Annotated in this window: 51 protein-coding genes, 1 tRNA gene and 1 pseudogene; 38 read left to right on the forward strand and 15 right to left on the reverse strand. The window is 32.0% G+C overall.

Going from position 1 to position 49,421, the window contains the following annotated elements:
* Nucleotides 1-342 (reverse strand): PadR family transcriptional regulator (locus N4T77_RS17810; RefSeq protein ID WP_261673208.1); only part of this gene is annotated, 342 nt, incomplete at its 3' end.
* 196 nt (nt 343-538) lie between these two features.
* On the opposite strand from N4T77_RS17810, the gene N4T77_RS17815 reads away from it, so the two are divergent.
* The 8 genes from N4T77_RS17815 to N4T77_RS17850 all read left to right on the forward strand — a co-directional run bounded on the left by N4T77_RS17815 (nt 539) and on the right by N4T77_RS17850 (nt 8,753).
* Complete coding sequence (locus N4T77_RS17815; protein ID WP_261673209.1) at nt 539-730, forward strand: PspC domain-containing protein; 192 nt, start codon at nt 539-541, stop codon at nt 728-730.
* Between the two features lie 153 nt (nt 731-883).
* Nucleotides 884-1,024: a hypothetical protein gene (locus N4T77_RS17820; RefSeq protein ID WP_261673210.1), complete on the forward strand. Its 141-nt coding sequence runs from the start codon at nt 884-886 to the stop codon at nt 1,022-1,024.
* 143 nt (nt 1,025-1,167) lie between these two features.
* On the forward strand, nt 1,168-1,491 hold the full coding sequence (locus N4T77_RS17825; protein WP_261673211.1) for a multidrug efflux SMR transporter: 324 nt from the start codon (nt 1,168-1,170) through the stop codon (nt 1,489-1,491).
* 32 nt (nt 1,492-1,523) lie between these two features.
* Nucleotides 1,524-1,970: a MarR family winged helix-turn-helix transcriptional regulator gene (locus tag N4T77_RS17830; protein ID WP_261673212.1), complete on the forward strand. Its 447-nt coding sequence runs from the start codon at nt 1,524-1,526 to the stop codon at nt 1,968-1,970.
* Nucleotides 1,971-2,179: 209 nt separating this feature from the next.
* A complete protein-coding gene (locus tag N4T77_RS17835; protein ID WP_261673213.1) occupies nt 2,180-2,767 on the forward strand; it encodes a TetR/AcrR family transcriptional regulator in 588 nt (195 codons plus the stop codon).
* A 179-nt stretch (nt 2,768-2,946) separates the two neighbouring features.
* Nucleotides 2,947-7,266: a 2-hydroxyacyl-CoA dehydratase gene (locus N4T77_RS17840; RefSeq protein ID WP_261673214.1), complete on the forward strand. Its 4,320-nt coding sequence runs from the start codon at nt 2,947-2,949 to the stop codon at nt 7,264-7,266.
* Between the two features lie 368 nt (nt 7,267-7,634).
* Complete coding sequence (locus N4T77_RS17845; protein WP_261673215.1) at nt 7,635-8,060, forward strand: hypothetical protein; 426 nt, start codon at nt 7,635-7,637, stop codon at nt 8,058-8,060.
* A 147-nt stretch (nt 8,061-8,207) separates the two neighbouring features.
* The gene (locus N4T77_RS17850) at nt 8,208-8,753 is read left to right on the forward strand and encodes a hypothetical protein (protein ID WP_261673216.1); all 546 of its coding nucleotides are present in this window, start codon (nt 8,208-8,210) and stop codon (nt 8,751-8,753) included.
* 114 nt (nt 8,754-8,867) lie between these two features.
* On the opposite strand, the gene N4T77_RS17855 is transcribed toward N4T77_RS17850, so the two are convergent.
* From N4T77_RS17855 to N4T77_RS17885, 7 genes and pseudogenes are all read right to left on the reverse strand, one after another.
* Nucleotides 8,868-9,308: an NUDIX domain-containing protein gene (locus tag N4T77_RS17855; protein WP_261673217.1), complete on the reverse strand. Its 441-nt coding sequence runs from the start codon at nt 9,306-9,308 to the stop codon at nt 8,868-8,870.
* Between the two features lie 235 nt (nt 9,309-9,543).
* Entirely contained in the window at nt 9,544-10,791 is a 1,248-nt protein-coding gene (locus tag N4T77_RS17860) for a radical SAM protein (protein WP_261673218.1), read from the reverse strand.
* A 12-nt stretch (nt 10,792-10,803) separates the two neighbouring features.
* Nucleotides 10,804-11,706, reverse strand: coding sequence for a radical SAM protein (locus N4T77_RS17865; RefSeq protein ID WP_261673219.1), 903 nt, complete (start codon nt 11,704-11,706; stop codon nt 10,804-10,806).
* A gap of 23 nt (nt 11,707-11,729) precedes the next feature.
* Nucleotides 11,730-12,179: a helix-turn-helix transcriptional regulator gene (locus N4T77_RS17870; protein ID WP_261673220.1), complete on the reverse strand. Its 450-nt coding sequence runs from the start codon at nt 12,177-12,179 to the stop codon at nt 11,730-11,732.
* Nucleotides 12,180-12,671: 492 nt separating this feature from the next.
* A complete protein-coding gene (locus tag N4T77_RS17875) occupies nt 12,672-12,968 on the reverse strand; it encodes a spore coat protein (protein WP_261673221.1) in 297 nt (98 codons plus the stop codon).
* A gap of 30 nt (nt 12,969-12,998) precedes the next feature.
* Entirely contained in the window at nt 12,999-13,217 is a 219-nt protein-coding gene (locus N4T77_RS17880) for a spore coat protein (protein WP_261673222.1), read from the reverse strand.
* A gap of 133 nt (nt 13,218-13,350) precedes the next feature.
* Nucleotides 13,351-13,590: pseudogene (locus N4T77_RS17885) on the reverse strand (ferritin-like domain-containing protein); the annotation flags it as partial.
* A 208-nt stretch (nt 13,591-13,798) separates the two neighbouring features.
* Here N4T77_RS17885 and N4T77_RS17890 point away from each other — a divergent pair.
* The 6 genes from N4T77_RS17890 (at nt 13,799) to N4T77_RS17915 (ending at nt 19,272) form a co-directional block, all read left to right on the forward strand.
* Nucleotides 13,799-14,521 carry a DUF421 domain-containing protein gene (locus tag N4T77_RS17890; protein WP_261673223.1) on the forward strand — a complete coding sequence of 241 codons (723 nt, stop codon included), beginning with the start codon at nt 13,799-13,801 and terminating at the stop codon, nt 14,519-14,521.
* 279 nt (nt 14,522-14,800) lie between these two features.
* Nucleotides 14,801-15,328 carry a GNAT family N-acetyltransferase gene (locus tag N4T77_RS17895; protein WP_261673224.1) on the forward strand — a complete coding sequence of 176 codons (528 nt, stop codon included), beginning with the start codon at nt 14,801-14,803 and terminating at the stop codon, nt 15,326-15,328.
* A gap of 428 nt (nt 15,329-15,756) precedes the next feature.
* Nucleotides 15,757-16,299: a GNAT family N-acetyltransferase gene (locus N4T77_RS17900; protein WP_261673225.1), complete on the forward strand. Its 543-nt coding sequence runs from the start codon at nt 15,757-15,759 to the stop codon at nt 16,297-16,299.
* Between the two features lie 672 nt (nt 16,300-16,971).
* The gene (locus N4T77_RS17905; protein WP_261673226.1) at nt 16,972-17,409 is read left to right on the forward strand and encodes a MarR family winged helix-turn-helix transcriptional regulator; all 438 of its coding nucleotides are present in this window, start codon (nt 16,972-16,974) and stop codon (nt 17,407-17,409) included.
* An 84-nt stretch (nt 17,410-17,493) separates the two neighbouring features.
* Nucleotides 17,494-18,855 carry an MATE family efflux transporter gene (locus tag N4T77_RS17910; protein ID WP_261673227.1) on the forward strand — a complete coding sequence of 454 codons (1,362 nt, stop codon included), beginning with the start codon at nt 17,494-17,496 and terminating at the stop codon, nt 18,853-18,855.
* A 342-nt stretch (nt 18,856-19,197) separates the two neighbouring features.
* A tRNA-Glu gene (locus N4T77_RS17915) sits at nt 19,198-19,272 on the forward strand.
* 232 nt (nt 19,273-19,504) lie between these two features.
* Here the strand turns inward: N4T77_RS17915 and N4T77_RS17920 are convergent.
* Nucleotides 19,505-20,062 (reverse strand): nitroreductase, encoded by a 558-nt coding sequence (locus N4T77_RS17920; protein ID WP_261673228.1) that lies wholly within the window; start codon nt 20,060-20,062, stop codon nt 19,505-19,507.
* A 672-nt stretch (nt 20,063-20,734) separates the two neighbouring features.
* On the opposite strand from N4T77_RS17920, the gene N4T77_RS17925 reads away from it, so the two are divergent.
* A complete protein-coding gene (locus N4T77_RS17925; protein WP_261673229.1) occupies nt 20,735-21,199 on the forward strand; it encodes a hypothetical protein in 465 nt (154 codons plus the stop codon).
* Between the two features lie 148 nt (nt 21,200-21,347).
* Here the strand turns inward: N4T77_RS17925 and N4T77_RS17930 are convergent, their stop codons facing one another.
* Nucleotides 21,348-21,854, reverse strand: a complete 507-nt coding sequence (locus N4T77_RS17930) for a cysteine hydrolase family protein (RefSeq protein WP_261673230.1) — start codon at nt 21,852-21,854, stop codon at nt 21,348-21,350.
* A 154-nt stretch (nt 21,855-22,008) separates the two neighbouring features.
* Nucleotides 22,009-22,356: a helix-turn-helix domain-containing protein gene (locus tag N4T77_RS17935; protein WP_261673231.1), complete on the reverse strand. Its 348-nt coding sequence runs from the start codon at nt 22,354-22,356 to the stop codon at nt 22,009-22,011.
* A 246-nt stretch (nt 22,357-22,602) separates the two neighbouring features.
* Here N4T77_RS17935 and N4T77_RS17940 point away from each other — a divergent pair, with 246 nt between their 5' ends.
* Entirely contained in the window at nt 22,603-23,472 is an 870-nt protein-coding gene (locus tag N4T77_RS17940; RefSeq protein ID WP_261673232.1) for a metallophosphoesterase, read from the forward strand.
* A gap of 89 nt (nt 23,473-23,561) precedes the next feature.
* Here the strand turns inward: N4T77_RS17940 and N4T77_RS17945 are convergent, their stop codons facing one another.
* A complete protein-coding gene (locus N4T77_RS17945; RefSeq protein ID WP_261673233.1) occupies nt 23,562-24,464 on the reverse strand; it encodes an AraC family transcriptional regulator in 903 nt (300 codons plus the stop codon).
* A gap of 164 nt (nt 24,465-24,628) precedes the next feature.
* On the opposite strand from N4T77_RS17945, the gene N4T77_RS17950 reads away from it, so the two are divergent.
* From N4T77_RS17950 to N4T77_RS17995, 10 genes are all read left to right on the forward strand, one after another.
* On the forward strand, nt 24,629-25,543 hold the full coding sequence (locus tag N4T77_RS17950) for a DMT family transporter (RefSeq protein WP_261673259.1): 915 nt from the start codon (nt 24,629-24,631) through the stop codon (nt 25,541-25,543).
* Nucleotides 25,544-26,007: 464 nt separating this feature from the next.
* The gene (locus tag N4T77_RS17955; protein WP_261673234.1) at nt 26,008-26,460 is read left to right on the forward strand and encodes a DUF2975 domain-containing protein; all 453 of its coding nucleotides are present in this window, start codon (nt 26,008-26,010) and stop codon (nt 26,458-26,460) included.
* A 101-nt stretch (nt 26,461-26,561) separates the two neighbouring features.
* On the forward strand, nt 26,562-26,771 hold the full coding sequence (locus N4T77_RS17960) for a helix-turn-helix transcriptional regulator (RefSeq protein ID WP_261673235.1): 210 nt from the start codon (nt 26,562-26,564) through the stop codon (nt 26,769-26,771).
* Between the two features lie 67 nt (nt 26,772-26,838).
* Nucleotides 26,839-28,185 (forward strand): radical SAM protein, encoded by a 1,347-nt coding sequence (locus N4T77_RS17965; protein WP_261673236.1) that lies wholly within the window; start codon nt 26,839-26,841, stop codon nt 28,183-28,185.
* 44 nt (nt 28,186-28,229) lie between these two features.
* Nucleotides 28,230-28,643, forward strand: coding sequence for a hypothetical protein (locus N4T77_RS17970; protein WP_261673237.1), 414 nt, complete (start codon nt 28,230-28,232; stop codon nt 28,641-28,643).
* A 93-nt stretch (nt 28,644-28,736) separates the two neighbouring features.
* Nucleotides 28,737-29,030: an SdpI family protein gene (locus tag N4T77_RS17975; protein ID WP_261673238.1), complete on the forward strand. Its 294-nt coding sequence runs from the start codon at nt 28,737-28,739 to the stop codon at nt 29,028-29,030.
* Nucleotides 29,031-29,602: 572 nt separating this feature from the next.
* Nucleotides 29,603-29,878 (forward strand): CD3324 family protein, encoded by a 276-nt coding sequence (locus N4T77_RS17980; RefSeq protein WP_261673239.1) that lies wholly within the window; start codon nt 29,603-29,605, stop codon nt 29,876-29,878.
* 25 nt (nt 29,879-29,903) lie between these two features.
* Nucleotides 29,904-30,302 carry a ferredoxin family protein gene (locus N4T77_RS17985; RefSeq protein WP_261673240.1) on the forward strand — a complete coding sequence of 133 codons (399 nt, stop codon included), beginning with the start codon at nt 29,904-29,906 and terminating at the stop codon, nt 30,300-30,302.
* A 240-nt stretch (nt 30,303-30,542) separates the two neighbouring features.
* Nucleotides 30,543-31,133 (forward strand): hypothetical protein, encoded by a 591-nt coding sequence (locus N4T77_RS17990; RefSeq protein ID WP_261673241.1) that lies wholly within the window; start codon nt 30,543-30,545, stop codon nt 31,131-31,133.
* A 349-nt stretch (nt 31,134-31,482) separates the two neighbouring features.
* Nucleotides 31,483-31,848 carry a hypothetical protein gene (locus tag N4T77_RS17995; protein WP_261673242.1) on the forward strand — a complete coding sequence of 122 codons (366 nt, stop codon included), beginning with the start codon at nt 31,483-31,485 and terminating at the stop codon, nt 31,846-31,848.
* 137 nt (nt 31,849-31,985) lie between these two features.
* On the opposite strand, the gene N4T77_RS18000 is transcribed toward N4T77_RS17995, so the two are convergent.
* The gene (locus N4T77_RS18000; protein ID WP_261673243.1) at nt 31,986-32,579 is read right to left on the reverse strand and encodes a TetR/AcrR family transcriptional regulator; all 594 of its coding nucleotides are present in this window, start codon (nt 32,577-32,579) and stop codon (nt 31,986-31,988) included.
* Nucleotides 32,580-32,749: 170 nt separating this feature from the next.
* Here N4T77_RS18000 and N4T77_RS18005 point away from each other — a divergent pair, with 170 nt between their 5' ends.
* From N4T77_RS18005 to N4T77_RS18030, 6 genes are all read left to right on the forward strand, one after another.
* Nucleotides 32,750-34,735, forward strand: coding sequence for an FAD-dependent oxidoreductase (locus N4T77_RS18005; RefSeq protein WP_396125156.1), 1,986 nt, complete (start codon nt 32,750-32,752; stop codon nt 34,733-34,735).
* A gap of 322 nt (nt 34,736-35,057) precedes the next feature.
* Complete coding sequence (locus N4T77_RS18010) at nt 35,058-36,632, forward strand: DEAD/DEAH box helicase (RefSeq protein ID WP_261673244.1); 1,575 nt, start codon at nt 35,058-35,060, stop codon at nt 36,630-36,632.
* Between the two features lie 623 nt (nt 36,633-37,255).
* Nucleotides 37,256-39,178, forward strand: a complete 1,923-nt coding sequence (locus N4T77_RS18015) for an OPT family oligopeptide transporter (RefSeq protein WP_261673245.1) — start codon at nt 37,256-37,258, stop codon at nt 39,176-39,178.
* Nucleotides 39,168-39,518 carry a PqqD family protein gene (locus N4T77_RS18020; RefSeq protein WP_261673246.1) on the forward strand — a complete coding sequence of 117 codons (351 nt, stop codon included), beginning with the start codon at nt 39,168-39,170 and terminating at the stop codon, nt 39,516-39,518. Before N4T77_RS18015 ends, N4T77_RS18020 begins: the two co-directional genes overlap by 11 nt.
* Nucleotides 39,519-39,809: 291 nt before the next feature.
* Entirely contained in the window at nt 39,810-41,729 is a 1,920-nt protein-coding gene (locus tag N4T77_RS18025; protein ID WP_261673247.1) for an OPT family oligopeptide transporter, read from the forward strand.
* Nucleotides 41,719-42,069, forward strand: coding sequence for a PqqD family protein (locus tag N4T77_RS18030; protein WP_261673248.1), 351 nt, complete (start codon nt 41,719-41,721; stop codon nt 42,067-42,069). Before N4T77_RS18025 ends, N4T77_RS18030 begins: the two co-directional genes overlap by 11 nt.
* Nucleotides 42,070-42,142: 73 nt before the next feature.
* Here the strand turns inward: N4T77_RS18030 and N4T77_RS18035 are convergent, their stop codons facing one another.
* A complete protein-coding gene (locus tag N4T77_RS18035; protein ID WP_396125158.1) occupies nt 42,143-42,754 on the reverse strand; it encodes a cupin domain-containing protein in 612 nt (203 codons plus the stop codon).
* 88 nt (nt 42,755-42,842) lie between these two features.
* Entirely contained in the window at nt 42,843-43,562 is a 720-nt protein-coding gene (locus tag N4T77_RS18040) for a response regulator transcription factor (protein WP_261673250.1), read from the reverse strand.
* A gap of 193 nt (nt 43,563-43,755) precedes the next feature.
* On the opposite strand from N4T77_RS18040, the gene N4T77_RS18045 reads away from it, so the two are divergent.
* From N4T77_RS18045 to N4T77_RS18070, 6 genes are all read left to right on the forward strand, one after another.
* A complete protein-coding gene (locus N4T77_RS18045; protein WP_261673251.1) occupies nt 43,756-44,544 on the forward strand; it encodes an SDR family NAD(P)-dependent oxidoreductase in 789 nt (262 codons plus the stop codon).
* Nucleotides 44,545-44,823: 279 nt separating this feature from the next.
* Complete coding sequence (locus tag N4T77_RS18050) at nt 44,824-45,612, forward strand: pseudouridine synthase (protein ID WP_261673254.1); 789 nt, start codon at nt 44,824-44,826, stop codon at nt 45,610-45,612.
* Between the two features lie 180 nt (nt 45,613-45,792).
* The gene (locus N4T77_RS18055; protein ID WP_261673255.1) at nt 45,793-47,046 is read left to right on the forward strand and encodes a 4Fe-4S dicluster domain-containing protein; all 1,254 of its coding nucleotides are present in this window, start codon (nt 45,793-45,795) and stop codon (nt 47,044-47,046) included.
* A 308-nt stretch (nt 47,047-47,354) separates the two neighbouring features.
* Nucleotides 47,355-47,690: a hypothetical protein gene (locus N4T77_RS18060; protein ID WP_261673256.1), complete on the forward strand. Its 336-nt coding sequence runs from the start codon at nt 47,355-47,357 to the stop codon at nt 47,688-47,690.
* Nucleotides 47,691-47,904: 214 nt separating this feature from the next.
* Complete coding sequence (locus N4T77_RS18065) at nt 47,905-48,291, forward strand: VOC family protein (RefSeq protein ID WP_261673257.1); 387 nt, start codon at nt 47,905-47,907, stop codon at nt 48,289-48,291.
* Between the two features lie 281 nt (nt 48,292-48,572).
* Nucleotides 48,573-49,322 (forward strand): N-acetyltransferase, encoded by a 750-nt coding sequence (locus tag N4T77_RS18070; RefSeq protein ID WP_261673258.1) that lies wholly within the window; start codon nt 48,573-48,575, stop codon nt 49,320-49,322.
* The last annotated feature ends 99 nt before the right edge of the window (nt 49,323-49,421 follow it).

The following is a 49,421-nucleotide window of genomic DNA, read 5'->3' on the forward strand; positions in this document are numbered from 1 at the left end:
TAATTGATTTAGTTCCTGAGTATTTAACATATCTGACCATGCAAGCTGTATTAAAAATGTCTTTTTTATCTCAGGAGCTTCTGGTGATGACATAATCCATTCTTTTAGCTCCTTAAGACCTTCCTCAGTTATGGTATATATTTTTTTCGAAGGAGAACTATCCTGATGAATCACTTCGCTAGTGACAAGATCTTCTTCTTGCATCTTAATAAGGGCTTTGTAAATTTGATTATTATTACCGGACCAATACAAGAAGGAAGATTCTTCGAAAATCTTTTTTAATTCATATCCTGTGGAGGCTTTAGAGCTTAATATACCTAGTATTGCAAATTTAATTGACATTAATTACACCTCTTTCATTGCTAACATAGGCTAATAGTAACATATGTTAAGAGGGTGGTCAATAAAAATGATAATAGTGATATTTTTAGCTATTTGTTTTTTAGACTTATTTAATAGAATAATATCGAAAAAATACTAATTAAAGTTTCAGTATTTTGCATAATATATAACTATAGTGAAAGATAGGGAGGACAATATGAATAAAAAGTTATATAAATCAAGTTCTAATAAGATGATTTCGGGGGTATGTGGCGGGATAGCTGAATTCTTTGATATTAATCCTACTATTGTGCGTCTAGCCTGGGTACTATTTGCATTGGCAGGCGGAAGTGGGATATTAGCGTACATAGCTTGTGCAATAATAATCCCTAAAAACACAAATTACTAGCAGGATATCAAGGATGAAAAATCATTAAAAACAAATAATTGATAATTTGTTAAATATAAACATAAATGACGCATGTAGAGCATAGCTGGTAAATCTGATTACGGAAAATGCTAGACATGTGTTTTTTGTGTTTAAAATGAAAGGAGTAATATTATGTCTCTACATCTAATAATTCCAATATGTATATTCACTTTAGCGTTGTCATTTTGTAAGAGTATCAATTCCTTTGTACTTTTGGCAACAGATTTAGATGCTGTGAATGTCTGCTTATCAGTGATTGGCATAACAGCATAACTATTTCTAATAGTATATTTTTAAGAACTTCTTAAGTTATCATTACAGGATTCTGATCATTACTTTGACAAATTATGTTAACCAGGTTATAATAATATTAGTCCGTAATAGGACTAATATTATTAATGAAAAGGAGTTTTCATATGGAGTGGGTTTATTTAATTCTGGCAATCGCATTTGAGATTGCAGCAACAACCTTGATGAAAGTGTCCAATGGGTTCACAAAGATATTACCAACCTTAGGAACGTTTTTAGGATATATAATATGTTTTAGCTTTCTGTCTATAGCATTAAAAAAGATAGATATGAGTGTAGCATATGCAATATGGTCTGCAGCTGGAATAGTTGTGCTGTCTACAATAGGAGTAGTTGTTTTTAAGGAAAATATTAATGTCCTAAAAGTAACGTCTATACTTTTTATTGTATTAGGAGTTATTGGTTTAAATTTAAGTGGAGCAAGTCATTAATTTATCAATGTTTAAGAGAGAAGGTACAACAAATGGATAATAAAGATAAAATTATTGGGCTGATAGACAATTATTACGACGCATGGTTTGAAATAAATAATATATACCATGATTGGGCTAAAAGACATGGAATGCAGGATACAACTTTATTTGTTTTATATGTGATAAAAAATACAGTTCCATATTGTACACAAAGTGAAATTTGTAATAAGTTATACTTGCCTAAACAAACTGTTTCACAAATATTATCCGGACTTGAAAAGGAGAGATATATAACTAGAGAGCCAAATACTAAAGACCGTAGAAACAAAGTTATTAGGCTTACTGAGGAAGGAACAAGTTTTGCAACCTCTATCCTGGAGGAATTAAAGTCTGCAGAGATTGAGGCTTTTAATCAAATGTCAGAAAAACAACGCAGCACTGTAGTGGAAGGTTTTAAACTATTGTGTGATTCATTAAATAAAAGTCTTTCTAAGTAATGTACCAAGGGGATTAGAGCTACCTCTGTGTTCCATAACACAGTTAGGTAGCTTAATATTTTTATGATTTAGAGTATACTTAACTGGAATCTTGGTAATTTAAAAATATAAAGGCATTATTATAAACTTGGCATTGACATTTATCGTAATAATTAGGTATCATAAATATTAGACCAGTCACTATAATTTTATTAGAAAGGTATATTGCTATGAGTAGTAAGGTAAATACACGAGAAAAACTTATAGAAACTGCATCCAAGCTTTTTGAAACTAAGGGATATTATGCAACAGGTTTAAATGAAATTTTGATAGAAAGTGGAACTCCAAAGGGTTCCTTATATTATCATTTTCCAAAAGGAAAAGAGCAACTTGCATTAGAAGCTATAAATTCAGCAGGAGAAAAAATAAAATCTAAACTTGAGAGTATCTTAAATAGTAATATAAATCCAGTTGATGCTATTATATCTAGTATAGAACATATAGCGACATTAATTGATAATGATCAAAAAATTAAAGATATGTCTATAAGTTTGATAGCTTTAGAAACATATCTAACAAGTGAAGCTTTAAGAAAAGCTTGCGAAGAAATTTTTACTTCATTAGGGAGTATATATGCTAAAAAACTTATCAATTCTGGGATAAATGAAAATGATGCATATAAATTAGGTGATGTAATTGCAGCAATGATAGAAGGTGGTATGACTTATTCATTGATAAAAAAGAGTGGCAAACCGCTTAGATTAATAGCTGAGCAAACACCTAAATTACTAAATATAACTTCAATGGAAACAAAATAATCTAATTAAAAACATTAGTAACTTTTCTAGGAGATCAAAAAATAAAAATTATGTGAAAATAATCAGTGAAAAGGCTGCTTAATTGTTTAAAAGCCAATTATCAACTTTTCCACTGATGTAATATAATTAGTTGAAATTTACAAATGAGGAGGCGAATAGGCATTTTAGATGTCAATTATATGAGAAACTTATTTAGTGTTGGTATAGATATTGGATCTACTACAGTTAAAGTTGTTATTTTGAACAATAAAAAACTAGTAATATATAGTAAATACGATAGACATTATTCAGATATTAAGAAAAAACTTCAGGAAATTCTAAATGATGCCTATGGAATTATTGGGGACGAGCAGGTCACTGTAATGGTGACAGGTTCAGGTGGAATGAATATTGCAAATAGTATTGGAGCCACCTTTATTCAGGAGGTTGTTGCAGCTACAAAAGCAATAAAAACCTACTACCCTCAAACTGATGTAGCAATAGAATTAGGTGGAGAAGATGCAAAGATTACCTATTTTGAAGGTGGAATAGAGCAAAGAATGAATGGTACTTGTGCGGGTGGTACAGGCTCCTTTATAGACCAAATGGCTTCATTGCTTAAGGTAGATGCTGGAGAGCTGAATGAATTAGCTAAAAATTATAAGGTTATTTATCCTATAGCGGCTAGGTGCGGAGTTTTTGCGAAGACAGATGTACAGCCGCTTTTAAATGAGGGTGTTGCAAAGGAGGATATTGCAGTTTCTGTACTTCAAGCAATTGTAATTCAGACTGTAAGTGGACTAGCCTGTGGAAGAGCTATCAAAGGCAATGTAGCGTTTTTAGGTGGACCTTTATTTTTCCTATCAGAGCTTAGAAAAAGATTTATTGATGTATTAAAATTAAAGGAAGATCAAATAATCTTTCCTGAAAATCCACAGCTATATGTGGCTATTGGGGCTTCATTGTCTTCTGATAAAGAAAAATCAGTATCCTTCAAGTCTTTGATGGATAAATTTGAAAATTTCCAAACCCAATCTATTGTTGAGACAGACAGATTAACACCCCTATTTTCTAATGGGGAAGAATATGAAAAATTCAGACTTAGACATAGCAAAAATTCAGTTAAGAGAAAAGAATTAAGTGAATTTCAAGGTCAGTGCTTTTTAGGTATAGATGCAGGCTCCACCACTACAAAAGCAGCTCTTATAGATAGTGAAGGAACACTGCTTTACACTTATTATGGAAGCAATGAAGGAAGTCCCCTTAAGTCTACCATCAGGGTGCTTAAGGAATTATATAGTGTTTTACCAGAGAAGGCTAAAATAATGAACTCAGCTGTTACTGGTTATGGAGAAGCCTTACTAAAAGCAGGGCTTAAAATAGATATAGGTGAAATAGAAACAGTAGCTCATTATAAGGCAGCGGATTTCTTCTGCCCAGGAGTAGACTTCATATTAGATATTGGTGGACAGGATATGAAGTGTATAAAAATAAAAGATGGTGTTATAGACAGCATACTTTTAAATGAAGCTTGTTCTGCAGGCTGTGGTTCATTTTTAGATACCTTTGCAACTTCACTTAATATGAGTGTAGGAGATTTTGCCGCAAAGGCTATAGATTCTAGGGGACCTGTGGATCTTGGCTCTAGATGTACTGTTTTTATGAACTCAAGGGTTAAACAGTCACAAAAAGAAGGCGCATCCGTTGAAGATATTTCTGCAGGTCTATCTTATTCAGTAATAAAAAATGCATTATTTAAAGTAATTAAAGCCAGAAATCCTAAGGAACTAGGCAATAAAATAGTTGTTCAAGGTGGTACTTTTTATAATGATGCTGTGCTTAGAAGTTTTGAAATTTTATCTGAAAGGGAAGCTATAAGACCAGATATTGCTGGAATAATGGGAGCTTTTGGAGCTGCTCTCATTGCCAAGGAGAGATATGAGGATGGTTATGAAACAAGTTTGATAGATGAACAAAGCTTAGAAAGTTTTGATGTTTCAACTAATATAGCTAGATGTAAATTATGTTCTAATAACTGTCTATTAACTATAAATAAGTTTAAAGATGGCGAAAGGTTTGTTTCTGGAAACAGATGCGAAAGAGGTGCTGGTAAACAAAAGGAGAACAACTCTCTGCCAAATTTATTTGAATATAAATATAACCGACTTTTTCAATATGAACCATTGTCAATTGAAGAAGCGAAAAGAGGCGCTGTAGGTATACCAAGGGTTCTGAATATGTATGAAAATTATCCCTTCTGGTTTACCGTATTTACAGAACTAGGCTTTAGAGTTGAGTTATCGGACAGGTCTTCAAAAAAGATTTATGAAAAAGGAATTGAAACTATACCTTCAGAGTCTGTATGCTACCCGGGAAAGATGGTCCACGGACATATTATGAATCTTTATGAAAAAGGTATAGACTTTATATTCTATCCCTCTATTACCCATGAACAGAAGGAACAAAAGGATGCAGATAATCATTTTAACTGTCCTATAGTTACTTCATATCCTGAGGTAATAAAAAATAACATAGATGTAATAAGAGAAAAAAATATATTGTACATGAAGCCTTTTTTGCCTCTGGATAACAAAAAGAGAATGATAAGCAGATTGCAGGAAGCGCTGCAGGTATTTAATATTGATAGAAATGAAATAGCAGAAGCGGTAATTAAAGCTTATGAAGAACAGGAAGCCTTTAAGAAAGATATTCAAAGGTCTGGAGAGGACACACTTAAACTAATTAGAGAAAATGAAATAAAAGGTATAGTCCTTGCAGGAAGACCTTATCACATAGATCCACATATAAATCATGGTATACCAGATATGATTAATTCTCTTGGCATGGCAGTACTAACAGAGGACTCTGTAGCACATCTTGGTGAAGTTGAAAGACCGCTTAGAGTGGTGGACCAGTGGGTATATCATTCAAGATTATATGCAGCTGCCAGCTTTGTTTCAAAAGAAAAGGACTTAGAATTGGTTCAATTAAATTCCTTTGGCTGTGGACTTGATGCTGTTACCACAGATCAGGTACAGGAGATACTGAATGGAAATTCAAAGATTTATACTACCCTTAAAATAGATGAAGGAAATAATCTTGGTGCTGCAAGAATAAGACTTCGTTCTCTTAAGGCTTCTATGGCTGAAAGAGAAAAAAATGGTATAGAACTGAAGAGAGTTAACAACATAACTAAGAGAATTCCTTTTACCAAGGAAATGAAGAAAAATCATACTATATTAGTACCTGAAATGTCTCCAATTCACTTTCAATTTTTGGAGGTGGCCTTTAGAGAGTCAGGTTATAATTTAGTTGTGCTGCCATCTCAGGATAGAGAAGCTATAGAGGTTGGATTAAAATTTGTAAACAATGATGTCTGCTATCCTGCAATAATTGCCATTGGACAGCTTTTAGAAGCCTTACAATCTGGAAAATATGATATAAATAATACCTCGGTTATGATATCTCAAACTGGTGGAGGTTGTAGAGCTACAAATTATATTGGATTTTTAAGAAAAGCCTTGAAGGATGCAGGTTTTGAAAATATACCGGTAATATCTTTAAATGCCAATGGAATGGAGAAAAATCCAGGATTCAAGCTTTCTATACCTTTACTTGATAGAGCTATGATGGCTTTAGTTTATGGTGACTGCCTTATGAGTGTACTATATAGGGTTAGGCCCTATGAAAAAGTTAAGGGATCTGCAAATAAGCTTTATGAAAAGTGGGTCAAGATTTGTAAGGCTGCTTTAAAAAATAAAAACAAAGCAAGCTTTAAAAGAAATATTGAAAATATAATAAGAGACTTTGATGAACTAGAAATAACTGATGAAGTTAAACCTAAAGTAGGACTAGTTGGAGAAATACTTGTAAAATTCCATCCAACAGCAAATAATAACGTGGTAAGTATAGTAGAGGCAGAAGGAGCAGAAGCTGTAATGCCAGCTTTAACAGACTTTTTACTTTATTCTGCTTATGACAGCGATTATAAATACAAATATTTGTCCGGAAGTAAGCTTTCACAGATTTTAGGGAATTCAGCTATTGCTATTATTGAATTTTATAGAAGCACCTATAAGAAAGCACTAGCTAGCAGTAATAGATTTTATCAGCAAAAATCAATAAAGGAAATAGCTAAAGGAGCTTCTACAGTTGTAGATTTAGGTCATATGACTGGAGAAGGCTGGTTCTTAACAGGGGAGATGGTAGAGCTTATTGAAAGTGGAGTTAAGAATATTATTTGTATGCAGCCTTTTGCCTGTTTACCTAACCATGTTACTGGAAAAGGAATGATGAAGGAGTTAAAAAGGGTTTATCCTGGAACTAATATAGTAGCCATAGACTACGATCCTGGTGCCAGTGAAGTAAATCAGTTAAATAGAATAAAGCTTATGATATCCACAGCTTTTGAAAATATTGGGGAATTGCAAGCTTATGATGCTAAGTCACATATTAAGCCTGATTTTGAGCCGGAAAATGGCTTAGTAAATTCTTTTAATTTTAAGGCAAAGGAAACCTAAGCTTATCCCAGACTGCTGATAAACATATTTTGTCAGCAGTTTTTTCCTTTGGTTATCTCCGATTTAGGCCTTTAGAAGTTACTTTAAAGCGTATAGAAATTGAAGTTTTTAATCAAATGTCAGAAAAACAGCACCTTATAGGTATTATATTACATAATCAAGGGAATACTTATATTTTACTATATATAAATTAGAAAAATATAAGTTCAGAAGAATATGTATGAGGACTGTTATCACCCTATTTTTGAGGGAGAAAAACAACTTCTAAATATGGTCTGCCTAAAAAAGATTTTAGTAGTTTTAGAAAATAAAATTTAAATATATTAATAAAAATAGCTTAGATATATAAATAAAGGATGATAACATATATGGAGTATTATTTAGATTTAATTGCAAATAAAAAATGGATTCTATATCTTATCTTTTTTTCTTTTATCATACTAATGATTTATATAAGTATAATTATAGATGAGTACTTTGGGGGACTTTATAATTTTATTGTAAGGTCTTATTTAATATACTTGCCAGTGGGACTATTTATGGCGGTTTATTATTTAATAATTGAAAAAACATGGCTTTCTAGAAATAACATATATACGTTATCCTTTATTTATTATTCAATAATTATAATTATGACTATAATTTCTGAGAAATGTTTTGAGAAGTATTATAGAACAGAGAGATTAGATGAAAGAATTAAAAATAGTAGATGGATGATACTTAGTATGTTTATTATTATAGTGCCATATACTTTTGTGGGTTTTATTAAACTTATAATTAAATGGGTAACTTAATATATATTTTTAAATACTTATTGTAGTGGTTACTAATAACAAAAACTATTATTTAACTAAATACTTATGAGTTTATTTTTGAGAACACAACTGCTAGCGATAATTAAAAACTCAATAAAGATTAAAACTAAATATTATGAGGTAAGTATGGAGAAAAATATTGATTATAGTAAAGATACCTACAATATTCCAATAAGGCTATATCCTAAATATATGGCAAGTATTAAAATATTTATTATATTTCTAACTTTAAGTGGATTAGCTCTTAGTTATTTATTAATTACCAATAAAATACATAATAGTGATACAGAATCCTTAGTTGATTTTATTATGATTATTGCATTCTTTCTACTTTTAGGAATGGACTTAATTCACGGAGAGGTGCTGCATAAGCAATATATTGAACTAAACAACGAAGGAATAAAAGTGAAGAGTTTATTATTCTCAAGGTTTATAAAATGGAGTGATATACTTTCCATAGGAATAGTAAAACACTTCCGAACAACTGAATATATTGCAATTACAAAGGCAGAATCTGAAGGAATTCTTAAAAAAATAAGGAAATACTTAGCTTATGGAGAGTATATTTCTGTAAGATTAGAAAAGTATTCAGAAATTGAATCCCATATGTTTATAAACACAGTGGAAAAAAAGATGAGTAAAGATAACTATATTCAATTAAAGAAATATTAAAGCTGTCTTTGTATACGCTAAGACAGCTAAATAACCTAAGATTTTTGTGATTCAGAATATACTTTGGTAAAAGGCTGGTGATTAAAACAATAGATGCCTTTATGCAGAAATAAGTTATCGGACAAAAGACTCAGTTGCTTTAGTAAGTGCATCCTCTAACCACAGCGGGTGCATCTTCAACATATCCGACGGTAAATGATCACAGGAAAAGTAACGTAAATCCAACGTTTCTGATGGACAAACTGTAAGATTTCCACCTATTACCTCAGCCTGAAAGCAGCAGGTTACAAAATGGGTTACACGGCCATCTGGATAGCGGAAAACCTGAGAATCAGGCTCAGAATAAACTCCAATCAGCCTAAGTATTCTAACCTGAAGACCTGTCTCCTCTAATACTTCCCTAACTGCAGCATCTTTTACTGTTTCTCCAGGCTCTACATGTCCAGAAGGTATACCCCAGAGTTTAACATCAGCTCTTTTTTGCAGCAATACCTGGTTTTCTTCATTAAATATAATAATAGATACCCCCGGACGAATTTCTTTGATTTTATCCATATATTATTCCTCCTTAAAAAAATAATGGCCCGAGAGGAAAGATTCAGCGCATGAAAAATACGCCGAACCTTCCCCCTCGGGCCTTTTATGCCAATAGGTGCCTTCTGCCTAAGCAGAATCTGTAGCCCTCGGTCGCAGCCCTTAACTACTGTAAGGCGGAACCCTAGCTACCCCATCCCGGTTCATGACTTTATAGAATAAATTATAACAGACTTTAAGTTGTTTTACTAGCTACTTAGTATAGTCTTATGTTCTCTGGCCAAGGTTCCTGTCTTGCTGCTTTCCAGGTTTTATCGATGTATTGGTGAGTATAGGCTTGTTCAACTAAATGATACTGGTAGGTACCTCTATCTGTTAATTCGTAGCCTTCATCTGTTTTACGGATAAGTCCCATAAGTATTCCAAAATTTAACTCAAATTTAAATACCTGTTCTAACTCAACATTGAAAAGTCTTTTAAAGCTTTCTTTACTAATTTTTAAGGTATAGGAATTCCAAAAGAGCCAATATAGAGCACGGGTTCTTTTAGAGAACTTTAGTGTAAGAGCAGTGGGAATATTTCCGTCATTTATACACTTAATATATTCTTTCACTGAAAAGGTATTTATCTTGAAGAAATCCTTTAAAAGGGTGGTGGCGCTTGGCCCGAAGCCTATAAAATTATCTCTTGTAATAGAGGAATACCTTTGAACATCTTTTTTTCCAAAAGTCCATACAGCAGTTCTTGCACATTGAAGCTCATCACTGACAGTTTCAAGATATTTAAGAAGCTTTTTTTTCTCCTTCTTTCCTAAGGGTTTGCTTTTGTTATGGGCATAGGAAAAATCAATGAAAGGATAGGTTGAAACCTGAGTTGCTCCTGAACTAAAAGCTGTAGTAAAATCTCTTCTTAAATCCTCTTGGCTTTGTCCCTCTATGCCAAAAATAAGATCAACGTCGATAGTATTAAAACCTGCTGCAGCTGCCATTTTAACTTTCTCCGCACCATCAATATATTCTCTTCCTAAAACCTTTAAGCATTTTTCTTCAAAGGACTGAATACCTATACTAACCATGTCAAAACCAATTTCTTTTAGTTTTAATAGAGTTTCAAAACTAATATCCCTTGGATGAAGCTCTAAGCCTATATTGCATTTTATATCAAAATTATTTCTTAAAGCAGTGAGGATATCAGAAAGTTCGTTGAGCATAAGTGCTGGTGACCCGCCTCCAAAATATACACTAGTTATTTTATTCTCTTTTTTATCTCTACTACCTACCATATTTATTTCATTTATCAAAGCATCTTTGTAAGATGCTGCCAGAGATTTATCGTACTTTACCTTATTATAGGGACAGAAGGAACAGATAGTAGTACAAAATGGGATGTGGATGTATATTCCTAGTTCCGGAACATTGGTATTGAGTTCATAATTCCTTTCATTAGTAAAAACAAAAGGCTTAAAAGACTTTGTAAAAAGTAGCCTTAAAAAACTAGTAATCACTATACCACTCTCCTAAACGTATTTTAAGTAAGTTTTTATCATATCAATAATAACTTTGATATTTCCTTTGCAAAGAAGAGAGAACTCAACGGCAAAAAGATATCCGCACCTCTCACAAAGGCCTTCAATGTCAACACATCTTCCACAGACAAATCTTTTCTTGTTTTCAGACACTATACATTGGTAACAGGGTCTTTCCCATTTGTTCTGAAGATAATAGTCTAAGGCAGAGTAGAGATTAAATATAGGGTAGTTCAACTTTATCAGAGATTTAATTGAATTGACAGCTTGCACCTGTTGCTCTTTTGTTAAAGATAAGTGTTCTGTACCTTCGTAAGGAGTATGGAAGTTAAAGGATATTGATTTCAAATTTGGATTTTCTTTTACTAATTTACATAAGGGCTCAATATCTCTATAGTTGATATTGTTAACAGCCATGTATACACAAATATTAGAAGAATTAGCCTTGGACACATTACTTAAGATGATATCAAAGGTATCGCTTCTTATTAAGTTATGGTTTTCTTTAGTTCCATCAAGGCTTAGGAAGATTACGTCAGCTTCAGGTATATCTAAATTGATGGTTCCGTTAGTGACAATATTAACTATTAAAAAACCAATTCTCTTTGCTTTCTTTATAAGGTCACGTATACTCTTATCACCATCCTTCCAAGTCAAGGTTTCACCACCGCAGAAAAAAAGAATTCTGATACCTGTATTATAGAGATTGTGCATCTCTTCTACTATATCATTATAAGGGTACATGACCTTATTTATATTATTAACTGCACAGTGCTTGCAGCTTAGATTGCAGTAATCTGTAAGAATTATGGTGCCTAAGATTGGTTTCTTCATTTTAAATAGTATAGTTTTTATTCCAAAAACACTTAAATTTATAAATGATCTTATTTTCAAAGAGATTCACCTTCCTCTAAAAATTATGTATTCAGTTCCTTCAATCTTTTGTGTATATAATGAAAATCAAAAGAGGAGCAGATTCTTCTGTCTTTATCATCTAAAATTCTATAGTGCTTAGATATTATATTTTGCTGAATTTTATAAATGCCTTTAAATTCAATATCTTCCCACCATATTCTTCCTCCCATAGTTTTATCATAGGTTCCTTCATAGCTATCAAAAGCTAAAGACAATATTATGTCCTGTGTTTCTCCACCGAAAGCTAGTTGCAATATTTCGCTATCTCTAAAGAGAGTGGATACAGCAACAGCAGTAGTCCAACCTAAAGTTCCTCTTCCTTTTTCTATTTGTACCAAGGTTTTTTTAGACACTCCCAGTATATATGCCATTTTATCTTGGGTATAATTTTTTTCATTTCTTATAAGTTTAACTTTCGAATCTATTATTTTTATAAAATCTTCTCTTGTCATAACTAAATTCCTCTTATTCTGATATTGTAAATATAATGTTTTTATTGAAATAAGTTCATTATAGTGTAATTTTACACTATAATGTGTAATTTGTAAACTATGCTAATTGGACATTTAATTAAAAAATATTAAAGAACCTATGAATTATAATAGGATTATATTGATGACAATTAATGATATGAATTGGAAGAATAGATGAAAAGAAAGACTCGAGGATTTACCAGGAAGCCTTTCTTTAACATAAGTACAATACTAAAATAGTATTCAAATATAGAAAAAGCTATTAAGAGCAAAATAGTCTAAATGACCTGTATACAAGGGGTTTTTCAATATTAACAATGTATTATTCAAGTTTTCTTTTTCCACTCGGAAGAACTGTTAAAGAGTAGTGTAATCCACATTAGGGGAAATATAATTATTAAAATTAACTTATTTTTAAATTATTTAGTCCTATGGAAATAGACTATATATTTAAACCATACTAGAAAAATACTAATCTGCTAGGCTGAGTGCCGTATCTGTCACTTTCATATCAACTTTAAACTGTTCCTGTGGGTTGTAAGCGTGATAATATCCATTATCCATCATATAGTTTGTGATTCTCTCGTGCATATTTATAGCATCGTCTAATTGTCTTCTTAGCACATTTCTAACTTCTGGGGAGGCGGTCTCAGAAAGTGCTACAGAGTAATTTTTTATGCCAGATTTAGCTGCAATCAAAAAATCAGTGGCTATAACTTGGTCGCTCATTTTATCCATTCCAGTTATTCCTTCTAATATAGAATTCATTACTTCACCTTCTTTCTTCAATTTAATACTTTACTTTATACTGCCTGCCATACTTGATTGTTCCATTAGGTTTCTTAGTTCTTTAATATGTCCTTGAGTTGTGGTAACATCTTGCTGTAAAAGCGATTTCAATCTTTCGTCAGTGACTAATGCTGACATTGTAGTTGACTTTGTTAGGCAGACATTCTTAAAAGTTAACAATTCATGCAGTTCGAAAGATTCATGTGGTGCAATTCCTTGGTTTTTCAAAATACCACCTCCTTTTTATACACTTATATTGTTCGTAAAGGGAAATAAAAAATACCACGTACCGAAACATAATTTTTAGTATATCTATTGAAGCGTATTATTCTGTGAAACAATTCCATTACCGGTTTTCCCGTTAGAGTAATCTACTAGAAAGTTCATGCTCAAGATCGTTTCTAAGATAGTCTCTCATAGAATATCTTCCTTCTGGCTCATGCTTTATGTAGGATAATTCATGCTGAGCAACAGGGTGTGCAGTTGGGATGCCTCCAAGCCTTGCTACACGTTCTCCAATCTCATCTATATGCTTTGTGGTTTGCTCTATATGTTCTTGAAGAAGCTCATGAATACTTGCAAAGGACTCTGAACCTTCTGAGAGCCAATGATGTAAACTTTATATTCATTTTTTAATATTAGACTATTCAGTATGTTTGGCAGTGATTAAATTGGTTATCATCAGCTCCAGCCTCTTCTGTCTCTTTAGTTGTAAACTAAATGGTAGTAATAAATATTAAATAAATTACTGAAAATAATAGTAAAGATACCTGCACAGGTTTTAGGAATAATTTAAGGAGGAATGGTATATGGAGAAAGTTCTATTAGACACAGTAATAAGAGGCTTTGGAGTTTATATTTTAGCATTATTTTTAACTAGGCTCATGGGCAGAAAGCTTATATCTCAAATGACATTTTTTGATTTTGTTATAGGGGTTTCAATGGGATCAATGATTACCAATGTAGTTGTTGGACAACAGTTTACCGCCACATCCGCTGTAACTGCTTTTATCCTTTTTACTGCTTTGACAATTTTAGCGGAATATTTACATATTAAGAGTTTTAAGATAAGGAAGGTAGTAAATTCAGAACCAGTTACTTTAGTGCAAAATGGAACTATTGTAGAAAAAAATATGAAGAATATTAGAATGACAATTAATGAGCTGATGATGAAACTAAGGGAAAAAAATGCTTTTAGCTTGGCTGATGTAGAATTTGCTATAATGGAAACAGACGGAGAGTTATCTGTATTGCCAAAGGCAGAGAAACAGCCGCTTACCCCTTATCACATGAAGATTCAAACAGCAAAATCAGGTCTTACAAGGGACATAATAATAGATGGAAATTTAATAGAGGAGAATTTAGCAAGTACAGGACTAGATAAGAAGTGGTTAAAATCTCAACTTAATAGCCAAAATATTAAAGATATTTCTGAAGTATTTTATGCAGGACTAGATAACAGGAAAAAGCTACATATATCAAAGAAAAATATAAATAATAGTGAGGGCCATGGTAAGTACGGCATTGAATAGTAAAAGCAATTATTTAGTATTAAACTTGGTAGACTATGTTAAAAGGGAATGTTGAAATTTTATATATGAGTAGTAAAATAATTATAAGGAAAGATGAAGAGTTAGTGAGGAGGGCTACATAAGAGTTAAGAAGTATTTTTATGCTAAGAATAGGGGGATGGTATAGGCTTCATGAAACTAAGATTAAAATTTTATAGTATGATAACAATAGGTTATTTAGATAACAGTATGTTCTAGGTGTAAAAGGTTTACATTTTATATCTAGTAGAAAGGATATATATGAATATCACTATTAAACTAGGACAAGCAAATGATATTGATGAATTAGAACAGCTTTATAATGATTTGAATGACTACTTGGCGAAGGGAGTAAACTATCCTGGATGGCTAAAGGGGATATACCCTGTTAGGCAGAATGCAATTGATGGAATAGATCATGGAAATCTTTATGTAGCAAGGCACCATGGAAAAATTATTGGTTCAGTTATTCTAAGTCATGTACCTGAACCTGCATATTATAAAGCTAAATGGGAATTTGAGTCTGACTATTCAGATGTTTTAGTTATATATACATTTGTTATACACCCAGATTTTTTAAGATGTGGTGTAGGCAGTGCTATAATAGATTTTTCAATTGAATTAGCTATTAAGTCACATATCAGGTCAATTCGTCTGGACGTATATGAAGGAAACATACCTGCCATAAGGTTATACGAAAAAAGTGGTTTTAAGTATATCGACACTGTTGACTTGGGCCTTGGAAACTACGGCTTGGATTGGTTTAGACTATATGAAAAAGTATTATAAATAAAAACCAATAACTTATTAAATACCGTATTATTCAGAGAGATGGATTTTTCCGTATTTTTACGTTGAAAGGAATTCTAGAGGTTCTTTCAACAATTTTATAGTATCAACACTATTCCTAAACAGAACCTACTATTAGAAGGAGATGTCGAAAATTGATATATTATTAAGGATATGCTATAATCAATAAATGTATACGATTTCAAGTTGGCATTATCACAAATGTTAATTTTTTGATTTCAGATATTTGAAAACTATCAGCATCTCAATGAGAGCAGTTGTTTTCCTATTTAAAAGAAATGTTTGTATTAAATTGATAAATTGGTTAAGTAAACAAAAAGTCGAGAAATTTTCACTTGTCAAGGGAAAAGTATGAACATATTGTTGCGCTGAAATTGTAGAAATTAATAGTCAAAGGAGAGTAAAAAATGAACAAGGATTTATTTCACTCACTAGAAGGTAAAAATATCTATTTTAAAGCATTAAGCACAAATGATGCTCAAGCTATACATGATTATGCGTCAGATAAGGACGTTAAACGCTTTATTGGATGGAACTTAATGAAGAGCTTAAATGAAACTACTGAGTTCGTTGAATTAATGATAAACCGTGAGTCAGCAGGTACTCATTTATACGCTTCCGTTGCTTTAAAATCAACTGAAGAAGTTATAGGAACAGTTATGATTTTCAATTTTGATAAACAAGCGAATCAAGCTGAAGTTGGCTATGTTTTTCATAAAGATCATTGGGGCAAGGGGTATGGATCAGAGAGTCTTGCTTTGGTAACTGATTTCGCATTTGAATCACTTAACCTTCACAAACTTCATGCTAGTGTAACGGATGCTAATATTGGCTCTGCTCGTATACTAGAAAAGAACGGGTATAAGTTAGAGGGAAGATTAAAAGACCACTATTTTATAGAAGATAAATATTACGATTCATTACTTTTTGGCAAAATTCAAGCTAAATAAAAACAATTTATAAAAACACTGTAGTATTCAAATTTGAATTTTACAGTGTTTTTTCCGCCGCATTTCAAAGATTATGTTTACTTATTATAAAACTACAGTAGTTGGATATTAGTTATATAATGCGAATTAACCATATAAATAAATTAGAATTATGAGTGTTGAACCATATCGCAAATAAAGGATATAAAGTTAAAGTATGCAAGAATAGGAGCAAAAGTGCTTTAGCAAGAAGTTAACAACCCCAAAAATAACATTTTAGATTACAATGTAAAAGAGGTTTCCTATGAGTTTGTAATAGATATACTGTCAAGTTTCAGTAAGATGCTATCAGAATTGTCTACAAGGGAACAACAAAAGAGACTACTACACATGCTAATTTCAAAAACAACTATAAACAAAACTATATATACAATCAATAGAGATTAATATCAATGATAACTTAATAATGCACCTAAGTAAGGGAGGAGAGTCAAGTTTAGGTGGAACTGGCAGATGTTCGCCTTCTTATTTTGTTTATATTAAGAAAGTTGATGACAAATCCTATAAATATAAAAATTTGTATATAATTAATGAAAGAAATATTATAAATATAAAATAAATATTGACACTTTGAAACCTAATTGTTACACTATAAACAGTTAGAATTCTAAGCAAGTTTTAGGAGGAATTTGAATGACTAATTCTAGATACTCTATACAAACACCATATTCACAATTAATAAGAAGTATTGCGATAAAAATGAAACTCAGTTCTGATGAAAAAGTAAAAAAGTTAGGATTAAATTCTCAACAAGGACGAATGATAGGTTATATTTATGAACATCAAGACAGTGGTATTATTCAAAAAGATTTGGCACGAGCATTTCAACGTACAGAAGCAAGCATTACAAGTATGCTTCAAGGGTTAGAGAAAAAAGGATATATAGAAAGAAGAATTCCTAAAGAGAATGAGAGACAAAAATATATATATGTATTGCCTAAAGGTGCTGAATTAATAGAAGATTTTAATAAATCAGTGGTTGAGGCAGAGGAAAATATTATTGCAAGCTTGACGGAACAAGAAAAAGAGACGTTGTTAGCTTTGCTATTGAAAGTAGATAGAAATTTATAAGTTATTAATATAATAACTTATACCTAAAAACTTAGAACTCTAAGAATATGAATTCTAAGAATGCTTATTGTGGAGGATGAAATTATGAAACAAAAATTGTCAAACGAATATTATTTAGAATATGCACCAATTACTAAGGCAATTGCACATTTATCTATTCCTATGATGATTGGTATGTCAGTAGGTACAATATATAACGTTATTAATGCTTTTTTTATTGGACTATTAAACAATACAGATATGCTAACTGCTATTACTTTAGGACTACCAATCTTCACTATATTGATGGCTTTTGGAAATATGTTAGGAGCTGGAGGCGGAACATTTATAACTCGTCTTGTTGCAAAACAAAATATAGAGAAAGCTAAGAAGATAGCAGGATATACTTTTTATAGTAGTATTATCATAGGAATTTTGCTTGGAATAATCTTAACAATAGCACTTACTCCTATTGTTAAGATTATGGGGGCAGATACTTCTGCTATTATTAATTATACAAAAAATTATTCTTTAACTATGTTTATTGGTGGCTTTGCAATTGTAATGAACTTTGCATTGGAGCAAGTTGTGAGAGCAGAAGGAGCATCAAAAGAATCAATGTTCGGAATGGTTGTAAGTACAATTTTTAGTCTTATCTTTGACCCATTATTTATACTATTATTTAAATTTAATGTTGTAGGGGTAGCATTATCAATGATTTTAGCTAATATAGCTTCATCTATTTACTATGTTTACTACTTGGAAACAAAAAGTGAAAATTTAAAAGGATTTATTAAGAATTTTAATATTTCTCTTAAAGATAAAATAGAGATATATAAAATTGGGGTTTCTGAACTGTTCCTAGCTGGTTTTCTAATTATTACAACTCTTCTTTTGAATAATTATTCAATTAGATATGGAGAAAGTGTAGTAGCTAGTTTTGGGATTGCTTTGAGAATTGTACAAGTACCAGAATTTCTTGCAATGGGGCTTGCGCTAGGAATTATTCCTTTAATTGCATATAATTTTTCTAATGAAAACTTTAAGAGATTAAAAGACAGTATAAAACAATCAGCTTTATGGATTTTGGGATTATCAGGCGGGGTTGTTACTTTAGTTTATATTTTTAGAAATGTAATTATTCATCTGTTTTCCAATGATGCAGCAGTATTAAGTGTTGGGGGTTATATCATGGCTGCCATGCTTATTTCCGCATTTTTCAATGGATTTACAACATTATTTATAGGAATTTTTCAAGCATCAGGTCAAGGAACACCATCAACAATTATGGCAATTACACAAGGAATTCTGTTTATTCCTGTCATAATAGTATTGAATAATTTCTTTGGATTGCACGGTGTTATATGGTCTATGACCATTACAGAACTAATTACCTTTTTAACTGGAGTAATACTATATATTATTTTTAATAATAAACTAAAGAAGAATCAAGTAGTAGCAAACTAGCATCAATAAATATTGTATCTATATAACTATTTAGTTTTAATAAAGTGTGAGTATAATAAGCAAGGAAGTAAGATGGCTTATCACTTGCTACTGATATGGTAAAAACAAAGATTTTACTTATTAATCATGGAACTACCATAGCTGAATATCGTAATTAAATACGAACTAACTATAAAACATAAAGGGGGTAATTTTTAAGTGGCGTATTATCAGGCAAGATTGATAGTAAAATTTTAAAATAAGTCAAGTTCAATCTATTTATATAAGTTATTGGACAAAAATGCTAAATATTATTATGATATTAGTATAGAAGATACATTAATGTACTAACTATATTTCTAAGGCTCCTTGGTCAAGAGGTTAAGACGCCACCCTCTCACGGTGGAACCAGGGGTTCGATTCCCCTAGGAGTCACCAAAAAGCCACAACCATTGATATTAGTTGGTTGTGGCTTTTTTAATCTTGTCAATTTTTTATTTTTTATTAAGATACTTTCTCTTTGCATCCTCTACTGGACAAGTATCAAATTCTTTATCTGTTCTTTTTAGGCATTTCGTATAAATGCAATCTTTACAATTCAATATTTAAGACCCCCTTCATTGAGCCTTTGTTATATAAATTTATCTCCAAAAGCTAATAAAAAAATATTCTATTTATGAAATATTACAGGTTTTTTTCTTTTTGGTGGTGATAGTTTAGTTTTCATGTAACCCATACTCATAGGGCAAACTAATTCATATTTATCTGGAATATTATATTTTTCTTTAAATTCTTTTGTGTTTAAGGTATGCTCGGCAAATCCAATCCAACAGGTTCCAATTTCCATACTATGAGCAGCTAACATGATATTGCTTGCTGCAAGACTACAATCGTAAATATACCAATGAGATTCTGTATTACCGTAAACAAGTAACAAGGTATTTGCATTATTAAAAATACTATATTCAGGGCTTTTTAACCAGCTCTCATATTGATTTAAATAAGGGTATTTTTCAAGGTTATCTAGTAAATATTTCTTTGATAGTTCTGATAAAGAATCTATTTCATTCTTATCTCTGATAATTACAAATCCCCAAGGTTCCATTCCTGAGCCTGTCGACGCTTTTGTGCCAAGTTCAATTAGGTTTGTTAACACTTCTTCTGATATAATTTCATTAGTATACGCTCTAACACTTCTTTTACTATTGATACATTCTAAGATATCCATTCCTATTCCCCCTTTAGTATATATTAAAGTTTTCTTTGAAACTCGCCTCATTTTTCATAGTTTCGATTATGTACATCAGAAACTTGTTTCAAGTTTAATATCTCTATAATTAATTATGAACCTAAAATAGGATAAGTAAATAATTATACGAAAGGATTTACAAATTTTTCAAAATTTAAAAATACTAAAAACTAAAGCTCTAAGAAGCAGTCCAATTAAAAAAGATAGAAACTACATTCAAGGATTTTTTAAAATGATAGCAAATTAGCAATGATTTGTAGTTTGCTTTAAAAATAATGCCGTATGGGTAGATTTTCATTTAGTAGAGTTATAAGGTTTAATAATACATTAAGTAAAATATATAATAAAATTGAGTTTTACTAAATATGTGGAAGGTTATATAATTTACTTAACAAGAAGCTCATACTGAATTAAGAAATAAAAAAATAGGTTCAATCATTGCAGCAAAGTTTACACCATTTATACACCATAGTTACATTTAAATGTAGAAAGATATATATTTTTACAGCTAGGAAACCTAGGCATAATCTCATTTGTAGAACATTATAGGAATTAATCTTGTTTGGGTTTGGAATCAGGGGTTCGGTTCTCCTATGATCCATTTTATGATTAGACATATTAACTTAGTGCGATGTGTAAGGAGCTGATATTTTGAATTATGATAAGTTGAAAGCTTTGTCCCAGGAAGATAGGGAAATATATTTAAGGGAGAAATTAGGTTCAGAAAAGTGCAAAATTCTAGATAAGTATAACCTACGTTCTAATTCTCGATTTTATTGGGAAAGGCATCATGACAAATATCCGGTTCAAGAGTATTTTAGTAATAGATTTGCAATGAAATCTACACCGTTAGGAATTATTTTTCATATAAATCATTTATGTTTTGCAAAAGTTAAGTATTTTGAAGATCATTGGAATGAATATATTCCATGTAGATATGATTGCAAGAAGGGAATTATAGAAACGGAGCTTTATGATATGGAACTTATAAAACAAAAAAGTACGGATATTGTAATAGATTTAAGACAACTAGCAAGAATTCATTGGTTAAAGGATTTTAAAGAACTTTGTGCATATTTAGAGAAGATGCAGGAAAATCAACTGAAGGCTATTTAAAGTTTTAATATGAAAAATTATTTAAATATTGTTATTTTTAAGACGCACACCGCAATTGGTGTGCGGTTATTTTCCTTATAATTAGCCTCTGGTAAAAGTATTATACTGATTTTAAGGCAGAGTCTTTTAATAAATCTAAAGTAACTTTCTAAAAGGCTTGGTTGTAATTTATAAGTTCTACCCTTGTTGAAATTCCGTGGAGTGCAAATAAATGTATAGGTTCACTTACAGTTGTGCAACAATCCGATAGTATCTTTACACGATATTTTTCTGCTGTTTTAGAAATAGCTGTATGGGTAACACAATTTTGTGTCATCATTCCACATATGAAAAGTTCTTCTACTCCAAGTTCTGATAAGACTTTCTCCAAAGTTGTATTATAAAAACTATCTGCAAATGTTTTGGTAACTATCTTTGCATTTGGAGAAGCTTTTAATATTCTTGGGTGAATCTCTGCTCCTTCTGTGCCTTCGTTAAAAAATGATGAGTTGCTATTTCCAATATGTTGAATTAAAATTACAGGGATATTATTTGCATTTGCTTTTTCAATAGCTTTTTCAATGTTATTTAAGGTGTTTTCGGAATTCCATAGAGGAAATTTTCCCTTTTCAAAGTAATCATTTTGTAAATCAATAACTAAAAGTCCTTTTTTCATTAATAAGCCTCCTATATTTTACATTCATCTTATACTTTTATAAACATGTCATTTCATCTAAATCGCTGACCTGTATTATATTAATCATAGCATGAAGTATTTTATTCTGAAATTACCCACTTTTTTGTGTGTATTATATAAAAACATTGATACTTCATTCAGCATCAATGTTTTTATTTTGATCATTCAAATAATCTTGTCCTATTTCCTGCATAATTTCTAAGGCCTTTATAATTTTTTTTCCTCTGTCTGCTGTCAGGAAGTACTCCACTTTAAGAGGATACCCCTCATACTGTATTTTATCTACTAGCCCAAATTCTCGCAACTCATTTAGTTGTTGTAACAACATCTTCTGACTGATTCCCTTTATATCCTTTTCTAACCGAGATAGTGATGACTTTCCGTAATATTTTAATTGATAAAGAATAACCGTTTTCCATTTACCTTTTAAAATATCATGTGTAATTTCTAATGGACAAGTATATTCTTTACGAAGCTTCATTTTAATTCTCCTTACCAAGTTAATTCTAATTCTTACATTTGTGTTCATAGAGTAATTCTATAGTATTTAAAATAATCCTTCAATAAGTAGATAAATAACATTGTTTTAACTCAAAATAGTTAAATAAAAAGGATTTACACTTAGTACAGAAATAACCACATGAAATCTTATAACTATGATACAATTATCATTAGTTAAGTGAAAATAGTAAAATGTTGTAAATTACATAGGAGGGGAGCAATATCCTTGAATAAGCAAATTCCACTTAATAGCTTTTTTATAATATTCTGTTTAGCTGTAGTCTTAGTTGTTTTTTGTATATGGGAAAACAACTACGTTGTTATAACAAATTACACATACGTAAATTCAAAAATACCAGAAGAATTTAATAACTATAAAATTCTTCACATTTCAGATTTGCATAATAAAAATTATCATGGCAGATTATTAAATAAAATAAGAAAGATTAATCCTGATGTTATCGTAATTACTGGAGACCTTATTGACAGACGGAGGACTAAAATTGATGTAGCAGTAGAACTAGCAGAGCAGGTAGTTAGAATAGCACCAACATACTATGTTTCAGGAAATCACGAACAGCTGTCAGGAGAATATTCTGTGCTAAAGAAAAGGCTTAAACAGGCTAATATACATATAATTGATAATTCCTATGCTCTATTAAACAAAGGGGAAATTGGAATTGGGCTTCTAGGTATAGCTGACCCCACAATACAGCAAAGTGAGAGGGACTACCTTTTTCAAGATAACAGTAAATATATGAAAAGGGCCATTGAAGAAGTTTCTAAAGGTGTAAATACAAGCTTTAATATTTTATTATCTCATAGACCAGAGCAGTTTCAGTCATATAAGGACATGAGAGTTGATTTAGTTTTCAGCGGTCATGCTCATGGAGGGCAAGTTAGACTTCCCTTTCTTGGAGGGTTGTATGCACCAAATCAAGGAATGCTTCCTAAGTATACAGAAGGAATATATAAAAAAGGAGCAACATCAATGGTTGTAAGCAGAGGACTGGGAAATAGCAGTTTCCCTTTGCGGGTTTTTAATCAGCCAGAGTTAGTAGTTGTTACCTTGGAAAAAGAGAGTAATAGCCAATGAAAGGTAAGAACAACAAACCCTATTTGGCAATATATTGCCTCCTATCAGTATAGTAGTATAGTGTAAAATAGTATGTGTAAGCTCTCAAACTATTTTACGCTATATTTAGCTCTGTATTCGGAAGGTGTGCAATTCATATATTTTTTAAATACTTTCCCAAAGTAACTTATTCCATTAAAGCCTACATCAAAAGCAATGATAGAAATAGACTTTTTACTTTTCAAAAGTAATTCTGATGCCCTTAAAGTTCTATATTCCATTAAATATTCAAAAGGTGTCACTCTTAAAATTCTTTTAAAACTACGGCAGCATTCACTTTTACTTATGTTTGCTATCATTGCAATATTATTTAAGGAAACATCCTCTGCATAATGTTCATGTATATACTGTAATGCCAGCTTTACACGTTCTTCATCGTGAGAGACTGCTGATACAGAATCCTTAATTTCTTCTTTTAATTCTCTAATTATATTTAACCAAAGACTGCCTAAATAATTTCTTATTTCTAGTTCATATCCATAGGGTTTTTCATTCCACAAGGAGAATACTTTTCTTATATACTTCAATATGTTTTTCTGCCATTGAACATCGGGCTTTAAACAAATAAATTTTAAATTACTGGTTTCAAGGATTGGATTCAAATATTTTTTTTCAATAAGTGAATGCTTATTACCCCCAATTAAAGTAGAGTCAAGGTCAATAGAAAACATCATGCAATTACTATTTTTATAGGGCTTAATCTGATGAAGTACATTTGAATTTACCATAATTCCTTCTCCAGCTTCTAAGGTGATTTTTTGATTTTCAATGAAAAAGGTTACCTTATCATAAAGACAATATGAAAACTGCAGTTCCTTATGCCAATGCCATCTTATATATCCATCTTTAAACAGATTGAATTTATCTGTATAAATTGCCATTGGAAAGTCATAGGAGCCATGTTTTGTTGTCTCCTGTAGATTGTCATCTACTTCTATTTTTGATACCTGCATTTTTATCACCTCGCTAATATAGTTTTAATTTTTGATAATATATTAATTGTTATATATTGAAAATAATAATAAAATTATTACAGATTTATATGAATAAATCAATATATTTGCAATGAACTTATAACCTGTTCGAAATAATTGCAGAGAAAGTGAGTGAAAGTTTAGTGAGGTTTCAACCGAGAATGAAAGGAATACTGCTTGTAATCATAGGTGCAATGTTATGGGGAGTATCAGGCACTGTTGCACAATACTTGTTCCAGGAGAAAGGGTTTACTGCAGAATGGCTTGTTGTGATTCGTCTATTAGCATCGGGGCTAATTTTGCTATTATATGCTTTTATGAAAGGTAACCAAGATATATGGACAATCTGGAGGTCTAAGCATACTATATTGAGTCTAATTTTGTTTAGTATTATAGGTATGGTAGGTGTGCAGTATACTTATTTTGCTGCTATTAAATATGGAAATGCGGCTACAGCCACAATACTTCAATATTTGTCACCGGTAGTAGTTACTTGTTATTTAGCTATTTATACTAAAAAAATGCCAAGTTTACAAGAAATCATAGCTGTTACCTTAGCAATGTTAGGTACATTTTTTATAATTACAAAAGGTAATATTCATAGTATAGCTATTTCTAAATTAGCATTATTCTGGGGGATTAGTTCTGCTTTTGCAGCAGCTTTCTACACATTGCAGCCTCGCTCTCTTCTTGCTAAATGGGGTTCTACTGTTGTAGTTGGATGGGGAATGCTCGTTGGTGGAATAGCCTTTAGTTTTATTCATCAGCCTTGGGATCTTACAGGCCAATGGAATATTACTTCAATATTTGCTGTTATATTTGTAGTATTATTTGGAACTCTTATTGCTTTCTATTGTTATTTAGAAAGTTTAAAATATATTGAGCCAACAGAAGCAAGTGTATTATCCTCTGTGGAACCGCTATCTGCAGCCTTGTTATCCGTGTTATGTTTAAATGTTTCTTTGGGTATGCTTCAGTGGCTAGGAACAGTATGTATTATACTTACAGTTGCAATTTTGTCTCATGAAAAAAATAAGGAAAGTATAGTTGAAGCATAAAAGTAGTTTAGAGCATTTTTAAGAGCTAGTAGTTTTCAAAAAAGGCAAATTAAGGGAGGTCAAATGGCTTCCCTTAAAAATTTATATATTTTCAACACTGTTCTAAAACATAACCTGAAAATTATAAAAGCATATAAATCACTAAATATATCTTATTTTTAGATATCTCTAATGCATATTCATCATTTCATGATCAATAGAAAGGTTTTTTTCAATCATTACTTGCGTAGCATAGGTAATGTGGGATATATCACCAAGAACGAAGGCATGCGTAAATGGAGGAGGAGACATGTCTTTAGAAAATTTAAATTTATAGAGAGCGGCTCTGCATAAAGCAGAACTGTTCTTTTTTATTGCAAGCAGAATAAATCAATAAATATATTGCGTAAAATAATAAGAATTTATTGATAAACGATAAAAACCATGTTATTCTATCTATAGAAATTAAAAGTGAGGTGTTTTTTATGAAAGGATATTCAACAATTTTCTTAAAGATAGCTGTTATTCTTATTGGAATTCCAGTTCTTGCTCTGTGTATATTTTGGGTGCCTGGATTTGTAGGTTATCTCCATTTTGCTATTTTAATTGGTGTATACGCAACGGCGATAACATTTTTCTTTGCTCTGTATCAGGCTTTAAAACTTTTAAGATATATTGACAAGAATAAAGCTTTCTCGGAGTTATCTGTAAAGGCTTTAAAGAATATAAAATACTGTGCAAACACAATCAGTGTTATATATGCAGGAATAGTACCATTCCTATATCCTGTAGCGGAGGCAGATGATGCCCCAGGTCTCATAGCATTCCCAATTATCATTATTTTTGCGTCAACTATTGTTGCAGTCTTTGCTGCTGTTCTTCAAAAGCTTTTAAAAGAAGCCATAGACATAAAATCGGAAAATGATTTAACAGTGTAAGGCTGAACACCTATTAATTGTTCAGGGCAGAATTAGGAATACAGGAGACGTGAAGATTGATAATATTCACGCACAGGATGAGGAATACAGGAGGGTATAACATGGCAATTATAATTAATATTGATGTGATGCTGGCTAAAAGGAAAATGAGTGTAACAGAACTTACAGAGAAGGTTGGAATAACCATGGCAAACCTCTCTATACTAAAGAACGGAAAGGCAAAAGCTATTAGATTTTCAACTTTAGAGGCAATATGTAAAGCTTTGGACTGCCAACCAGGTGATATTTTAGAATATAGAAATGATGCATAAGTGAGAAGTTTAATACTGCAGGTAGATTAGTTAAATATTAAAAAAAGTTTATTTGATGAGGTAATGTATGAGGATTAAATTAATTCAACCGAAAATGCTGCCAAGACCTATGGATACAAAGTTAAAAACGAGAATGTCTCCTTCTTTAGCATTACTTACAATAGCAAATCTTACGCCGAAGGAGCATGAAGTTATTATTGAGAATGAAAATGTTGAGAAGATAGATTTTGATGAGCCTGTAGATTTGGTAGCAATAACCGTCACTGTAGATGTTATGAACAGAGCGGTGGAAATATCAAATGAGTTCAAAAAACGCAACGTTACAGTAGTTGCAGGAGGTATACATATAACAGCAGATCCAGATGGTGCGCTTAATAGTTTTGACGCAATATCTGTGGGAATGGCTGAGAGAGTTTGGGAAAAAATCCTTAGGGATAAAGAAAATAATTCACTTAAGAAGATGTATTATGATATGGAGAATATTTCTGGAAAAGAAATAGTATCACCTAATTATTCAATTATTGATACTAAAAAGTATTTATATACTAATATAATTAGTACAAGTAGGGGATGTCCTTTTGAATGTGATTTTTGCTATAATAGCTGCAAAAATGTACTTAAAACCTATATTAATAGACCTATAGCCGACGTAATTAAAGATATAAATGCATTAAAAACAAGGCATATAATGTTTATTGATGATAATTTTATTGGAAATCCTAAATGGACAAAAAAGTTATTAGAGGAAATAAAGCCTCTTAAACTTAAGTGGAACGCAGCGGTTACTTCTAATATAGTGGACATGCCTGAATTATTAGATGAAATGAAGGAGTCTGGCTGTCAAAGTCTATTTATAGGTTTTGAAAGTATAAATAGTAAGTCAATAGATAGTGTTCACAAGGTGCAAAACAGTGTGAAGAGATATGAGAAGCTTGTAGATGAAATTCACAAAAGGGGAATAATGATAAATGCAAGTTTTGTTTTCGGATTAGATGAAGATGATGTCTCTGTGTTTAAAAATACATTAGAATGGATAGTTAGAAATAAGATAGAAACGGTAACCTCACATATCCTCACCCCATATCCTGGTACAAAGTTATACTCAGCATTAATAGAGGAAAATAGAATTGTAGATTTTAATTTGTCAAATTATAATACTGCCCATGTGGTATATAAACCTAAGAATATGACAGCAGAAGAATTATATAATGGCTACTTATGGATATATAAAGAAGTGTATACGTTTAAAAATATATTAAAAAGGCTGCCAAAATCTAAAAAGCAATGGATTCCATTTTTAGCGTTTAATTTATTTTATAGGAAATTTGGAAAGCTGACAGAATTATTGTGCAATATAGTTTCTTTTAAAAACATAGGAAGATTTTTTAGATGGTTAGCTTATTGTATAAAGTAGGTGTGGGAATTTAAGACTAAGTAAGAAATAGGGGGATATATTTAGTGAAAAGGTTTTTTGCAGTTATGACTACGATGTCAGTAACTATGCAGACTATAGGCTTATACTTATTTTTTTATAATAAACTTTCAGGTTATTCTTCTAATTTAGTAGATGTAGTTTGGATAGGTTTAGCTTTGGCAGGTACTCTATTCGGGATTTTATTTTTTAAAATAAACAAGGAAATAGAGAAACCAAAGAATACAATTACTATTGTTTCAGTACTTGGTGTAATAGTGTTTTGGCTTATGCTTTTTGGTCATTGGATTTTTGTGCTTCTTTTAATAGTTTTTGCATTTAGCTTACATTTTTATATGTACAGGGATAATAAATTTACTATAATACCTGTAATATCATTTATAATGGGTATTTATTCTATAGGATTATACTTGTTAATGAGAGGCATTACGTCAATGTAAGATATTATAAATTAGTATATTAATAAAGAAAGGGATAGAATAATGGTTTCTTTAACGGTATCAGTAGTTTTTATTTTTTGTGGGTTTATTCTGATGAAGTTTCCACCTGAAAGAATTAATGGAGTTTGCGGCTATAGAACGCCTTTTGCAATGAAGAATCAGGAGACTTGGGATTCAGCGCAGCAGTATGGTGGCTTCAGCATGATAATATTTGGAATCATCAATGGGTTTTTTGGTGCATGGTCATATCTTAAGCCCATGAATGTGAATAACCAAAACGCACAGTTGCTATTCTTAGTAATAGGCTCTGTACTTATGATAGTTATTGATGAAGTGCATTTAAGGAAATTATTTAACAGGGATGGGACTAGAAAAGAGAGATTATGATAGAAAAATATATTTAGTTTGTAAATCCCTATCTAACGTAACAACTTAAAAAAACAATAATTTAAATGGGAACCGCACTATTCATGAACTGAATTTTGCGGTATTTTTACGTTATATTTCAAATATTATGTCTACTTACTATAAAACTGCAGTGGTTGGGCATTGGTAATTTATTATGACATACAACAGTATGAGATTGTTTTTGGCAAAGACCATTTGTCTGTTATTGTAGACATATATGCTAATAACTCTGACAGGATTTGTAGTTAAGCCCTGCCAAAAATACTGGAAATAATCTTATTGCAATTCTTGGGAATTTTACTTTGCAACAAACAATGAGATCAAGGAAACATAAAACAATAGACATTTGTTATAAGTATAAATTATAATTGTCTATATAAACCAAATATAGAATGTATTGTACATTTTAACATAAGAAAGGGGCTCGGGTTTTTATGAGAAAGCTTATTATGCATGCATAGCAAAGGCTATTGCATATAGAAATATCATTAACATATGTATAAGCCTTTGCTCAGGCCTAAAAGTATATTTATATTTAGGAGGAGCATGTAATGGGCTATGTAAATGCTAGGGATATTTTTCCCAGCGAGGTATTAGAATTAATTCAAAACTATATAGACGGTGAATGTATTTATATACCTAAAAAAGAGGAAAATAAAGTTTCATGGGGTGAACTATCACAGACCAAAAATGAACTTTTCAATAGAAATAGAAGAATATATGAGGATTATTTAAAAGGAATTTCTATAAGTATTCTTTCAGAAAGATACTACTTGTCACCAAAGTCTATACAAAGGATTATTTCAGAAAAAAAGAAGATTAAATAATATAAAATGCGCTACATAATCTGTTATGTTTAGCGCATTTTCATTTATAATAAATGGGTACTTTGAAGAAGCTACAAAAACTTCTGTACTCCCACATAAGAAAATTGCTATATTATCAGGAGTGGGATGGATTGGTAAAAACAATTTATTCATTACTGAAGAATATGGGTGTGCATTATGCATAGGCGCCGTTTTAACAAATGCACCATTACCTATTGAAAATAGTCAGATAATAATACCTAAATGCGCCGGTTGTACTGTTTGTAAAGACATATGCCCTGCGAATGTAATTCATGGCACTACTTGGGAACCAGGTATGAATAGAGATTTAATAGTTGATGTATACCACTGTGAATGCTGCTTAAAATGCTTGGTACATTGTCCATGGACGCAAAAATATATGGAGAGTAATATAAAATTGTAATGTGAATTAATTTACCTTTTTCTTTTTTTTGCCTAACTATAGTAAGTCTAGGATAGTTAGGGATTATGAAAGTAAAGCCAAGTAACTTTTGAAAATGAAAATACAAACAATGTTCTTTGAAAATTGAATAATGCGGTATAAAAATCAGAAGGAGTTTACGTTTATTACAGAAAGAACCATCTAAAATGATATAACTATGATACAATTAGCAGTAGTTAAGTAAGTGAGGGAGAATGAAAAATGATTTATAGCGAACTATTGAAACAACAACAAGAGCTTCAGGTTGAGGTTAAAGAGATATTAACCGAATTAAAACTCAATGACCTGCTATCGCCAGTTGGGGAACCAGTTCAAGTTGGTAGCTCAGCTCTCGGATTAATGGTTTGGAGGGACATAGACATCACAGTGGTATGTTCTAAGCTCGATATTAATGCTGTAGCTCAAATAGCATCTAAATTAATTAGTTACAAAGGTATGCGGGAGGTTAAATTTATCAATGACTCTGGCATTTTCAACAATAGCTCTGATTACCCCGATGGACTATACCTCGGACTTAAGTATAAATCTCTAAAAGGAATGGATTGGAGCTTAGACATCTGGTTCGTTGATAGACCAGAAAAACAACCCGACCTTATGCATATTAAGGTTATACCTGAACAGCTCACTCCGGAATTGCGAGAATCAATCCTAACAATTAAAAGTATTTGGGTTACGAAGGATGAATACGGAAAAACAGTGAGGAGTTATGACATCTACACGGCAGTACTATATGATAATGTGCGGACACCATATCAGTTTCAAGAATGGTTAAGAATCAAATCCAAAATATAGTAGAAACGTAATAAAAAGATTTCAACAGATTTAGAATATTATTGTTTAACACAACAACTGAAAAAACGAATAATTTACATGGACAGCGCATTATTCATAATTTTGCCTAACTATCGTAAGATTACTATAGTTAGGGATTATGAAAACAAAGTGACGTAACTTTTGAATGTGAAGATAGAAGAAATTTTCTTTGGAAATTAAATAATGCACTTTTAAAAAGTAAAATTAAGTTACACTTGTTATAACAACAATTATTTAAAATTATGTAAACATGATATAATTATGATTGATTAAGTGTAAATAGCAAATTAATATAAGCTAGATAAATATGAATTTGAGGTGAAATGCTATGGACAAATATACAAGAGAAGAATTGTCAGAAGCGCTACAAGTTGTATCTTCAACTATCAGCAAATGTGAAAAAATGCAGCCTAAATTTGCAGAAGGTACCTCTCAGCACACACTCCTTAAGCACAGGATAAAGGCAATGTATATTTCAAAATCATTGATAACAGATGAAAATGTTATGGACAAATATACAAAAGAAGAATTGATAGAAGCACTACGCCCTGTATCTTCAGTTATCAGCAAATGTGAGAAAGCACAGCTAAAATTTGCGGAGGGGACGCCCCATCACACTGGTTTAAAAAAACTAATAAAAGCGATGTATACTTCTAAATCATTAATAACAGATGAAATTAGCAAAAGAGGTTAACTTCCGATTGCATATTAATGAAATATTGCCCTTAAGCAGAGTCTATAAGAAAAGACTAGGGACCAATTTTTATTAAGTTGGTCCAAATAAAAAACTCCAGTCTCTTCTTCTGGAGATTTAACTTCTGGTAGTTTTGCTTATATCTGATATGATCTAATATAATTTGAGGTCATTCTTCTTGCATACTCTAACATATCAACATTTCCATCACTAACACACCAATAATAAATAATTCCCCTAGCTAATATCAGTAGCTCTTCTATTAATAAATCTGCAGAAACATCTCTTCTAATTTTATTTTCATCAATGGCTCTAAGAACTAACCTTCTTAACCCTTCAGGAAGCCCCCTTTCCTTAGATAAAAAAAATGTATTACCATTTTCTATCTGAGCTTTATATATATTTTTTACTAGGTCTTTTCCTGAATTTAGGGCATACTGACATTGAGTAACTAAATAAAGGATAATTGCTTCTATTGGTTCTTCATCTGTTACAGATTCCAAAACTTCATTAAAGAAGAATAAATCAATATCCCTATAAATCTCAACAACAATACCTGTTTTATTTTCAAAGTGATGGTAGAAGGCTCCAACAGAAACATCCGCTTTTTTACAAATATCCTGAATGCTTATTTCATCAAATGTGCGATGTTGTAATAATTCTTTTGCAACAGCAAGTATATGTGCCTTTGTATTTTCAGCTTGAATTTGTCGTGAAGTTTTCTTTATCACTTAATTCAACTCCTCTCTAATAGAACATTATACAAAAAAATATTCCCAAATAGAAGAAAAAGTTATTTTCAGAAAATTACACAAAGTATATTGACAAAACTATAACAGAGGAATAAAATGTTAATAGAATCAATTCGCCGAATATATTATGTGAAAGTGAGGGGTTTATTATGAAACGTTATCCACAGTTATTTGAATCTGCTTATATTGGTAAGCTAAAAATTAAGAACAAACTCTCTATGGCTCCAATGGGACCTGTAGGCTATGCTGATGCATTTGGAGCATTTAATCAGCGACTCCAAGATTACTATGTAGAACGTGCTAAAAATGGAGTTGGTTTAATCATTACCGGTATTTGCAATGTAGACATGGGAACAGAAGAAATGCCAACTATTGGATTACCTTGTCCTACTTCTAATCCAATTGCATTTATACATAGTACTTATCAGATGAATGAACGTGTACATGCATATGGAGCGAAAATATTTATCCAGTTAACAGCTGGGTTAGGTAGAAGTGCATTGCCTGGATTTGTAAACAAAAATATTGCACCATCAGAAAATGAAAATCGTTTTGATCCAAGAATAATCCATCGTGAAATGACAAAGGATGAAATTAGAACTTTAATCCAAAAATTTATTGCTTCTGCGGTAATTGCTAAGAAATCAGGCTTTGATGGGGTGGAAATTCACGCTGTTCATGAAGGTTATTTATTAGATCAATTTGCCATTTCTCTCTTTAACCATCGTACAGATGAATATGGCGGTTCTTTAGAGAATAGACTTAGAATTTCTACTGAAATAGTTAAGGGAATCAAAAAAGCCTGTGGAGAAGATTTCCCTGTAAGTTTACGTTACAGTCTTAAGAGTTGTATGAAGGGAATACGACAAGGCGGGTTACCAGAAGAAGACTATGAGGAAGCAGGTAGAGATATCGAAGAGGGAATCGAGGCTGCAAAAATATTAGTGGCAGCAGGCTATGATGCTCTAAATGTGGATGCAGGAACTTATGACTCTTGGTATTGGAATCATCCGCCAATGTATTTTGAAGATGGAATGTATAGACAGTTTGGAGAAATATTAAAGAAACACGTTAATGTACCAATTATTTTAGCTGGCAGAATGGATGATCCAGAAGTTGCAATCTCTGCACTTGGAAAAAGCTGTGACATTATAAGCTATGGAAGACCTTTGCTTGCAGACGAAGAATATGTAGAAAAGCTTCGTACAGGAAGATTAGATGAAGTTCGTCCTTGTTTAGGTTGTCACGAAGGTTGTCTAGGCAGAATTGGCAATGCACCTATAAGTTGTGCAGTTAATCCAGCTTGTGGAAGAGAAAAAATATATGGTATTGAAGCTGCAGTCGCTAAAAAGAACATTCTTATTATAGGCGGTGGTGTGGCTGGATTGGAAGCAGCTCGTGTAGCAGCTATTCGCGGCCATAAAGTAATGCTATGTGAAAAATCTGATCAGCTTGGCGGAAACTTGATTCCTGGTGGAGTTCCACATTTTAAACGTAATGATCATAAATTAGTTTCATACTATAAACGCCAGTTAGAGCTTCTTAATGTTGATGTAAAATATAATACTACTATTACAAAAGAGGATATTAAAAAATATGATGTGGATGTTGTAATTGCTGCAACAGGTTCAACTCCTAAGAATATTAACTTTGAAGGTGTACAAGCTTCCTTTACTGCAGATCAGATATTGCTTGGAAAAGCAGAAGTTAAGGATGAGGTTATTATTGTTGGCGGCGGGTTGGTAGGATGTGAAACAGCTCTATGGCTAGCTCAGAAAGGTAAAAAGGTGGCTGTAGTTGAAATCGCAAAGGAAATTTTAGGCGGACATGGATCTTTACCTCATATGAATGAGTTTATGCTTTTAGATTTATTAAAGTATTATCATATAGATATTTATACAGGTACTTCTATTGTTAAGACAAAGGAAAATAGCGTAGAAGTAAAACAAGGGGACAAAATATTTGAACTTCCAGCTGAAACCATAATTACATCAGTAGGTTATGCATCAAATGATAACTTATATAAAGAAATAAAAGATTTAGATATACCTGTTTATAATATAGGTGATTCTAATAAAGTACACAATATTATGTATGCTATTTGGAATGCCTACGAAGTTGCAAGGAATGTGTAGTTTGTGGAAAGTTATAACATAAAGCTTACATTAAGGAAGATAGAACCATTATAGTTAATGAATAAGATTTTTGTTAAAATAGATATAGAGTGAAGCATCTGCTGTGAAAATAGCAGGTGCTTTTTATTTGCTTAGGAAGAAAGCAAAAAGGTCATATATTATGCATAAAGGGAAGGATAAACACTGTAAATAGATTAGTTAAGGGTTAAATAAAGTTCAAGAGACATACTTACCACATTTTACTACCATTATAAGGTGTGTTTTTTTATTTAAATTTTAAAAATTGCAAACACTAAAAATAAAACAGAAAGAAGGGTTTGCTATGGAAAGTAAAGGATTTAGCGAATTAGGTCTTGATGAAAATATTCTTAAAGCTTTAGATGTAATGGGTTTTGAGGAACCATCTAAGATTCAAGCTGAGGTAATACCCATTCTCTTAGAAGGGCATGATGTAATTGGGCAGGCACAAACTGGTACAGGAAAGACATTGGCATTTGCAGCACCAATCTTAAGTAGCTTTAGAAGGTCAGAGGGGAAGATAAATAGTATTATACTAACTCCTACAAGAGAGCTTGCCATTCAGGTAAATGATGAACTGAATCGTATAGGAAAATTTACTAAAGTTAAACTAATTCCTTTATATGGAGGTCAACCTATTGAAAGGCAGATTTCTGCTTTGCGTAAAGGTATAGATATAGTGGTAGGAACTCCTGGAAGAGTATTGGACTTAATTAGAAGAAAAGTTTTAGATTTAAGTTCTATTCGATTCCTTGTATTGGATGAAGCAGACGAAATGCTTAATATGGGTTTTATTGATGATATAGAAGAAATAATAAAAAATTCCAATGAAGATAGGCAGACAATGTTATTTTCTGCTACAATGCCTCCAGAAATCAAAAAGCTTGCTAAAAGATATATGAAGCCTGAAGCAAAACATATAGCTGTCTTAAAGGGCACAATGACGGTGGCCACAGTGGATCAATACTATTATGAAGTTAAGAATAGAGAAAGATTTGAATCACTTTGCAGAATATTAGATGTAGAGGAACCTTCAGCTGCTATTATCTTTTGCAAGACTAAGAGAGGCGTAGATGAACTGATGGAAGGTTTGCAGAATAGAGGCTATGGTGTTGAAGGAATGCATGGGGATATGAATCAGAACCAGAGGATAAATGCCTTAAGAAGATTTAAGGAAGGAAGTTCAGAATTCCTTATAGCTACTGATGTTGCTGCAAGAGGTATAGATGTTGAAAATGTAAGTCACGTAATAAATTACGATTTGCCTCAGGATGTAGAGTCCTATGTTCATAGAATAGGTAGAACTGGTAGAGCAAATAAGGAAGGAGTTGCGTATACACTAGTTACTGCAAGAGAATATACTTCCCTTAAACATATTGAAAAGGCTACAAAGAGTAAGATAAGAAGAAGAGAGATTCCTACAGTAGATGAAATATTTGTTTCCAAATATAAAACTATGTTATCCAGGATAAAAGAAACCTTAGAGGAGGATAGCTATAAAAGGTTTATCCCACTAGCAACAGAGCTTGATGAAGAGTTTAGTCTTGTAGAAGTAGCAGCGGCTCTAATGGATATGTTATATAGCAAAGAAGTAAGCTATGATTACAGTGAAAATGCAATAGGTTCAGCGTCAGAGAGTAAAAGATTGTTTTTAACTGTAGGACGTATGGATAAAGTTAATCCGAAGAAGTTAGTGGAATTCTTTAGTGAAAATGCAAAAATAAACAAGGAAGACGTTGGAGATATTGATATTCTTGAAAAGTTTTCTTTTGTAAATGTAACAGAGGCTGCAGCGGAATCTATAATAAAGTATTGCAGTGGAAAGAGGTTCGCTGGAAGAAAGTTGAATATTGAAATTTCAACAAAATCAAGGAAATAATCTGTTAAAGAACTTCATTATTTAGCTATCTTCACTAAGATGGACTGACATATTGAAGTTACGATAAAACTGCAGATAAAATATATTCTCTCAAACTTATGGTATTCACCTTAAAAGTTAGACACCAGTATAACTTTTTGAGGTGAATTCATTAGGTTGGGGGAATTTTACTTTATAGGGTGTATTAGTATAAAAACATAGAAAATATTTTACATTATGGGTAGGTTATGGAATATACATTTTTTTTAGAAATGTATGAAATTTGAAGTTTTACTTGCGCTATTTAGTGACTAGTCAGTATAGTGAATTCAAAAATATTTAAAAATTCAAGGCAATGGTAAAACCTTTCAATAATTACATCAGTTACATGTGAAATTTTTCACCAAAAATAATTAACAATAATTTATTAATTTGTGCCTTTGCCTTGAAAATTAAAACTTAATAGAGAATTTAGAGGTATACATATAAGTTGATTCATACTTAAATCGTATAATTCTAATTAGTGACACTATTGCTATTTTCTAAGCAAATCTATGTTCTTAATTCGTAAAATTGCAAAAAACTCCTTTTTACGATAATCATGTTATAATCATGTCGTAAAATAAAAAAGGAGGTACATCTTTATGGATAATAAATTGTCTAAAGATGCATATGGTGGCGTAGCAGGTAAAGACTACGTTCCTTATATTTCCAGTGGTTCAAAATCCGGTGGAAATGTTACTGTATTAATAATTGGTATTCTTTTAGCTGTTTTATTTGCAGCATCAACTGCCTATTCAGGTATGAAGTCAGGACTTACAGTTGCAGCTGGTATTCCTGGTTCAATAATAGGTTCAGCTTTTGTAGCTGCATTTGCTAAACAAAAAGGTATTCTTGGAAAAAACTTAATTCAAGGTATGGCAAGTGGCGGAGAATCAGTTGCTAGTGGTATGATATTCGTTTTACCAGCAGTTCTTTTAATAGGATCAAAGGTTTCCTTCTTAGAAGGTTTTGCTGTTGGTGTAGGTGGAGTTTTATTCGGTATAGGAATAGCTTCTCTTGTACACAATTATTTAATAGTTGAAGAACACGGTAAATTAATGTACCCTGAGTCAATGGCTATATCTGAAACACTTGTTGCTTCAGAAGGTGCTGGAGATTCAATGAAGTACATGGGAATCGGATTTGGAATAGGTGGTATCATAACTGTTATAACTGGTTCATTCTTAAATGTAGCTAATAACGTTATAAGCTATGTAAACGAATCCTTCTACAAGTGGAAACTTGAAGTTGAAGTTAACCCTCTATTATTAGGTATAGGATTCATAGTTGGTTTAGATGTTTCTTTAACTATGTTTGCTGGTTCTATATTATCTAACTTTGGTATTATGCCTTTAATAGGTTACTTCTCTACTCTTGCAAATGACGGAGCAACAGTATGGAATGCTCCTGGTGTTGCTATAAATGCTATGAAAGTTAATAACATAGCTGGTAGTTATGTAAAATATATCGGTGCTGGTATGATGCTTTCTGGTGGTTTAATAGGTGCTATAAAGCTTATACCTACTATAATATCTTCTATAAAAGAAACTCTTAACGCTAAGTCTTCAAATAGTGGTGCTGGCAGTTCATCTGCTGGAAACATAATATTACTTGGTGGAGTAGTGGTAGGTTTCATAGGAGGATTCCTAATATCTGGTGGTAATATAGTTATGGCAATAGCTGCTTCTGTTTTATCATTATTCTTATCATTACTATTTGTTATAGTTTCTGGTCGTTTAACTGGTACTATAGGAACTTCAAACCTTCCTGTATCTGGTATGACTATAGCTTCTATAGTTCTTGTAACATTATTATTCGTTGTAATGGGATGGAAAGACCTTGAAAGTAATAGATCATTACTTTTATTTGGTACATTTATAGTTGTTGCTATATCTGCAGCTGGTGGTTACTGTCAATCACAAAAAGTTACTTTTGTAATAGGTGGAGACAAGAACGAAATGCAAAAATATTTTGCTATAGCTGGTGTAGTTGGTGTTGCAGTAGTTGTTGGTACTATATTATTACTTTCTAGTCAACTTTCAATGACTGGTGATAACGTTCCATTTGCATTACCTCAAGCTAACTTAATATCAACATTAACTGCTGGCATAATGTCAGGCAGCTTACCTTGGGTTATGATAATTGTTGGTATCGTTATGGGAGTTGTTTTATTCTTATTAAACCTTCCAGTAATGACAGTTGCTATAGGTTTCTATCTACCAATAGCTACAACTTCTATAATATTAGTAGGAGCATTAGTTCGTCTATTTGTAGAAAGAGCTTCTAAATCCGAACAAGAAAAAGAAGTTAAAGTTTCTAATGGTATAAGCTTATCTTCTGGACTTGTTGCTGGTGGTTCTATAATAGGTCTTATCGGTATAATACTTCAAGTAGCAGGTGTTATAAAAGGAAAGGGACCAAGTGGATTCGCTAGTTCTAATGGAATGGCATTTGTACTATTGATAGCTCTAGTAGTAGCTACTGCAATACCTTTACTTAATAGTAAAGTGAAAGATGCCAAATAGTAACGAAGAGGTTTTAAATATTATATTTAAAATCTCTGATAACTTGGAATATGAAGTTGATAAAGATAATATTGTGACAATACTTGAAAAACAAGATCATAAGGTACAAAATTTCTTTAGAAAACTTAAGTTCAGAATTCCAGAATATAAAAAAATCACTCTAGATGAATATGGAAGTTATGTGTTTTTACAAATAGATGGCAAGAAAACTGTAAAAGATATAGGAGAAAATCTTGAAGCAAAGTATGGTGAGGAAGCTAACCCGCTTTATGAAAGATTATTGTTATTCTTAAACCATATCGATGTTAATTGTCACTACATAGAGAAAACAAACTTCTAACACAAAAGATGGCATTGCATTGCAAATGCCATCTTTATTTTTTTGTATTATAAAGACAAAATTAGCACAACCTAAGATAATTTCAATAAAGATATAAGTGTTAGCAAAGCTACAGTTAAAAAATTAGTGAAGAAATATGAAACTCATGGAGAAGATGCATGTGTCCAATCATTTTTCTTATTCCTAAAATTGAGATTTGAATGTAAACCATCTGCAAAAAATGAAAAATATACCTTTTTGACCATAATTATGTTATAATAGTTAAACAAAACAAAAAAGGGGGTACGTCTTATGGATAAAAAATTATCTAAAGATGCATATGGTGGCATAGCTGGTAAAAACTATGTCCCTTATATTTCCAGTGGTTCAAAATCCGGTGGAAATGTTGCAGTATTAGTAATAGGTATTGTTTTGGCTGCCTTATTCGCAGCATCAACTGCCTATTCAGGTATGAAATCAGGACTTACAGTTGCTGCCGGTATACCTGGCTCTATAATAGGCTCTGCCTTTATAGCTGCATTTGCTAAGCAAAAAGGTATTCTTGGCAAAAATCTACTTCAAGGTATGTCAAGTGGTGGAGAATCAGTTGCTAGTGGTATAATATTTGTTTTACCAGCAGTTCTTTTAATAGGATCCAAAGTTTCCTTCTTAGAAGGTTTGGCTGTTGGTGTAGGTGGAGTTCTATTCGGCATAGGAATAGCTTCTCTTGTTTACAACTATCTAATAGTTGAAGAACACGGTAAATTAATGTATCCTGAGTCAATGGCTATATCTGAAACACTTGTTGCTTCAGAAGGTGCTGGAGAATCAATGAAGTACATGGGAATAGGATTTGGAATAGGTGGTATTATAACTGTTATAACTGGTTCATTCTTAAATGTAGCTAATAACGTTATAAGCTATGTAAACGAATCCTTTTACAAGTGGAAATTTGAAGTTGAGGTTAATCCTCTATTATTAGGTATAGGATTCATAGTTGGTTTAGATGTTTCTTTAACTATGTTTGCTGGCTCCATATTATCTAACTTTGGTATCATGCCTTTGATAGGTTACTTCTCTACTCTTGCAAATGACGGAGCAACAGTATGGAATGCTCCTGGTGTTGCTATAAATGCTATGAAAGTTAATAACATAGCTGGTAGTTATGTAAAATATATCGGCGCTGGTATGATGCTTTCTGGTGGTTTAATAGGTGCTATAAAGCTTATACCTACTATAATATCTTCTATAAAAGAAACTCTTAACGCTAAGTCTTCCAATAGTGCTGGTAGTTCATCTGCTGGAAACTTAATATTAATTGGTGGAATAGTAGTAGGTTTCATAGGCGGTTTCCTAATATCTGGCGGTAACATATTAATGGCAATTACTGCTTCTATTTTATCATTATTCTTATCATTACTATTTGTTATAGTTTCTGGTCGTTTAACTGGTACTATAGGAACTTCAAACCTTCCTGTATCTGGTATGACCATAGCTTCTATAGTTGTTGTAACATTACTATTCGTTGCAATGGGATGGAAAAACCTTGAAAGTAACAGATCTCTACTTCTATTTGGTACATTTATAGTTACTGCTATAGCCATGGCTGGTGGATATTGTCAATCACAAAAAGTTACTTTTGTAATAGGTGGAGACAAGAACGAAATGCAAAAATACTTTGCTATAGCTGGTGTGGTTGGTGTTGCAGTAGTTGTTGGTACTATATTATTACTTTCAAGCCAACTTTCAATGACTGGTGATAACGTTCCATTTGCATTACCTCAGGCTAACTTAATGTCAACATTAACTGCCGGTATAATGTCAGGCAGCTTACCTTGGGTTATGATAATTGTTGGTATCGTTATGGGAATTGTTTTATTCTTATTAAACCTTCCAGTAATGACAGTTGCTATAGGTTTCTACTTACCAATATCTACAACTTCTATAATATTAATAGGAGCATTAGTTCGTCTATTTGTAGAAAGAGCTTCTAAATCCGAACAAGAAAAAGAAGTTAAGATTGCTAATGGTATAAGCTTATCTTCTGGACTTGTTGCTGGTGGTTCTATAATAGGACTTATTGGTATAATACTTCAAGTGTCAGGTGTTATAAAAGGAGCTGGACCAAGTGGCTTTACTGCTTCTAATGGAATGGCAATTATATTACTAATACTTCTAGTAATAGTTACTACAATACCAATAGCAAACAGTAAGGTTAAAAATGCCAAATAGCAATGAAGAGGTATTAAATATAACATTTAAAATCTCTAATAACTTGGAATATGAAGTGGATAAAGATAATATTGTGACCATACTTGAAAAACAGGATCATAAGGTACAAAATTTCTTTAGAAAACTTAAATTCAGAATTCCAGAATATAAAAAAATTACTCTGGACGAATATGGAAGTTATGTGTTTTTACAAATAGATGGCAAGAGAACTGTAAAAGATATAGGAGAAAATCTTGAGGCAAAGTATGGTGAGAAAGCTCACCCACTTTATGAAAGGTTATTGTTATTCTTAAACCATATCAACGTTAATTGTCACTACATAGAAAAAACAAATTTCTAATACAAAAGATGGCACTCATTGTAGGTGCCATCTTTGTTTTTAGCATACTGGTACTATAAATCTAGTACACTTATTAACGATTGTGTTTCTCTTCAGCGGCTTGTGCAGCTGCCTTAGTTTTTTGAACTGTGCCACGTGGATGTTGAGGTGGTGCATAAATAGAATACAATTTAATTGGTTTATTGCCTGTGTTTATGAGATTGTGCCATGTGCCGGCAGGTATGATAAAGGCAAAATCATCATAGACTTTTTGTTGGAAGTCCAATTTATCTTTCCTATTACCCATTTTAACAATTCCTTGACCCTCTTCAATGCGTATGAACTGATCAAGGTTAGGATGAATTTCCAAACCTATGTCTTCTCCAGGCTTAATACTCATCAAGGTAAGCTGCAAATGTTTTCCCGTCCATAAAGCGGTACGGTAAGCATTGTTTTGCTTAGTAGCCTCATCAATGTTAACTACAAAGGGTTCTGGTCCATAATCCTTCAATTGAATTAAACGATTGTCTCTTAGTGGTTCTGAAAAATCAGATGTTGGTTCATATTCCATTTCATCAGTAAAAGGTGGATACTGATCAGTAAATTGATCGGAAAAGTCTGAGTTATACCTTGGTGTGTTAACCCAGTAAGGGCATGGATATTCCATGCAGTAAGAGCAGGGACATGGATTATAAGAGTTGTTCACATAGATCATTCCTTTCATAGACTTACAGTACCATCATATGCTCTATATTTAGAGAAGGTGCAAAATTATTAGCTGCATTTCAGGGCGGCTATACTTCTAAGTTCTCTTTTTTATCAACATCACAAAAAATTCTAAATCCGTAACCTCGTACTGTTTGAATAGCCACATTAGAATTGTAGGAGGTTAGCTTTTTTCTAAGTCGTTTAACAGCATCATCAGTAGCTCTTGAATCTAATTCCTTTAATCTAAAATTCCATATTTTTCTTAATAATTCTTCTCTACTAACTGCTCGATTTGAATTCTTTATTAAATATGTTATCAAAGAAAATTCCGTTTGAGTGAAATTAACCTTTTTGCCTTTAATAGAAGCACTTCTCTGTTGCTCATTAATAGTGATGTCTCCGAAGACTAAATCTAAGGAAAGTACTTGAGGTTCTTGATCCAGTTGGATTCTTCTAAATATGGCCTTTACCCTTGCAACAAGCTCAAGAGGTGAAAAGGGCTTGGCAATATAATCGTCACAACCTAAGGTAATTCCAGTCACTTTATCTATTTCACTATCAAGGGCAGATACTATTATTATTGGAACATTGCTAAGCTTTCTAAGTAAAGCACATATTGAAAGCCCATCCATTCCAGGCATTATTATATCTAGAATAACTAAATTAGCGGGACTTATGTAAAACTCGTCAAGGAGGTCTATACCATTATTAAAAGTTTTAACTATAAAACCCTCCTTCTTGAGAAGAGAACTCATAAGCTCCAGTATATTTTCTTCATCATCAGCTATATATATAGTTTTACTCAAAACAAGCAACTCCATTTCCGTAGTAAAATATATAAAAATATAACACAATAAAGCTTATATGTTAATACTTTGCCACAAAATTGCCACAATAGCTCCTTTGTTATGACAGAACTGCCACAGTATTATATAATCATGACTTGCAATTTATCATCATATATCATAAATTTAATTAATTTTTATGGAGGTAATAATTATGAAAAAGTTAGAAAATAAAGTTGCTATCATAACAGCAGCTACAAAAGGAATAGGTTTAGCATCAGCAGAGGTACTTGCCAGAGAAGGGGCCGTAGTCTATATAGCTGCTCGGTCTGAAGAATTAGCAAAGGAAGTAATCATGAATATACATGAAAAAGGTGGGATAGCCAAATTTGTTTACTTCAATGCTAGGGAAGAGGAGACTTACACTACAATGGTAAATAAAGTCGTAGAAGCAGAAGGCAGATTAGATATACTAATAAATAACTATGGTGCAACCAACGTTAGGCTAGATCATAATGTTACTGAAGGTGACAGTGATGAATTCTTCAAAATATTAAAAGATAACGTACAAAGTGTATATTTACCATGCAAAGCAGCAATCCCTCACATGGAAAAAATAGGAGGAAGTATAGTTAATATATCAACTATAGGTTCAGTAGTTCCGGACCTATCGAGGGTAGCTTACTGTGTATCAAAGGCAGCTATAAATTCCTTAACTCAAAATATAGCCCTCCAGTATGCTAGAAAAAATATAAGATGTAATGCAGTGTTACCAGGTCTCATAGGAACTAAGGCCGCTCTTGAGAATATGAGTGATGAATTTAGAGATTCATTTTTGGGACATGTACCTCTTAATCGTGTAGGAAGACCCGAGGATATTGCAAATGCAGTTCTATATTATGCTAGTGATGATTCTTCATATGTAACAGGAATGCTCCATGAAGTTGCTGGTGGTTATGCTTTAGGAACTCCTCAATATTCTGAGTATTCCACAAGAGATTAATCAGCTTCTAAGGGTTATCTTTAAACATAGAAAAAAGCTAGAGTCGGTTAACTACTGACTTTAGCTTTTTTATTAAAGAGTAATAGAATGTTTGTAGTATAGTCGTAATCTTATAAGCATCCGGAAGAGAATTAGACAAGTTTCGACTTTGTGTTATAATAAGGCTATTAAATAAAGAGAAGATAATAGGTAGGAATATAGCATTTTATATTGCAACCTAAAAATATCAATCTAATGAAAAGGTAGATTAATTTATCAAAGAAAGAGAAGTAGTAAAACATGAGATTAGATAAATTTTTAGCAGAATCATCTATTGGAAGAAGAAAAGAAGTTAGGATTTATATCAAAGAAGGTAAGGTTAAAGTTAATGGACAGGCAGTAGCAGAACCAGCAGTAGAAATTAAAGAAAACTCTGATGTTATTGAGTACCTTGGAAAAGTAGTTGAGTATACTGGAAAAGTGTATTATATGTTTAATAAACCTGCTGGATGCATTACTGCAAGAGAGGATGCAGTTCACAAAACGGTCTTTGATTTTTTTGCTGATCTTAAGATGAAGGGAGTATTTCATGTTGGAAGATTGGACAAAGATACAGAAGGATTATTATTGCTTACCAACGACGGTGCCTTTGAGCATAAGCTAATGTATCCGGAAAAGCATGTTGAAAAAACCTACTTTTTTTGGGCCTTAGGCTCTTTAAGTGAAGAAGACAAAAAGCAATTAGAGCAGGGAATTTACATCGGAAAAGATGAAATGCCAACAAAGCCAGCAAAAATTCAGGTAGAAAGCTGTGGAATATATAAAGATCTAAAAGATGAAACCGCTGCTAAGGAATTATGCAAAATAGATTTAAATCATTATAATCAGCCAGTTGTTTCTGGATATCTTACCATTTCAGAGGGACGTAAGCATCAAGTAAAGCGTATGTTAAAGGCAGTAGGTTGTTATGTGGTGTATTTAAAAAGGGTTTCAGTTGGAGAGTTGCTGCTAGATGAATCATTGGAGAAAGGTCAGTATCGACCTTTAACAGAAGTAGAGATTCTAAATTTATTGGGACAATGTGAATAAGCCATAATTTTCATATTATATTTTAGTAGGAAATTGAAATTGTGCTATAATAATTACTATGGAAACTGGAGCACAAAGGTGAACAAAACTAATGGGCAAACAGGTATATCAATAAGAAAAATGATACAGATAAAATAATCTAAATAACATAGTAATGATTTAGAGAAGGGCTGTGAAAATATGTCACATATTTCAAATAAAGAAGCCTACAGGAGATTAGAAGAGCGTATTAATAGATTTCCGCAAGGGGCACCTCCATCAAAAACATTGTACAAAATATTAAGTATGCTTTTTACTGAAAAGGAAGCTGAACTTGTAGCAATGCTTCCTATTAAGCCATTTACGGTTAAAACTGCAAGTTATATTTGGAAAATGGATGAGGTTCAAACTGAAAACATTCTTCAAAAGCTGGCTTCAAAAGCTATACTTTTAGATGTTGATTATGACGGGAAAAAGGAGTACTGCCTTCCACCGCCTATGATTGGTTTTTTTGAATTTTCTCTTATGAGAACTAGAGATGATATTGACCAAAAGGTTTTGTCGGAACTCTATTTTCAATATTTGAACGTAGAAGAGGACTTTATTAAAGATCTATTTTTAAGTACTGAAACAAGGTTTGGAAAGGTTTTTGTACAGGAAGGAATTCTTTCAAATCAGAATCAATTGGAGATAATGGATTATGATAGAGCCAGCAATGTAATTAAAAACGCTAAATTTATAACTGCCAGTATGTGCTTTTGCAGACATAAGATGAAGCACTTAGAAAAAGCATGTAGTGCTCCCATGGATGTTTGTTTAACCTTTGGAGATAGTGCATATACCCTAAGTAAACATGGTTATGGCAGAGCTATAGAAGCAGCTGAAGGTCTGGAAATATTGAATATGGCATATGATTATAATTTAGTACAATGCGGCGAAAATGTTAGGGATGGGTCAGTATTTCTTTGTAATTGTTGCGGTTGCTGCTGCGAAGGCATGCAGGCAATTAAAGAATTCGGGTATTTAAATCCTATTCAGACTACTGCATTTCTTCCAAAGGTTATAGAAGACAGCTGTGTAGGCTGTGGTAAATGCTCAAAGGCATGCCCCATAGAGGCCATAAAGGTTGATCCTCTATCTAAAAAAGCTAAAGTTGATGAGAAAATATGCCTTGGTTGCGGCATATGTGTTAGAAATTGCTATAAGAAAAGCATATATCTAAGACATAGAGAAAAGGAAATAATAACTCCTGCTAATACAACTCACAGAATAGTGCTGCAAGCTATTGAAAAAGGCCAGCTTCAAGAGCTAATTTTTGATAATAAGGCATTATTTAGTCACAGAGCTATGGCAGCAGTTTTATCAGCTATTTTAAAACTTCCACCTATTAAGAGGGCTATGGCAAGCAAACAGATGAAATCGGTATATCTAGATAGACTATTAAGTAAAAAATAATAAGGATAAAATTTAGTATATCACGTCACCTGTGAGTATTGGTCAATATATCAAGGTAATAAAGGAAGTTCTCAACTCTTTAGCAATCTATTTAATGGAAATAAAGGAATGATGATTAATATACTAGGTCTATTTGCTAATGTGTTTATTATTTATGCCTTATTGGTAGTAATAAAGAAAATATATATAAAAATTAAGACAAAATAGAAAAACTGAACAATTCATCCGGACACCGTATTATTCTTATGTAGAGTTATAGCAATAAGCTATAACGAATTAATAATTATTGATATAGGGAGTAGTTTATGATGGATAAAATTGAGTGGTTAGAACCTTGGGGTTCACTCTGCACAGGGCCAGATTACTTTGAAAAAGAACTTTGCAATGAAGTTGGAATATTGCATGTTTTGTATGGAAAAAAGGTTTCAGCGATAGGAAGACGGTATGATTGTGACGATGTTTTATTTCGAGTCTACCATTCAAAGTTTAACTATGCAGCTGTACACTTAACATACTCCAATTCTAAAATGGGTAAGGTAAATCCTAAATATCCAAGAACAAAATTATACAAAGATTTAGATGATTGGATTAAAAAATGTATGATACCAGACCATTCAGAATATATACTTTATGAAGAAGAATAGGTACTATTTAAGACACAATCATTGGAAATTAAAATACGAACAATGCTCTTTGGCAATTGAATAATACAGTGTTAAAAAAGTAAAGGTATTTCACTTTCATTACAGAAATAACCATATAAAACTTTATAAATATGATATAATTACCATTAGTTAAGTTAAAATAGGTAAGATAAAGCGAACTATATTTTAAATTAAGAAAGGGGAAAGATATACGATGAAAGCACAAATTAATCTTATTACCATTTGGACAAATGATATGGATAAAATGAAAAATTTCTATAATCAAGTTCTCGGATTTAGAATTGAAAATGACCTTGGTAATTATGTTGAGTTTGAAAACGATGGGGTAAGGTTTGCTATTTGTATGAGAGAGGTTATGTATGTGTATAGTAGCGAATATAGGAAAGATTCGTTTGGACAAGGCTTTGAACTTGCTTTCCCATGTGAAAATCCTAATGATGTTGATGAATCATTTAAGGAATTAATCTCTAAGGGAGCAACTTCTGTTCATGAACCACAAGATATGCCTTGGAATCAAAGAACAGCACTATTTGCTGACCCAGATGGAAATATACATGAAATTTTTGCAGAAATTAAATAGTACGTAGTTTTCTTATTTTGCCTAACTATCCTAGGGCTAGGATAGTTAGGGATTATGAAAAAAATGCGAATTAAATAGATTAATTAAAACGTTCTTTAAAAACTGAATATTGCGATGAGTAGAAATTCCTCTCAAATGTAATTTTGCTAAAACGTGGTGGTAATGCATTCCATATATGTTATAATTATTCTATAATCAAAGCATAATTGTATTATCATTCAAGTTAGTCATTTTTCAAACTGACAGATAAATAGGAATTTATAAGAGAGGAAAATTTAAATATGTGTACTGATTTTGTAAACTTAACAACAGAAAACCTTGTTAATGAGCATTTATGCTGTATTATACGCAGTAAAAAGCCCCATCAAGGTATTGACGCAAAGCGACAATGGCTTTCAGAGCGACTAAATGAAGGCCATGTCTTTAGAAAGTTAAATGCAAGAGCTACGGTTTTTATTGAATATGCTCCTCTTGAAACTGCTTGGGTTCCCATAATTGGTGACAACTATTATTATGTGTATTGCTTATGGGTTTCTGGTAGTCACAAAGGAAAAGGGTATGGGAAATTGCTGATGGAGTATTGTTTGGCTGATGCCAAAGAAAAGGGTAAATCCGGCATTTGTATGCTCGGAGCAAAGAAACAAAAATCTTGGCTTTCAGACCAATCATTTGCGAAGAAGTTCGGCTTTGAGGTTGTTGATACTACCAATAATGGTTATGAATTGCTTGCACTTTCTTTTGACGGAACAATGCCAAAGTTCGCACAAAATGTTAAGAATCAAGAAATTGAAAGCAAAAAACTAACAATTTATTATGATATGCAATGCCCCTATGTCTATCAAAACATTGAGATGATAAAACAGTATTGTGAAATGAAGGACGTTCCTGTATCTTTAATTCAAGTGGATACGCTACAAAAAGCAAAGGAATTGCCTTGTGTTTTCAATAACTGGTGTGTGTTTTATAAAGGGAATTTTGAGACAGTGAATTTGTTAGATATCGCCTACTTAAAGAGAATACTTAAAAAATGAAAATACAATTTTGGCTTTTCACGTTGATTATTAGGACTATCTATTAAAAAGAAGTACCCTATGAATGTAAAGGCGAAAATATAGTTACAATAGGAGAGT

This window comes from Clostridium sp. CX1, from assembly GCF_025398335.1.
Taxonomy (GTDB): Bacteria; Bacillota; Clostridia; order Clostridiales; family Clostridiaceae; genus Clostridium_AM; species Clostridium_AM tanneri.

Coding starts and splice junctions, on each gene's coding strand:
- N4T77_RS17815 (WP_261673209.1), top strand. CDS start 539: ATGAATAAAAAGTTATATAAATCAAGTTCTAATAAGATGATTTCGGGG.
- N4T77_RS17820 (WP_261673210.1), top strand. CDS start 884: ATGTCTCTACATCTAATAATTCCAATATGTATATTCACTTTAGCGTTG.
- N4T77_RS17825 (WP_261673211.1), top strand. CDS start 1,168: ATGGAGTGGGTTTATTTAATTCTGGCAATCGCATTTGAGATTGCAGCA.
- N4T77_RS17830 (WP_261673212.1), top strand. CDS start 1,524: ATGGATAATAAAGATAAAATTATTGGGCTGATAGACAATTATTACGAC.
- N4T77_RS17835 (WP_261673213.1), top strand. CDS start 2,180: ATGAGTAGTAAGGTAAATACACGAGAAAAACTTATAGAAACTGCATCC.
- N4T77_RS17840 (WP_261673214.1), top strand. CDS start 2,947: ATGAGAAACTTATTTAGTGTTGGTATAGATATTGGATCTACTACAGTT.
- N4T77_RS17845 (WP_261673215.1), top strand. CDS start 7,635: ATGGAGTATTATTTAGATTTAATTGCAAATAAAAAATGGATTCTATAT.
- N4T77_RS17850 (WP_261673216.1), top strand. CDS start 8,208: ATGGAGAAAAATATTGATTATAGTAAAGATACCTACAATATTCCAATA.
- N4T77_RS17855 (WP_261673217.1), bottom strand. CDS start 9,308: ATGGATAAAATCAAAGAAATTCGTCCGGGGGTATCTATTATTATATTT.
- N4T77_RS17870 (WP_261673220.1), bottom strand. CDS start 12,179: ATGACAAGAGAAGATTTTATAAAAATAATAGATTCGAAAGTTAAACTT.
- N4T77_RS17875 (WP_261673221.1), bottom strand. CDS start 12,968: ATGAATTCTATATTAGAAGGAATAACTGGAATGGATAAAATGAGCGAC.
- N4T77_RS17890 (WP_261673223.1), top strand. CDS start 13,799: ATGGAGAAAGTTCTATTAGACACAGTAATAAGAGGCTTTGGAGTTTAT.
- N4T77_RS17895 (WP_261673224.1), top strand. CDS start 14,801: ATGAATATCACTATTAAACTAGGACAAGCAAATGATATTGATGAATTA.
- N4T77_RS17900 (WP_261673225.1), top strand. CDS start 15,757: ATGAACAAGGATTTATTTCACTCACTAGAAGGTAAAAATATCTATTTT.
- N4T77_RS17905 (WP_261673226.1), top strand. CDS start 16,972: ATGACTAATTCTAGATACTCTATACAAACACCATATTCACAATTAATA.
- N4T77_RS17910 (WP_261673227.1), top strand. CDS start 17,494: ATGAAACAAAAATTGTCAAACGAATATTATTTAGAATATGCACCAATT.
- N4T77_RS17920 (WP_261673228.1), bottom strand. CDS start 20,062: ATGGATATCTTAGAATGTATCAATAGTAAAAGAAGTGTTAGAGCGTAT.
- N4T77_RS17930 (WP_261673230.1), bottom strand. CDS start 21,854: ATGAAAAAAGGACTTTTAGTTATTGATTTACAAAATGATTACTTTGAA.
- N4T77_RS17935 (WP_261673231.1), bottom strand. CDS start 22,356: ATGAAGCTTCGTAAAGAATATACTTGTCCATTAGAAATTACACATGAT.
- N4T77_RS17945 (WP_261673233.1), bottom strand. CDS start 24,464: ATGCAGGTATCAAAAATAGAAGTAGATGACAATCTACAGGAGACAACA.
- N4T77_RS17955 (WP_261673234.1), top strand. CDS start 26,008: ATGAAAGGATATTCAACAATTTTCTTAAAGATAGCTGTTATTCTTATT.
- N4T77_RS17960 (WP_261673235.1), top strand. CDS start 26,562: ATGGCAATTATAATTAATATTGATGTGATGCTGGCTAAAAGGAAAATG.
- N4T77_RS17965 (WP_261673236.1), top strand. CDS start 26,839: ATGAGGATTAAATTAATTCAACCGAAAATGCTGCCAAGACCTATGGAT.
- N4T77_RS17975 (WP_261673238.1), top strand. CDS start 28,737: ATGAAGTTTCCACCTGAAAGAATTAATGGAGTTTGCGGCTATAGAACG.
- N4T77_RS17980 (WP_261673239.1), top strand. CDS start 29,603: ATGGGCTATGTAAATGCTAGGGATATTTTTCCCAGCGAGGTATTAGAA.
- N4T77_RS17985 (WP_261673240.1), top strand. CDS start 29,904: ATGTTTAGCGCATTTTCATTTATAATAAATGGGTACTTTGAAGAAGCT.
- N4T77_RS17990 (WP_261673241.1), top strand. CDS start 30,543: ATGATTTATAGCGAACTATTGAAACAACAACAAGAGCTTCAGGTTGAG.
- N4T77_RS17995 (WP_261673242.1), top strand. CDS start 31,483: ATGGACAAATATACAAGAGAAGAATTGTCAGAAGCGCTACAAGTTGTA.
- N4T77_RS18005 (WP_396125156.1), top strand. CDS start 32,750: ATGAAACGTTATCCACAGTTATTTGAATCTGCTTATATTGGTAAGCTA.
- N4T77_RS18010 (WP_261673244.1), top strand. CDS start 35,058: ATGGAAAGTAAAGGATTTAGCGAATTAGGTCTTGATGAAAATATTCTT.
- N4T77_RS18015 (WP_261673245.1), top strand. CDS start 37,256: ATGGATAATAAATTGTCTAAAGATGCATATGGTGGCGTAGCAGGTAAA.
- N4T77_RS18020 (WP_261673246.1), top strand. CDS start 39,168: ATGCCAAATAGTAACGAAGAGGTTTTAAATATTATATTTAAAATCTCT.
- N4T77_RS18025 (WP_261673247.1), top strand. CDS start 39,810: ATGGATAAAAAATTATCTAAAGATGCATATGGTGGCATAGCTGGTAAA.
- N4T77_RS18030 (WP_261673248.1), top strand. CDS start 41,719: ATGCCAAATAGCAATGAAGAGGTATTAAATATAACATTTAAAATCTCT.
- N4T77_RS18045 (WP_261673251.1), top strand. CDS start 43,756: ATGAAAAAGTTAGAAAATAAAGTTGCTATCATAACAGCAGCTACAAAA.
- N4T77_RS18050 (WP_261673254.1), top strand. CDS start 44,824: ATGAGATTAGATAAATTTTTAGCAGAATCATCTATTGGAAGAAGAAAA.
- N4T77_RS18055 (WP_261673255.1), top strand. CDS start 45,793: ATGTCACATATTTCAAATAAAGAAGCCTACAGGAGATTAGAAGAGCGT.
- N4T77_RS18060 (WP_261673256.1), top strand. CDS start 47,355: ATGGATAAAATTGAGTGGTTAGAACCTTGGGGTTCACTCTGCACAGGG.
- N4T77_RS18065 (WP_261673257.1), top strand. CDS start 47,905: ATGAAAGCACAAATTAATCTTATTACCATTTGGACAAATGATATGGAT.
- N4T77_RS18070 (WP_261673258.1), top strand. CDS start 48,573: ATGTGTACTGATTTTGTAAACTTAACAACAGAAAACCTTGTTAATGAG.